The 57,671-nt window shown below is 69.0% G+C and carries 50 protein-coding genes, 1 tRNA gene and 2 pseudogenes (1 of these 53 running past the window's edge); 19 read left to right on the forward strand and 34 right to left on the reverse strand.

Features of this window, described 5'->3' with window-relative positions; genetic code table 11:
• Together B116_RS24710 and B116_RS26260 are read left to right on the forward strand one after the other, a co-directional pair.
• Positions 1-419 (forward strand): RidA family protein (locus B116_RS24710; RefSeq protein WP_033667320.1); only part of this gene is annotated, 419 nt, incomplete at its 5' end.
• 781 nt (positions 420-1,200) lie between these two features.
• On the forward strand, positions 1,201-1,878 hold the full coding sequence (locus tag B116_RS26260) for an NUDIX domain-containing protein (RefSeq protein WP_082312736.1): 678 nt from the start codon (positions 1,201-1,203) through the stop codon (positions 1,876-1,878).
• Here B116_RS26260 and B116_RS24715 read toward each other — a convergent pair.
• On the reverse strand, positions 1,821-2,276 hold the full coding sequence (locus B116_RS24715; RefSeq protein WP_050591832.1) for a RidA family protein: 456 nt from the start codon (positions 2,274-2,276) through the stop codon (positions 1,821-1,823). The two genes, B116_RS26260 and B116_RS24715, sit on opposite strands and share 58 nt — an antisense overlap.
• 186 nt (positions 2,277-2,462) lie before the next feature.
• Between B116_RS24715 and B116_RS0105765 the strand changes: the two genes are divergently transcribed.
• Positions 2,463-2,864 (forward strand): nuclear transport factor 2 family protein, encoded by a 402-nt coding sequence (locus B116_RS0105765; RefSeq protein WP_027659450.1) that lies wholly within the window; start codon positions 2,463-2,465, stop codon positions 2,862-2,864.
• Positions 2,865-3,317: 453 nt separating this feature from the next.
• Here B116_RS0105765 and B116_RS24720 read toward each other — a convergent pair whose 3' ends face one another.
• Positions 3,318-3,992 (reverse strand): dTMP kinase, encoded by a 675-nt coding sequence (locus B116_RS24720; protein ID WP_050591833.1) that lies wholly within the window; start codon positions 3,990-3,992, stop codon positions 3,318-3,320.
• A gap of 140 nt (positions 3,993-4,132) precedes the next feature.
• Between B116_RS24720 and B116_RS0105775 the strand changes: the two genes are divergently transcribed.
• The 3 genes from B116_RS0105775 (at position 4,133) to B116_RS0105785 (ending at position 8,118) form a co-directional block, all read left to right on the forward strand.
• Complete coding sequence (locus B116_RS0105775) at positions 4,133-5,653, forward strand: MFS transporter (RefSeq protein WP_027659451.1); 1,521 nt, start codon at positions 4,133-4,135, stop codon at positions 5,651-5,653.
• 714 nt (positions 5,654-6,367) lie between these two features.
• The gene (locus B116_RS0105780; protein WP_026321298.1) at positions 6,368-7,165 is read left to right on the forward strand and encodes an AfsR/SARP family transcriptional regulator; all 798 of its coding nucleotides are present in this window, start codon (positions 6,368-6,370) and stop codon (positions 7,163-7,165) included.
• A 203-nt stretch (positions 7,166-7,368) separates the two neighbouring features.
• A complete protein-coding gene (locus tag B116_RS0105785; protein WP_027659452.1) occupies positions 7,369-8,118 on the forward strand; it encodes an SDR family NAD(P)-dependent oxidoreductase in 750 nt (249 codons plus the stop codon).
• Between the two features lie 9 nt (positions 8,119-8,127).
• Here B116_RS0105785 and B116_RS0105790 read toward each other — a convergent pair whose 3' ends face one another.
• The 6 genes from B116_RS0105790 to B116_RS0105815 are packed head-to-tail and all read right to left on the reverse strand — an operon-like array spanning position 8,128 to position 16,205.
• A complete protein-coding gene (locus B116_RS0105790) occupies positions 8,128-9,543 on the reverse strand; it encodes a class-II fumarase/aspartase family protein (protein WP_027659453.1) in 1,416 nt (471 codons plus the stop codon).
• Positions 9,544-9,561: 18 nt separating this feature from the next.
• Positions 9,562-10,716 (reverse strand): Glu/Leu/Phe/Val dehydrogenase dimerization domain-containing protein, encoded by a 1,155-nt coding sequence (locus tag B116_RS0105795; RefSeq protein WP_027659454.1) that lies wholly within the window; start codon positions 10,714-10,716, stop codon positions 9,562-9,564.
• Positions 10,713-12,101, reverse strand: coding sequence for a pyridoxal-phosphate dependent enzyme (locus B116_RS0105800; RefSeq protein WP_018719891.1), 1,389 nt, complete (start codon positions 12,099-12,101; stop codon positions 10,713-10,715). Before B116_RS0105800 ends, B116_RS0105795 begins: the two co-directional genes overlap by 4 nt.
• Positions 12,098-13,792, reverse strand: coding sequence for a thiamine pyrophosphate-dependent enzyme (locus B116_RS0105805; RefSeq protein WP_027659455.1), 1,695 nt, complete (start codon positions 13,790-13,792; stop codon positions 12,098-12,100). The genes B116_RS0105800 and B116_RS0105805 overlap by 4 nt, the downstream gene beginning before the upstream one ends.
• On the reverse strand, positions 13,789-15,018 hold the full coding sequence (locus tag B116_RS0105810; RefSeq protein WP_018719889.1) for an ABC transporter substrate-binding protein: 1,230 nt from the start codon (positions 15,016-15,018) through the stop codon (positions 13,789-13,791). Before B116_RS0105810 ends, B116_RS0105805 begins: the two co-directional genes overlap by 4 nt.
• Positions 15,015-16,205 (reverse strand): sulfotransferase family protein, encoded by a 1,191-nt coding sequence (locus B116_RS0105815; protein WP_027659456.1) that lies wholly within the window; start codon positions 16,203-16,205, stop codon positions 15,015-15,017. Before B116_RS0105815 ends, B116_RS0105810 begins: the two co-directional genes overlap by 4 nt.
• 280 nt (positions 16,206-16,485) lie before the next feature.
• Here B116_RS0105815 and B116_RS0105820 point away from each other — a divergent pair, with 280 nt between their 5' ends.
• Positions 16,486-17,484 carry a bifunctional lysylphosphatidylglycerol flippase/synthetase MprF gene (locus B116_RS0105820; RefSeq protein ID WP_082312737.1) on the forward strand — a complete coding sequence of 333 codons (999 nt, stop codon included), beginning with the start codon at positions 16,486-16,488 and terminating at the stop codon, positions 17,482-17,484.
• A 17-nt stretch (positions 17,485-17,501) separates the two neighbouring features.
• Entirely contained in the window at positions 17,502-17,684 is a 183-nt protein-coding gene (locus B116_RS0105825; RefSeq protein WP_027659458.1) for a hypothetical protein, read from the forward strand.
• A 25-nt stretch (positions 17,685-17,709) separates the two neighbouring features.
• Here B116_RS0105825 and B116_RS28105 read toward each other — a convergent pair.
• The 6 genes and pseudogenes from B116_RS28105 to B116_RS27310 form a co-directional block, all read right to left on the reverse strand.
• Positions 17,710-17,835, reverse strand: a pseudogene (locus B116_RS28105) (methylated-DNA--[protein]-cysteine S-methyltransferase); the annotation flags it as partial.
• A gap of 343 nt (positions 17,836-18,178) precedes the next feature.
• Positions 18,179-19,168, reverse strand: a complete 990-nt coding sequence (locus B116_RS0105830; RefSeq protein ID WP_027659459.1) for a ferritin family protein — start codon at positions 19,166-19,168, stop codon at positions 18,179-18,181.
• Positions 19,169-19,187: 19 nt separating this feature from the next.
• Positions 19,188-19,748 (reverse strand): flavin reductase family protein, encoded by a 561-nt coding sequence (locus tag B116_RS0105835; RefSeq protein WP_027659460.1) that lies wholly within the window; start codon positions 19,746-19,748, stop codon positions 19,188-19,190.
• Positions 19,745-20,257, reverse strand: coding sequence for a hypothetical protein (locus tag B116_RS0105840; protein WP_027659461.1), 513 nt, complete (start codon positions 20,255-20,257; stop codon positions 19,745-19,747). The genes B116_RS0105835 and B116_RS0105840 overlap by 4 nt, the downstream gene beginning before the upstream one ends.
• A 25-nt stretch (positions 20,258-20,282) precedes the next feature.
• Positions 20,283-21,422: an acyl-CoA dehydrogenase family protein gene (locus B116_RS0105845; protein ID WP_027659462.1), complete on the reverse strand. Its 1,140-nt coding sequence runs from the start codon at positions 21,420-21,422 to the stop codon at positions 20,283-20,285.
• A gap of 164 nt (positions 21,423-21,586) precedes the next feature.
• Positions 21,587-21,669 (reverse strand) — tRNA-OTHER (locus B116_RS27310).
• Positions 21,670-21,849: 180 nt separating this feature from the next.
• On the opposite strand from B116_RS27310, the gene B116_RS0105850 reads away from it, so the two are divergent.
• Entirely contained in the window at positions 21,850-23,247 is a 1,398-nt protein-coding gene (locus B116_RS0105850; RefSeq protein ID WP_018719881.1) for a pyridoxal phosphate-dependent decarboxylase family protein, read from the forward strand.
• A 116-nt stretch (positions 23,248-23,363) separates the two neighbouring features.
• Here the strand turns inward: B116_RS0105850 and B116_RS0105855 are convergent, their stop codons facing one another.
• Together B116_RS0105855 and B116_RS0105860 are read right to left on the reverse strand one after the other, a co-directional pair.
• Complete coding sequence (locus tag B116_RS0105855; RefSeq protein WP_027659463.1) at positions 23,364-24,170, reverse strand: alpha/beta fold hydrolase; 807 nt, start codon at positions 24,168-24,170, stop codon at positions 23,364-23,366.
• Positions 24,167-25,450 (reverse strand): LLM class flavin-dependent oxidoreductase, encoded by a 1,284-nt coding sequence (locus B116_RS0105860; protein WP_027659464.1) that lies wholly within the window; start codon positions 25,448-25,450, stop codon positions 24,167-24,169. Before B116_RS0105860 ends, B116_RS0105855 begins: the two co-directional genes overlap by 4 nt.
• A 276-nt stretch (positions 25,451-25,726) precedes the next feature.
• Here B116_RS0105860 and B116_RS0105865 point away from each other — a divergent pair, with 276 nt between their 5' ends.
• From B116_RS0105865 to B116_RS0105915, 9 genes are all read left to right on the forward strand, one after another.
• Positions 25,727-26,029, forward strand: coding sequence for an acyl carrier protein (locus tag B116_RS0105865; RefSeq protein ID WP_018719878.1), 303 nt, complete (start codon positions 25,727-25,729; stop codon positions 26,027-26,029).
• A gap of 24 nt (positions 26,030-26,053) precedes the next feature.
• Positions 26,054-32,347 (forward strand): type I polyketide synthase, encoded by a 6,294-nt coding sequence (locus tag B116_RS0105870; RefSeq protein ID WP_027659465.1) that lies wholly within the window; start codon positions 26,054-26,056, stop codon positions 32,345-32,347.
• A gap of 94 nt (positions 32,348-32,441) precedes the next feature.
• Positions 32,442-33,227, forward strand: coding sequence for a thioesterase II family protein (locus B116_RS0105875; RefSeq protein WP_027659466.1), 786 nt, complete (start codon positions 32,442-32,444; stop codon positions 33,225-33,227).
• 34 nt (positions 33,228-33,261) lie between these two features.
• The gene (locus B116_RS0105880) at positions 33,262-33,642 is read left to right on the forward strand and encodes a hypothetical protein (protein WP_018719875.1); all 381 of its coding nucleotides are present in this window, start codon (positions 33,262-33,264) and stop codon (positions 33,640-33,642) included.
• 26 nt (positions 33,643-33,668) lie between these two features.
• On the forward strand, positions 33,669-34,052 hold the full coding sequence (locus tag B116_RS0105885) for a hypothetical protein (RefSeq protein ID WP_018719874.1): 384 nt from the start codon (positions 33,669-33,671) through the stop codon (positions 34,050-34,052).
• A gap of 244 nt (positions 34,053-34,296) precedes the next feature.
• Positions 34,297-35,775 (forward strand): MFS transporter, encoded by a 1,479-nt coding sequence (locus tag B116_RS0105895; RefSeq protein WP_397540579.1) that lies wholly within the window; start codon positions 34,297-34,299, stop codon positions 35,773-35,775.
• A 338-nt stretch (positions 35,776-36,113) separates the two neighbouring features.
• Positions 36,114-36,515, forward strand: a complete 402-nt coding sequence (locus B116_RS0105900; protein ID WP_027659468.1) for an acyl carrier protein — start codon at positions 36,114-36,116, stop codon at positions 36,513-36,515.
• Positions 36,512-38,107 (forward strand): long-chain-fatty-acid--CoA ligase, encoded by a 1,596-nt coding sequence (locus B116_RS0105905; protein WP_027659469.1) that lies wholly within the window; start codon positions 36,512-36,514, stop codon positions 38,105-38,107. Before B116_RS0105900 ends, B116_RS0105905 begins: the two co-directional genes overlap by 4 nt.
• Before the next feature lie 400 nt (positions 38,108-38,507).
• Positions 38,508-39,680, forward strand: coding sequence for an acyltransferase family protein (locus tag B116_RS0105915; protein WP_027659470.1), 1,173 nt, complete (start codon positions 38,508-38,510; stop codon positions 39,678-39,680).
• Positions 39,681-39,769: 89 nt separating this feature from the next.
• Here B116_RS0105915 and B116_RS0105920 read toward each other — a convergent pair whose 3' ends face one another.
• The 7 genes from B116_RS0105920 to B116_RS0105955 all read right to left on the reverse strand — a co-directional run bounded on the left by B116_RS0105920 (position 39,770) and on the right by B116_RS0105955 (position 46,834).
• Positions 39,770-41,143: a HAMP domain-containing histidine kinase gene (locus B116_RS0105920; protein WP_027659471.1), complete on the reverse strand. Its 1,374-nt coding sequence runs from the start codon at positions 41,141-41,143 to the stop codon at positions 39,770-39,772.
• An 11-nt stretch (positions 41,144-41,154) separates the two neighbouring features.
• The gene (locus B116_RS0105925) at positions 41,155-41,871 is read right to left on the reverse strand and encodes a response regulator transcription factor (protein WP_027659472.1); all 717 of its coding nucleotides are present in this window, start codon (positions 41,869-41,871) and stop codon (positions 41,155-41,157) included.
• A 91-nt stretch (positions 41,872-41,962) separates the two neighbouring features.
• The gene (locus B116_RS28910) at positions 41,963-42,121 is read right to left on the reverse strand and encodes a DUF2716 domain-containing protein (RefSeq protein ID WP_223874522.1); all 159 of its coding nucleotides are present in this window, start codon (positions 42,119-42,121) and stop codon (positions 41,963-41,965) included.
• Positions 42,122-42,321: 200 nt separating this feature from the next.
• Positions 42,322-42,675, reverse strand: coding sequence for a hypothetical protein (locus tag B116_RS0105940; RefSeq protein ID WP_018719866.1), 354 nt, complete (start codon positions 42,673-42,675; stop codon positions 42,322-42,324).
• 201 nt (positions 42,676-42,876) lie between these two features.
• Positions 42,877-44,127 (reverse strand): vWA domain-containing protein, encoded by a 1,251-nt coding sequence (locus tag B116_RS0105945; RefSeq protein WP_027659473.1) that lies wholly within the window; start codon positions 44,125-44,127, stop codon positions 42,877-42,879.
• Positions 44,124-45,368, reverse strand: a complete 1,245-nt coding sequence (locus B116_RS0105950; protein WP_027659474.1) for an AAA family ATPase — start codon at positions 45,366-45,368, stop codon at positions 44,124-44,126. The genes B116_RS0105945 and B116_RS0105950 overlap by 4 nt, the downstream gene beginning before the upstream one ends.
• 65 nt (positions 45,369-45,433) lie before the next feature.
• Positions 45,434-46,834: a hypothetical protein gene (locus tag B116_RS0105955; RefSeq protein ID WP_027659475.1), complete on the reverse strand. Its 1,401-nt coding sequence runs from the start codon at positions 46,832-46,834 to the stop codon at positions 45,434-45,436.
• Between the two features lie 225 nt (positions 46,835-47,059).
• Here B116_RS0105955 and B116_RS0105960 point away from each other — a divergent pair, with 225 nt between their 5' ends.
• Positions 47,060-47,851 carry an SIR2 family NAD-dependent protein deacylase gene (locus B116_RS0105960; RefSeq protein WP_018719862.1) on the forward strand — a complete coding sequence of 264 codons (792 nt, stop codon included), beginning with the start codon at positions 47,060-47,062 and terminating at the stop codon, positions 47,849-47,851.
• Positions 47,852-48,096: 245 nt separating this feature from the next.
• On the opposite strand, the gene B116_RS28915 is transcribed toward B116_RS0105960, so the two are convergent.
• From B116_RS28915 to B116_RS0106010, 11 genes and pseudogenes are all read right to left on the reverse strand, one after another.
• On the reverse strand, positions 48,097-48,216 hold the full coding sequence (locus B116_RS28915) for a DIP1984 family protein (protein WP_018719861.1): 120 nt from the start codon (positions 48,214-48,216) through the stop codon (positions 48,097-48,099).
• Between the two features lie 67 nt (positions 48,217-48,283).
• Positions 48,284-48,481, reverse strand: a pseudogene (locus B116_RS28920) (DIP1984 family protein); the annotation flags it as partial.
• A 414-nt stretch (positions 48,482-48,895) separates the two neighbouring features.
• Positions 48,896-49,432 carry a hypothetical protein gene (locus B116_RS0105970; RefSeq protein ID WP_018719860.1) on the reverse strand — a complete coding sequence of 179 codons (537 nt, stop codon included), beginning with the start codon at positions 49,430-49,432 and terminating at the stop codon, positions 48,896-48,898.
• Between the two features lie 165 nt (positions 49,433-49,597).
• The gene (locus B116_RS0105975) at positions 49,598-50,866 is read right to left on the reverse strand and encodes a cytochrome P450 (protein ID WP_027659476.1); all 1,269 of its coding nucleotides are present in this window, start codon (positions 50,864-50,866) and stop codon (positions 49,598-49,600) included.
• On the reverse strand, positions 50,863-52,419 hold the full coding sequence (locus tag B116_RS0105980) for an AMP-binding protein (RefSeq protein WP_027659477.1): 1,557 nt from the start codon (positions 52,417-52,419) through the stop codon (positions 50,863-50,865). The genes B116_RS0105975 and B116_RS0105980 overlap by 4 nt, the downstream gene beginning before the upstream one ends.
• Positions 52,420-52,442: 23 nt before the next feature.
• Positions 52,443-53,177, reverse strand: coding sequence for a class II aldolase/adducin family protein (locus B116_RS0105985; RefSeq protein WP_027659478.1), 735 nt, complete (start codon positions 53,175-53,177; stop codon positions 52,443-52,445).
• A complete protein-coding gene (locus tag B116_RS0105990) occupies positions 53,174-53,875 on the reverse strand; it encodes a DsbA family protein (RefSeq protein WP_027659479.1) in 702 nt (233 codons plus the stop codon). The genes B116_RS0105985 and B116_RS0105990 overlap by 4 nt, the downstream gene beginning before the upstream one ends.
• Positions 53,872-54,810 (reverse strand): thioesterase family protein, encoded by a 939-nt coding sequence (locus B116_RS0105995; protein WP_027659480.1) that lies wholly within the window; start codon positions 54,808-54,810, stop codon positions 53,872-53,874. The genes B116_RS0105990 and B116_RS0105995 overlap by 4 nt, the downstream gene beginning before the upstream one ends.
• Positions 54,811-54,825: 15 nt before the next feature.
• Positions 54,826-55,614: an alpha/beta fold hydrolase gene (locus tag B116_RS0106000; RefSeq protein WP_027659481.1), complete on the reverse strand. Its 789-nt coding sequence runs from the start codon at positions 55,612-55,614 to the stop codon at positions 54,826-54,828.
• Entirely contained in the window at positions 55,611-56,609 is a 999-nt protein-coding gene (locus tag B116_RS0106005) for a beta-ketoacyl synthase N-terminal-like domain-containing protein (protein ID WP_027659482.1), read from the reverse strand. The genes B116_RS0106000 and B116_RS0106005 overlap by 4 nt, the downstream gene beginning before the upstream one ends.
• Positions 56,606-57,671, reverse strand: partial view of a beta-ketoacyl synthase N-terminal-like domain-containing protein gene (locus B116_RS0106010; RefSeq protein ID WP_027659483.1) — the 3' portion only. Its footprint extends 50 nt past the window's final position; the window shows 1,066 of its 1,116 coding nt (coding positions 51-1,116); the start codon falls outside the window, past its right edge — the gene reads right to left on this strand; the stop codon is at positions 56,606-56,608. The genes B116_RS0106005 and B116_RS0106010 overlap by 4 nt, the downstream gene beginning before the upstream one ends.

Here is a 57,671-nt window from a genome sequence, read left to right on the forward strand (position 1 = left end):
CCGAAGGGCTACCGAAGGTCGACCTCTACTCGCAGGTGGCGGTCGCCACCGGGTCGCGGCTGGTCTTCCTCGCCGGCCAGGTCGCCGTCGACGCCGACGGGAACACGGTTGGCGTGGGCGACCTCGCTGCCCAGGTCGAGCAGTGCTACCTCAACGTCGCCACCGCCCTGGCCGAGGTCGGCGGCTCCTTCGATGACGTGGCGAAGTTGACCGTGTACGTCGTCGACTGGACGCCCGACAAGATGGCGCTCCTGGGAGAGGGGATCGCGCGGGCGGCGGCGAAGCTGGGCGTCACCCTGGCCGCCCCGTTGACGGGCCTGGGCATCAGCGCGCTCGCCGGCCCCGACCTGCTGGTCGAGGTCGAGGCCACCGCAGTCCTCGACGGACCGGGCCGAGGAAAGGGCCCCAAGCGGGATTGAGAGGGACACGACGCGGCCGAACCGTCACGGGCAACCGTCGATGTTCGGCCGCGTCGGTAGCGACTCACCCGGACTGCCTGAGCCCGGCCATCCCGCTGCCCCTGGCCGGCCTGCCGCACCGGGACACACGGCCACAGATCGGTGAGTACATAACGGATCATCCTGGTGGGACTGGCGTAACTGCAATTGGCGCTGGCCCACACCCTGGCCCGTCGTTCAGCAAGGACGCGCCGAGTTGCGACAGTCGGATTTGGCTGTCGGAGACCGCACCAGATTTCCGGAGTGCCGAGATAGTCCCGGCTGCGGCCATCCACACGCACGCTGCTCAGGGCAGCACCCGCGCTAGCTACGGCAATGCGTTGTACCCACCTCCGCGACGTTAACGCCGTTCTGACCGCCGTGGCCTCGATTCCACGATCCGCACAGGTGCAGACACCGGCGCTGGCGACCAAAGCGATGTGTCAACGAGGCACACGACAACCGTAGACGGTGTCGTGGCCGGGCGGCCGAATACCGTACAGCGGACTTCCCAGCGTTGGGGCGCCACCGGTGAAGCGCCGAGGACTCCGCCACTATCGCCAGTGCCCCTGATCTGCTACAGGCGCGCCTCTCGATGGGATGCGCGCTAAGCGTTGACCTCTCTCGCCATAGCGCGTCCAGGGCGAGGCGATCCAACGTCACCCATGCCGCCGCAGGGCGCCGGTCGCTGCAAGCCAGGATCCGGAATATGACGGATTTGGTGCCCCTTCACAGCATTTGACCATCGACCGAGGAGACGGCCGTGAACTACACCCACCGCTACCCAAGTGTCCTAGACAGCCTCGTCCCCGGGAAGTCCTGGGTTGGCCCGATCATGGATCCCACTACTGTCGACTGCCCCGTCCGTCCGGCCCATGTGGCGCTTCCGTTCCGCACAATTGGCGGTCGTCCGGTCACGCCGGCCCCGTCAATGGGGATCCGTTACGAGCGCAACGAACTCGGGTATTGGGGCAAGCGGCTTCGCACGAACGCCCTAGCTGCCGCCGAGGTTGTTGGCTCTACCGGCGTCAAGCGCCGATGGATTGTCATGATCGAGCGGTTAGACGGGTGTGGTTGGGCGCTACCGAGTGGCTACATTGATCCAGAGGAAGACCCATGTGATGCCGCGAGGCGGAAGCTGTGGGAAGTAGCGCAACTGGTTGTGGAACCGTCTCCGGAGCGCCATCTTATGTTGGCCCGCTACATACCCGATCCCCGGGCACCCGACGAGGTGTGGATGGCCACTGTTACATCCTGCGTGAGCCTGGGCACCTACGACAACCACCGCCAATTGCCTAAGGTGGTCGGCGCGGTCGATGCCAGGCGCGCGCGGTGGGTGCCGGCACACACCTATACGGCGGTCTTCAAATACCTGGCCAGTAACTACGACGGCGACGTATTCCCGGCTGACCGGGCCCTGCTGGCTGAGGTTCTGGGATGAAGTGCTCGCCAGTCCGGGAAGACCAGGTGTTCGGAAACATCCAACGCCACGGCCCCGAACAGCGAGGCCGGAGCGAGGGGTGTGGTGCCCAGCTTGGCTGACGCCCGCGCGATGCCCTCGAGCAACTCCGGCATCCGCTCCGGGGTCCAGTCGACGACATGCACCGTCAACTTCACCACATCGGCGAAGGACACCCCGACGCCAGCCAGCGCGGTGCCGACGTTGAGGTAGCACTGCTCGACCTGGGCAGCCAGGTCGCCTTCGCCGATCATCTTACCGTCGGCATCCCAGGAGACCTGCCCAGCGACGTGAATCAGCTTGGAACCGGTCGCCACCGACACCTGCCGGTACACGTCGACCACGGGAAGTCCGCTCGGGTTAACCAGGGTTACGGCCATGATGACCGCCTCCTTAGCCAGCCCAGCCGCACCCAGCTCCAGCCAACCCCGGAGGCAGGGCCGCAGAGCGGGAACCAGCAGACCCGCCCGTAGCAGGCGACGTAGCCGAAAACTCGCGTGTGTGAATGCAAGTTGGCAGGTATACAACGGACAGCAAGTTGCCATGCGCGATGCAGAGGAGCAGAGATGACCGGTATGACCTCGCCGGCCACGTCCGTATCCGACCGCGCCATGCGTGCTGTCATGGCAAAGGACCGGGCCGCGTGGCTCGACTGCTTCGCCGAGGACGCGCTGCTGCGCGACCCGGTCGGTGGTTCGCCGCTTGACCCGCACGGAAAGGGCTTCCGGGGGCATGCCGCCCTAGCACAGTTCTGGGACTCACTGGTCGAGCCCGCCCAGGACGTGCGCTTCGTCGTACGCGAGGAATACCCCTCGTCCCAGGCCACGGCGAAGGTGGCGTCAGTCGCCGTCACGCTGCCTGGAGGCGAGGCACTCAGCTACGACGGCGTGTTCGTGTACGAGGTGGACGAGTCCGAGCGGATCACGTCCTTGAGCGGGTACTTCACGCCACCCTTTCCCGCGACCTAGCCCACCGGGGTGGCGGCACGAGTGACACCCGTCGACCACACCGACCACCTCGACCCCTACCCGGTGGACGATCCCCTAACGGGACACCAGCTCAACGACCGCCGATCGCCCCGGGCGGCCCGTGAAGATCAACTATTTGGCCCTGGTGTCGTCGTTCTCACCAACACCCATAGGCTCCCGTGGGTTCACGCGAATCGACGGTTCTTCACTGGGAACCCACGGGTTCATTCAGGTCTGTGAGTTGTGGCCGACCAGTGAGTTCGATCGAACCCAGCTGCTGCTCGTGGTCGCACTCCGTGAGGAGTGCCGGAAACCAGGTGACTTCCTCGGGAGTGCCGTCGTGCGTGCCTCGGTGACCCGGCGAGTGCCGGAAGCTCGTCCGCGTGGGTCTGATTGGACATCGATAGCCCTCGTGGGATCGTGACGGCTTCCGGGCAGACTCCCGCAACCGCGTCAGTTGACAGCGTCCGCCGCCACGACGGCTGACGTCCGGGGAAGGGGCACCCGAATGTCGAGGGCCTTGGCGACGACCTCGCGCAAAGCCCCCTGCACCGCTTCCCGCCCACCGTTGCCGTCCACGACGACAAAGCTGTCGAACTCTGGCAGGGACAGGTAGGCACCCCGATAGCGGGCGAGAAAGTCGATGCTCTCCCGATCGATGCCGCGACCTTCGATACGCCGTTGAGCGCCGGCTGGATCGACGTCGAGGAAGACGGTCAGGTCGGGAGTGGGGAGCACGCGGTTGAGGCGTCGGATGAAGTCCTCGTTGTTCGCCTGCTGCAACCGAGCCGCTGCATATTGACAGTAAGTGTAGCGATCTATCAGGGTGACCGACTCCGGATCGGCTGCTGACTCTCGCAGGGTGGCGAGCGTCGCCAATTTACTGCATGCCGAGATCAGGCGGATGACATCCGGTCCCAACATCTCGAGGTGATCCTCGAAGCCGTCTTCCCGAGCAATCGCGTCGAGGGACTGTCGAACCGGGAGAAGGGTCTGGTTCAGCAGTTGACATGCGGGAACATCGAGTGAGTTGAGCCATGATGTGAGCTCCTTGACCTGTGTGGTTTTGCCTGCTCCGTCGATGCCGACGATGACGATCAGCTGGCCGGGAACGTTCAGGTCAAACACGTGTCAGCCTTTCCTGGAAGGACCGGGCATGGTCGTACCGTAGTTCAGCCGAGGCTAGGGCGGCTGTCAGGTATCTCGGTCTGGTGGTTCATGAGGGGTAGGGGCTTGTTGCAGTTGTCGCATCCTGATAGGAAGCGTTCATGTCCCCGGCCCAGACCGCAGGTCACCGTCGCGGTCTTCGGGTCATGGCTGCGGCGGCATTGGCGCGGGGTCCGGCCGAGGTCCTGGACTTCCTTCTGCCGCTGTGGGCCGGTACGGCGATCGGCGCAACCGCCGGTCAGATCGGTGCGCTGGCCGCGACCGAGGCGCTGCTGTCCCTGCTGGGTCGGCCGGCCGCCGGGGTCCTGGCCGACCGCTTCGACCGGGCGCGGGTAGCCGCGGCTGGCGCAGTCCTCTTCGGGCTTTCACTCTTTGGGTACGCGCTCGCCACCAACCTTGGCGTGGCGTTCGGCGCTGCTGTCTGTGGCGGAGTCGGTGGGGCGCTGTTCTGGGTGGCGCTGCGGGCGCGCGTGGGTGAGCACCTGCGCGACGACGCGGCGATCTACAGCCGGCTGCTATCTGCCGAGGGAACCGGCATCTGGATCGGCTTCCTCGTCGCACTGACACTCCTCGACAACGACCGGTACCAGCTGGTTTTCGGCACCGCCGGGGTTGCCTGCCTGCTCGCCGCGGTGCTGCTCCTGTCCAGCCCGACACCGGCCGGCGGACCGTCACGCGCACAGGTCGACCTGCGTCAGGTCGCCCGCCGGCTGCGCCCACTGCTCGTGGTGGTGGCGGTCACCGCCACCGTCGAGTTTGGGGTTTCCCTGCTGCTCTTGTTGCATCTACAGCGGGGTTTTGGTCTCACCGTCGGCCAGATCAGCCTGGTGTTCCTGCCCGGTTTCGTCATCCTCACCGCACTGCCGTTGCGCCTACACGCAGTCGTACGGCGGATCGGACGTGCGGCAACCCTGACCTCCTCACTGATCGCAAGCGCCATCGTCGCCGTGGGGCTGGCCTTCGCGGCCAACCCGGTGGCCATCGGGGCACTGTGGGCGGTCTCCGCCGCCTGCCTGGCTGCGGCGATCCCGGTGGAGCAGACCATCGCCGCGGAGGCCTCCGACGGCAGCCTCGGGCGCGGCATGGGGATCTACCAGAGCGCGACTTTGCTCGGCGCGGTCCTCGGCCCGCTGAGCGCCGGCGCGCTCTACCAGAGCGGCGGATGGCGCGGGGCCTGCGTCGGCGCGGCCGGCGTACTCGTGGCGGGAGCGGCGCTCGTCCCGGCCGCACTGCGCCGGGTCGGTGTGCCGGACCGGCCACCACCCCAGCCGTCGGGTGCTGCGGACCTGGTGGCGACGCCGGCGGCGGAGACAGTGCCACCGGCGCCGCCACCGCAGCGCCGCCACTCGCCGGTCGAGCTGCGGCGTCGCTGGACCGTCCGGTCGGCCGTGTTCATCGCCGGGCAGGTGGCCTTCGCGGCACTCGGCCACTCCTGGCTCGCCGCGGTCGCAAGTGGCCGCTACACCCTGCTGGAGGCGCTCAATGGCGACCTTGGCGACGCGTCGTGGCAGCTGGGAGCCAGCAGAATCTGGCTGATCATCTTCCTGGTCGACTCGATCTGGACCTGGGCCCGCCTGCTCCGCAGCCGCCGGCGGCACGGACGTGAGTCACAGCCGGGGTGAGGGCGGGCCCACCGACGCCGGCGGGTGCACCTGCCGCACCCGCGGCAGCGGGCTCACCCTGCCGTAGACAGCGTGTTACGTTCCGTCGATGCCCGGCCGAAACGACGCTCGGCCTCCGTCAAGAGTGCCGAGCAACAGTTGATGGTGGCACGTTCGGGAACTGACATCTGAAACACGAACCGCACCCCCTCGGACGCAGGCCGGTGAGGATCCGGGTGGTGTCCCAGCTGCCGGCGGGGGGCGCCGGCCTGGCGGCAGCACCCGAGGTGCCGATCGGCGGGGTTTCGGACTGGAGTGAACGCCTCCGGGCAGTACTTCTCCACGTCATCCCCACTCGGTCAACGAATGACCTTGCGCTTCTACAACCCCAAACGACACACGGTCTAACGGCAGGACCCTGTCTGCGTTTTTAGCCCTTTGAAACTCACCAGAGCACCTTATATTGATAATCTTTGTTATTTATGACAGGATTGACTAGAGATCCGACGGATTTGAACTCCATTTCGGCAATGTGTTTCCTCGTAGCGATGATTCGGGCATCATGGCAGTAGCAAAGGGACCTTAGGCAAAGACGCTCGAGACAAGTGGTTGAGGGATCGGCGTATCCTGAAACGCTACAGGTTGTTCAAGGAAGAACTGACGATCTACCCGACCAGAGTGGACGTGATTCATCCGACCGGTAGTTTCCGGCGTTCCAGATCGGAGAAGCAGGAAGTGACCAGTTTCCTGGTGCTCGGAACCATTGAGGCCCGTACCCGTACCACCGTTCAGCGGATCACCGGGGTCATGAAGCAGACGCTGCTAGCGGCCTTGATCGCTGCCAACAACCGGCCCGTGACCATCGAAGCCCTCTCCGAGGAGCTATGGGGGCCGACGCCGCCCGCCAAGATGGAGAACGCTCTGCAGGCCCAGGTCAGCCGCATTCGGCGATTGCTCAATCGGCTGGAACCCGAACGCCCGGAAAGCCGCTTGATCACCACCGTGTCCAGCTACCGGATGATGGTTTCCTGGTCCGAGGTGGACGTGCTGTCGTTCGAACGCACAGTAAACGTCATCCAGGACCGGCCGTGTACGGACCTAAGGCGCGACATCCGCGACTTACGCAGCGCGCTGGAACTGTGGCGCGGCCCGATCTTCGGTGGTCTGACCGGTGGTGCAATCTGCCAGGCAGCGGCCGCCCGCTACCAGCAAATCCGCACCACCGCCCTCGAACTGCTCTATGACCGGGAGCTGCGTAATGGCAACCAGGCGCGGATTATCCCCGAGCTGATGGGACTGATGGCCGAGAGCCCCACCAGCGAGCAGTTGTGCAGCCTGCTCATGGTCGCGCTCTACCGCGCCGGGCGCCAGGCCGAGGCACTCGAGGTGTACCGCCACCTCCGCCGTCACCTCGCCGACGAGCTGGGCATGGAGACCTCGCCCGTGCTCCGGCGCTACGAGAAGGCGATCCTCGACCACGATCCGCTGCTGTTCCAGCAGGCCGCCCCGCCGGTGTTCAGCAAGGGCGACTGACCATCGGCACCCCGGCGGCACACACTGCGGCGCCGCCGCCGGAGCCTTCGACACCGCACGAACGGACCCAGGCCGTCGCGAACCGGCGGCCGACTCCTCGCTCGGTATCGCCTCTTCTCAAACCGGCTCGCGGGATATCGACGGAGCTGCCGGGCCGCTACGATCGACACGCCCACGCGTCGGACAGACTCTGGGAGGACCGGATGGCTCGGTTGGCGGTGGTGTCGGGAGGCGGAACCGGGATCGGCCGGGCGGTGGCAGCGGAGTTGGCCGCCGACGGTGCCGACGTCGTCATCCTCGGCCGCCGGCCGGAGCCGTTGCGGGCGGCCGTAGCGCAGATCAACGCTGATGTCGGGGCGCACCGGGTAAGGGCGGTGCCGGCCGACCTCACCCAGGTCGAGCAGGTCCGCGCCGCCGCAGCCGACATCACCGACGGCGGCGCCATCGTCGACGTGCTGGTCAACAACGCCGGCGGCAACGTCGCCCCCGTCCCGCCGCAGGACCTGACCGAGGTCGGTGAGCACTGGCGGGCCAACATCGACGCCAACGTGCTGCCGGCGGTGCTGCTGACCCACGCGCTGCTGCCCGCGCTGCGGCGGCCCGGCGGTCGGATCGTCACCGTCACGTCGATCGCGGCCTTCCGCGGCCCCGCCACGTACGGCGGGGCCAAGGCGGCCCTGCATCCGTGGTCGATCGAGCTGGCCAACCTGCTCGCGGCGGAAGGCGTCACCGTCAACGTCGTCGCGCCCGGCTACATCCCGGAGACCGAGTTCTACGGCGACCGGATGTCGCCGGGATTCCACGCTAGCCGCGTACAGCAGTCGCCGATGCGTCGCGGTGGCGAGGTACGCGAGGTCGCCGCCGCCGTCAGCTTCCTGGCCAGTGCGCCGGCCGGCTTCGTCACCGGCCAGATCCTGCAGGTCAACGGCGGTGCGATCGCCGGGCGGGGCTAGAGCACGCCGTCACGCTGGCGAGCCCGTGCGCTGCGCTCCCAACCGCTTACGCGCCTCGGCGACCGTCCGCATGGTCAACTCAGCGGACGCGCCAAGGTACGACCCCGGGTCGAATATTTCCTCGATCGTGGTCGGTGCCATGGCGCTCATCAGGTCGGGGCGTTCGGCGAGCAGGTCGCGCACCCGCCGCCCCTGTTGGAACGCCTCCTGGGTAATCTGATACGTGAGTTCGTGCGCATGCTGCTTGCCGAACTGGCGGCCCAGCACCAGCATTAGCCGCTCCGACATAACCTGGTCGGCCACCGCGACAACGTTGCGCTCCAAGCGGTCGGTGTTGATGGTCAGGCCTTCGACGCTCTCCACGACGATCCCCAACGCGGCGAGACAGTAGTGGGAGACGTCGGGAACGCACGCCCACTCCAGCCGCAGCGAGCGGGAGTCACGTTCGTGGTCACCGATCATGGCCGCCAGTGCGAGACCGGACTGGGCGGCTGCCAGCCGGGCCATCACCACGACCTGCTCGCAGCGTTCCGGATTGCGCTTGTGCGGCATTGTGCTGCTGCCCACCTTGCCGTGCCACCACGCCTCCCGCACCTCGTTGAACTCCGGCCGCGACAGCGTCCGGACTTCGTCGGCGATCCGCCCGAGCGTGCCAGTCAGCATGGCCAGCCCGGTCACGAACTCAGCAACCCGGTCCCGGGCCACGTGCCAGCCGACCTCCGGCACGTGCAGCCCGAGTCGGGCTGCCACCCGTTCAAGCAGTTGCGGGCCGCGGTCACCGAACGCGGCCATGGTGCCCGAGCCGCCGAACAGCTGCACCACGAGGACCCGCGCCCGCATCTGATTCAGCCGCTCGCGGTGCCGCAGCAGCTCGTCCAGCCAGCTCGACAGCTTCAGCCCAAAACCCATCGGCAGCGCCGGCTGAGCGTGGGTGCGACCGAGTGCGACCGTGCCGGCGTGCCGCTCGCTGAGCGCTGCCAAGCGCGTGAGCAGCCGGTCGAGCGCCGGCTCGACCTCGTCGAGCACGTCACGCATCTCCAACGTCTGCCCGGTGTCCTGAATGTCCTGGGTGGTCGCGCCGTAGTGGATGAACTGACCCGCCTCCGGTCCGCAGGCGGTCTCGAAGGCCCGCAGCAGCCCGACCAGGGAGTGCCCCGAGCTCTCGATCTGCGCCTGCACCTCGTCCAAGTCAATCTTGGACAGCACCGCCGAGATGGCGATCTGGTCCGCCACCCGCCGGGGTATCAGGTCGACCTCCGCCTCGGCCAGCGCCAGGGCCGCCTCGATGTCGAGCCACCGCTGGTGCCGACAGGTGTCGCAGAAGATCCGCCGAGACGCCGGAGTGGCGTAGCGGTTGCCGTAGAAACGGGAGTCGGTGATGTGGCCTCGTTCGTGCCGGCAGCTGCCGGCTTGGGTCTCGGACACAGCTCTACCTCGCCTTCGTCAGAGCTTGGCTTCGCTCAGGTACGGACAGCCGCCGTACGGCGGGGCTGCGGTGTCGATGCGGGCCGCGGCGGCCAGGTCCAGCGCCGCCTTCCGCGGGGTGAGGCCGTCGCGGCGCGCGGTGTCGGCGATCTGCCCAATCAGCTCGCGCATGATGCCGGCCAGCGCATTCAGGACCCCCTGACCACTCGGTACCTGTCGCGGGCCGAACAACGCCTCCATGGACGCCGACCCCCCGATGCCACCGATAAAGTCCGGTACCACGAACACACCGCAGTGGTACAGGGCCTGCTCGGCCTCGGCGGACAGGCCGCAGTTCGCCCCCACGACCACTGCGGGGAACTGGCACCGCATCGCCTGCGCCATCGACATGGCGTCGGCGCAGGCGGCCAGCACCAGCACGTCGGCCGGAGCGGCGAAGATGTCCTCCGGCCGGCCACCCACGCCGAGCTGGGGCACCGGCGTGCCGGTCGGGTCGGCCAGCATACGGACGACGTCCAGGCCGGCGGAGTCGGTGACCGTACCGAACTCGTCGGCTACCGCGATGACCCGTGCGCCGGCCTCGTGCAGCGTCAGCGCCGTCGCCCGGCCCAGGTTGCCGAAGCCTTGCACCGCACAGCGCAGCGGGCCCGACAGGTCGATCACCCGTGCCGCCCCGATGACGGCGTGCGCGACCGCATGTCCGGCCCGGCGCTGGCTGACCGCCAACGGCCCGACCATCTCGTCCAACCGCGCCATCCGGGTGAAGAACTCCTCGTTGGTCAGCCCCTGTGCGGTGGCGATCGCGTACTTGACCGAGGGGATGCCGACGGTGCGGGCATGCTGTTGCAGCTCCGCCCACTCGGTGCCCATGTCGGGACCCATACTGAACCGCGAGCCCAGCTCGTCACGGAGAAAGCCGATGAAGCCACGCAACGCGGCGCCCTTGTCGGGACTGCGCGGGTGGTGGTCCAGGCCGCACTTCGCGCCATCGACGTTGAGCCCCAGGACCCGCTGCTTCAACGTCATCCGTTGCGCGAGCCGACCCAGTTCGGTGACGTCGAGCCCGGGCTGCACGCGGCAACCGCCTGCTGCCAACGGCCGCTCGACCCTGTCGTAGACCAGCCAGCCACGAAGGCCCGACCGGTGGTCTTCGTAGCTCAGCACAGTGGTCATGGTCGGTCGTCCTCCGTCTGGGTGCGGCGCAGCAGCGCTGCCACCTCACGGGCGGTCACGACGCCGCGGAGCAGGCCGCCGTCGAGGACCAGTAGCGCACCGGCGGCGCGAAGCCGCCCGAGCACGTCGTCCAGCGCCTCGCCAGCGCCGGCGTGTGGCAGGGGCGGATCGACGACCGGGCCGATGGCGTCATGCACCGCCACCGCACCGGTGGCGAGCAGGTGGGCGAGGCCAGGCTCGGACACGGTGCCCGACACCTCGACGAGCCGAATCGGCGGCTCCGCCGCCGTCACCGGAAGGTGGCACAGGCTGGTGTCGGCCATCAACTTCAGCGCGCCGGCGACCGTTTCCTGCGGATGCACGACAACGGCCGCCGGCCGGTCGGTCACCGTGTCGAGCGCGGCGCCGAGACAGCGCGCCGAGGTGGGGTCGGCGACGAAGCCGTGCCGGCGCACCCACCCCTCGTCGAAGACCTTCGACAGGTAGCCGCGTCCGGTGTCGGGCACGACGACCACAATCACGTCCTGCGGCTGGCAACGTCTGGCCAACCGTACGGCGGCGGCAACGGCCATGCCGCTCGAACCGCCAGCCAGGATCCCCTCTTCACGCGCCAACCGTCGGGCGTACAGCACGGAGTCGCGATCGCTGACCGCCAACACCCCGTCGGGCACCGACGGGTCGTACGACCCGGGCAGCGACGGCTGGCCGACTCCCTCAACCAGGTACGGTCGGGCCCGCGTACCGCTGTAGACCGACCCCTCCGGGTCCGCCCCGATGACGCGTACCCGCCCGCCGGAGACCTCTTTGAGGTACTGGCCGATGCCGCTGATCGTGCCACCGGTGCCGATCCCAGCCACCAGGTGGGTAATCCGTCCGTCGGTCTGCGCCCAGATCTCCGGGCCGGTGCCGGAATAGTGTGAGTCTGGATTGGCCGGGTTGGCGTACTGATTGGGCGAGTAGCCGCCAGGGATTTCCGTGGCCAGCCGAGCGGCGACGCTGCGGTAGGAGTCCGGATGCTCCGGCGGCACGGTGGACGGGCACACCACTACCTCGGCGCCGTAGCCGCGCAGCAATGCCCGCTTTTCCTCGGCCACCTTGTCGGGGCAGGTGAACACGCATCGATAGCCGTGGGCCTGCGCCACCATCGCCAGCCCCACGCCGGTGTTGCCGGACGTCGGCTCGACGATCACCCCGCCCGGACCCAGCTGGCCGGCGGCCTCGGCCTCGGCCACCATGCGCAGCGCGATCCGGTCCTTTGCGGAGCCGCCGGGGTTGAGCGACTCCAACTTGGCGAGCACCAGCGGTGCCAGGCCCGCGGTGATCCGGTGGAGCCGGACCAGCGGTGTGTCACCGATCAGGTCCACGATCGACTCGTGGTACTTCACGACGCCCCTCCCCCGGCACGGCGTGCTTCCGACACCGTCGACAGGCGGCGGTACGCGGTGGTGAATTCGAGGCTGGTCCGCACCCACACCAGTGCGGGGCCGGGATACGCGAGGGCCTTCGCCAGGCACGGGCGCACCTCGCCCGGGTGCTGCACGGTGAATGCGAGCGCGCCAAACGCCTCGGCCAGCCAGGCGAAGTCCGGGTTGGCCAGCTCGGTACCGATCGGTCGGCCCGGATGGTCACGTTCCTGATGGAGGCGGATGGTGGCATAGCTGCGGTTGTCCGCGACTACGTAGGTGACCGGCACCTGTCGCTGCACCGCGGTTGTCAGCTCACCGAGGTTCATCACCAGTCCGCCGTCGCCGACCACCGCGACGGTCGGTACGGTCGCGTCCCGCAGTCCGGCCGCGATACCGGCGCCAACAGCAAAGCCCATCGCGCTGGACGCGACGCCGAGCAGGCGGCCGCGTTCGCCAAGGCGGACATACCGGTAGAGCCAGCTGGTAAACGTGCCAGAGTCGACCACCAGTGTGAGATGCCCGCCGGTCAACTCGTCGAGTGCCGCGGCGACCTCGCCGAACACCACACCGTCCGGCGCCGTGACGGGTCGCCAGACGGCCTTGTCGGCCTCGATTCGGTGCAGCCGGGCGATCCACTCGGCCCGGCTGTCCGGTACGGCTGGCTCTCCGGTCAGGTCGGTCAGGAACATGGCGGGATCGCCGACGGCACCGAGCGTGACCGGGTGGTAGGTGTCCAGCCAGGCCGGATCGGGGTGGACGTGGATCAGGGTCTGTCCCCGCGCAGGCAGCCGCCGCCGCAGCGTGGTGGTGCCGTCCAAAGCGGTGCCGACGGCCAGGATGACGTCGGCGGCACCGAAGGCCGCGGCCTGCGTCGCGGGAGTGGCGTTGTGCAGGTGCCCGGCGTAGTGCGGGTGGCGGTTGGGCAGCAGGTGCTGGCACTTGTTCGCGGTGACCACCGGTACCGCGTGCCGCTCGGCGAACGCACGCACAGCCTCCCGGCCGCGCGGATGGTCAAGCTGCGGGCCGGCGATCAGCAGCGGGCGGCGCGCCCCAGCCATCAGCTCAGCGGCCCGGCCCAACGCCGCCGCGCCGACCCGGGGCAGGGCGACCGCCGCTCGGCAGGCCGGCAGGGCAAGCGGGTCGGCGCGGCCGATGACGTCCTCCGGCACGGTCAGCACGACCGGTCCGGGCGTGCCGGACTCGGCGGTGCGCACAGCGCGGGCGACGAACTCGGCGGTGTCCGCCGGGTCATGCAACGTCCACACCGCCTTGGCGACGCCGCCGAAGAGCCGGCCGCAGTCCACGCCCTGAAACGGATCGCGGTCGGTATTACGCCGCGGGACACCGCCCACCACAAGCAGCAACGGGGCACCGTCTTCGCGGGCGGCATGCACGGCGATCGCGGCGTTGGCTGCGCCGGGCCCTCGGCTGACCAACGCGACCCCGACCCGGCCGGCAAGCTTGGCGTCGGCCAGCGCCATAAAGCCGGCCGATCCCTCATGCCGGCAGGTCACCACGTCCACCCGGGGCTCGTCATGCAGGGCGTCGAGGATCGGCAGGTAGCTCTCCCCGGCGACGCAGAACACCCGATCGACGTCGTACCCCCGCAGGCTGGCCACGACGGTCGCGCCGGCCGGGACCGGTGCCGGCGCGCCGTCGGCGTCGGTCATACCCCGCCCCCTCCGGGCGCCCGGTACGGTGCCGTGGCCTCCGTCCGCGGGAAGATGATCGCCGACTCATCGAACGTCTGCCCCAACCGCTGGTACTGCAGTAGCACCAGTTCCGGCGCCGCGTGGTGCCAGTGCTCGGCGCCGCGCTCGTAGCGGATCGGACCGCGCCACGTGTCGAACGGCATTCGCTCCAGCGCGTCGAGAACGTCGGCCCGGCTGCCCGACGAGGCGGCGACGGCCCGGGCGATGACGGTGACGTCGGTGAAGTGGGTCAGCGCGGTGTCCGGCGGAAACGATCCATACCGGGTGCTGTACCGGTCAATGAACCAGTGCGCGACGTCGGTGAGTCCCTGCCACGACGGTCGGTAGCGCATCGCCGGCCACATAGTGCCGACGCCGACCGGCCCCGAGAGGCGCCAAAAGTCCTCCGACCGCAGCGGGAAGCCGAAGGTCACCATCATCGGGGTACCCGGCAGGATGCCCAGCGCCGCTGCCTGCTCGATGATCAGATAGTTCGTGCGGACGACGCCGCCGTTGATGAACAGGTCGGGCTCGAACTGCTGGATGCCTTTGAGCTGCTCGGTGAAGTTGTCGGTGTCGTCCTGCGGGAAGTCGAAGCGCAGGAACTCCATGCCGTGCCGCTCGGTCCCGTACCGGACCAGGGTGTCGGCCATCATCTGGCCGAAGACGGTGTCGGAGGCGATCAGACCGACCCGACGCATGCCCTGCGCGGCGGCGAAGTCGAGCATCACCGGCACCCGGTCGGCGATGCTGAAGTAGGCGCGAAAGACGTTGCGACGCCGCTCTGCGGTGACGTCGCTGTGCCCGTTCTCGATGAAGATCGGCACGTCGTAACGGGTCGCCACGTCGACCACCCACGGGGTGGTCCGCAGGTGCCACTGTCCCATCACCGCGACCACGTCGTCGACGAGGGCAAGCTTGGTCATCTGCGCCGCCGACGAGCGGGCCATGCCCTCCTGCGCGGCGGTGGCCTGGTCGTCGTAGAGCACGAACTGCACGCCGCGACCGCCGGCGAGGTCGTGCTCACGGACGTACTCCGCGCCCAAACAGGCGCCCCGGACGACCAGTTCACCGGCGGTCGGGTCGCCCGGCGGGGTCAGCGGGGTGAGGATGCCGATGCGGACCGGGTCGTCCCCGGCGCTCTGGTTGACCTTCCCCACCATGACGGTGGCGCGGGTGTGGGCGTTGTCTGCGGTTGCGGTCACGATCGTCCTTCCTCGAACTCCGGGGTCAACTCGAACTCGCTTAGGTAGCCGGAGAAGCGGTCCGCCAGCTCCGTCGGGCGCAGGCCAAACGACTCGACCCGATACCGGTGGCGTTCCTGCGGCCGACCGGCCCCCGCGATGACGAACCGGGTCATCGCGTCACGGGCGGCGTCGGTCATCGGTACCCCGGCGTGGTCACACACCCGCTCGGCGACGCCGAGCGGGTCGGCGACGAGGTCCGCGTAGCGCACGTCCAGCGGCGCCCAGGCGTTCCCGCCGCGGCCGCGGCGCAGGCCGGGTAGCACCGCCGCCACCCGCGCCAGCCACTCCTGGCCGATCTCGGCGGGGTCGACTTGGCGGGATCGGGCCGCCCGGATGGTCGCCGTCAGGCTGCACACGCTCGGTATGGCCACCGCCGGATCGCGATGCAGCCGGACCACCGTGGCGTCCGGGAAGCTCCGGGTCAGTTCATCAAGGTGCCACAGGTGCGACGGGCACTTCAGCAGCACCGCGTACGGCTCTGCCGCGTCGGCGTCCGCAGTGGGCCGGGCGAGCAGACACTGTAGGGCGGCACGGTGATGCGCGTAGGCGGGCGCCATCGGCTGTTCCGCCAGCCAGCCGAGATAGCCGGGCACCCGGTACCGCAGGCCGTAGATGAAGTGCCGGAACGTGTTGGCGGTCAGCCGGTGGCACTCCTCGCCGTGCCTCGCGTCGAGGTGATGGATGGCGCGGAAGCCGGGCGCCGCGCGGTAGTACTCCGCGACGTACCGCTCGCACTCGCGCACCAACTGCGACTCGGGACGGGGATCCGCCGGGTGCATCAGCTCCCATAGCCTCGGCGTACGCAGCTTTGGGTGCTGGGACAGCAGGTTGTGCAGGAACGTGGTGCCGGTGCGGAGCAAGCCCGTGATCACCAACGGCCGCGGTAGAGGGGGAAGGGGCCGGGACGCCATCATGTGGCGTACTCGATGGTGATTGGTCAGCGCCTGCACGAGGGCCGTGCGGGTCCGGGCGAGTCCGTCATCGGTCAGCCGGGCCTCCGCGTCCAACGCGGCGGTGAGCCGGCGCAGTCCGGCGACGACCTCCGGATCCTCATCGGGCTCGCCACCCAGCGTGTCCGAGGCCAGCCGGACCATCTCGTCAGGATCGAGCGACCGCGCATCGTTTCGGTCCAGTGAACGGGTCACGGTCCCTACCTTCCGCAATTACCTCGGGACGGCGGCGGGTCATTACGCCAGCAGGCGTGAAGAGTTATGACGGCGATTTTGGCAGCCCATACTTACCGTTTACTGACATCGCACTGACGCTCCCCATAACCGTTTTTACACGAACGGACGCCATTATCATTCGTCATCCTGACGGGACACTGACGGCAGCCTGACCGAACTCCCACACGCGTAACCCTTGTTCCGCAGCACTCACCTGTGCAATAACTGGATCGACCACCGCGTCAGATGGGACGACATTATGAACGGTTCACCCAGCGAATCCGAAATCGTCCTGGCAGCCCTCCAGGACTATACGGAGTCAGACAATCCGAGTGCATTCCTAGCATTGAACTCGGGTAACCGGTACTTCCACGCGGAGGGGATCCCGGGCGTCATCGTCTACCGCGAGGCGGGGCGGTACCTGGTGCAGTTCGCCGGCCCGTTCGCCGCACCGGGCGACCGCGGCAAGCTGCTGAACGCGTTCGTCGCGTTCGCCGTTGAGCGCGATCGCGAGGTGGTCGCCGTTCAGATCCAGGCCGCCGACGCCCCCGACTACCTCGCCGGCGGATTCACGGTCAACCAGATGGGTGCCTCGTTCGCCGTCGACCTGACCCGGTTCTCGCTGCGGGGGACGGCGTTCATGCAGCTCCGCAACAAGATCTCTCGGGCCCACCGAACCGGCCTCGTGGTCCGGGAGGCACCGCTGGAGGACTGGTACGAGCGGGTGCAGGCGCTGGACGCCGCCTGGCTAGGCACCAAGGGTGAGGGTGCCAAGCCACTGGAATTCCTGGTGGGCCAGTACGGCGACCGCCACCAGTCGCTGCGCCGGCTGTTCGTGGCGGCCATCGGCGACCGACTCATGGGCTACATCACCTACTCGCCGGTGTACGGCGCCCACCAGGGATGGCTGCACGACCTGACCCGCCGCCAGCCGGACGCACCGCCCGGCACGATGGAGGCGATCAACCGGGCGGCGATCGACACGTTCATCGCCGAGGGCGTGCACTGGCTGCACTTCGGCTTCACGCCCTTCACCGAGTTGGAGAGACTGCCCCGGTTCGGCGACTACAGCCGCGCCTTCCATCAGTTCATGCGCTACCTGTGGCAGCACGGGGAGGCGGTCTACCCCGCACAGACCCAACTGGCATACAAGCAGAAGTGGGCCCCCAGCCACATCACGGGTGAATACATCGGCTTCCAGCACGGCGCGAGTATCCCCGCGCTGGTCGCGATCTTCCGCGCCTGCAACGCCGTGTGAGCCCGGCCCCCAACAAGATGATTGAGGAGGTCAACGTGTCCAACGCCGAGATCGAGGCCCTCAGCGAACGACTGGCCGAGTGCTTCGGGGACTGCGCCGCCGCACCGGACGACCGTGCGGCGGGTGCTACGGCCGACCAGGTGCTCGCGGAACTGGAACAGTTGCTGCGCCGCTCCTACGACGCCGGCGCATCGTCCTAAGGCTTCCGTAGGGGCCCGGTGCGGCTCATCCGCCTGCCGGGTTCCGCTCCAGTTCGACCACCCGCCACAGGTACCAGCTGGCCACCGTCCGGTACGGCCGCCACCGCTCCCCCAGATCCGCTACCTGCTCCGGAGTGGGGATCGGAGTTATCGAACATCGCGAAGCCCACGTCGGCACCCATCCGGCTCCTCACTTTCGTACCGGAAGCAGCAGAACGCGCTCGCACCCTCCTGATCTGAGTGTGGACGCACGTGCGAACCCTGTCGCGATGGTAATGAGCAGAATGTGCCGGGTCGATGACGTTCGAGGTTTCATGCCGACGAGGGTCCGCCGTTCTCCGGGCCACGTGTCAGCTGATCGCGGCGTAGCCAACGGGGAAACAGAGTCAGGTGGTCATGACAAATCCGCCTTGGGACGTGGTCCAGATAGGGCGCAGCGGGTGCGCAGTCGAGCGGGCACCCATCGCTGGCCTCATCGACTGCTCGGTCGACCCTCACAAGATCCGGGGAGCCTTGGCCCGCAGCAGATCGATCGCCTCCGGTAGGCCCATGAACCTCAGCCGGGCGTCGGCCAGGTCATCGTTCCACTTCGCCGCCAGGTCCCAGCGCTCCTGCGGCGTGGTGTCGATCAGCCGGCGTCCCGGAAAGATCTCGTAGTCGCGCAACGCCTCGGCATGCGGCTGCATACCCTCCTGGAACAGCCGTTCCCGGTGCATGACGAACTCCTCGTCCTCCAGCTGATCCCACAGTTGCCGGCCCCGGCGCAGCACCTCGAGCACGTGCCCCCGATCCTCCGGGTGCTTGATCAAGTGGTCCCGTACGTACGAGCTGCCGACAGCCAGGTGACGAATCTCGTCAATGGCGGCGCCCCGGGCGATCTCCCCCGCGACCGGGTCCAGCACACCCCACTTGCGTTCGCTGAGTTCGGTGGAGGCTGCCAGAACCCCCTCGATGATGACCGCGAAGGCGACGACCGCGCCGACGAAGTCCCCCTCGTCCCGCACGAGCGTGATCGCGAAGTCCTGCACCGGTCGCAGAACCCTGCGTTGGTATTCCGCGCCGGCACGGCGCACGAAGTCCATCAGCTCGCCTCTGGGCACACCTACGTTGAGCAGGTGATTCCTAAAGATCATATGGTGACGGGCCTCGTCCAGCAGCTGGGTGCTGAAGAACTCGAGTTCGGGAATGTCGGGGGCGGTGGTCACGTAGTAGGCCAAAACCCGGGTCGCGGCCTCCTCATCCAGCGAGCGGTACGCCAGCTCCAAGCGCAGCGCCTCGTTGAGCGGGCCGGGCTCGCGCATGTAGTCGGGGGTGACCAGCTCGCCGGAGTAGCCGAGCGGCCGACCGCGCAGGGTTCCCTGGGCCACCTCCCGGAACCAGTAGCCGAGGTCACACTGCTGCACTGTCAGAGCCAGGTTGGCGGCACCGTCCAGCAGGCCGGGCGCGTGGTCGAAGTCCGCTTCGGTGGCAACCATCTCGGTCACAATGATCAACTCCTCTTGGTCAGCTCTGTAAGCTCGGGGGCAGGGCCACGGAGACGTGGGGGTACAGGCGGCCGGCGTACGACAACAGCGGCTCGCCCCGGTGGTGTCGGCCCTCCACGACATCTGCGAAGATCAAATCGTGGTCGCCCACCGGGTGCAGTTCACGGACTCGACAGGACAGGTGGGACAGACACCCGTCGATCAGCGGCGCCCCGGTGTGCGGATCCGGATGCCACGTCAGGTTGTGGAACTGGGCGTCGCCGGTGGGTCGCAGCGGATCGGCGAAGTGAGTGGCCAGGTCCGTCTGGTAGCGGCCCAGCACATTGACGCAGAAGGCGCCAGCCTTCTCGGTCAGGGCAGTGAACGTCGACGAGACGCGCAGCGCGACACCGAGCACCAGCGGATCGCGGGAGACCGCGACGATCGCGCTGACCGTCGCACCGTGCGCGGTGCCGTCGTGGTGGACCGTCAGCACCGTCACTCCCGAGGCCAACCGGCGCAGCGCGGCGCGGGCCGGCGACCCGAGATCGACCACCTCCCCGCCGGCGACGGCGCCGCGCTTCTGTGCCTGGTCGGTCACCGCGCCGCCCCGACACTGCCGACCGGCGCCGGCTCCTCAGGGGCGGGCACCCGGCTGGTCCCGGCCGAGCCGGCCCGCAGCATCGCGACGATCCGGTCGTACGCGGCGTTGGAGACCGGCTCGAAGGGCCGGCCGAACGGCTTAAGGAAGTTGCCGAACACCCCACGGTCGCCGAAAACGTGGAATGGGATCGCCAACAGGGCCCACTCCGGGCCGATCAGCCACAGCCACAGACCGACCAGGGCGGTCAGGGTAATCAGGCTGTGCATCGTGTTATACAGCACGTAGTAGACCTTCGAGATCCGCCCGTCCGGGCTGCGGCGGAACGCGATGGCTCCGGGGATGTAGCCCACCAGGTCGATGACCGCGAACAGGACGATGAAGGGAATCCAACGAATCTCATCGAAGTGGACAAGGATCAGCACGATCGAGATCGCGAAGCCCACCAGGTACTCGGCACGGTGTAGACGGAACGTCAGCGGCGATTCATACGGATTCTTCTGGTCCATGGTGGTCCTCTTTCCCGAGAGGCGGTCACGACAAATTGAGCGGAGCGCCGGCGAAGTAGTCACCGAGCGCCTCGACGGTGCTGGTGCGCGATGGCGGGTGGAACGCCAGGGCCCGCACGGCAGACATCAGGTACGCGACGTCGAAGGTGCGCATGAAGGTCAACCCGCCCAACAGTTCCGCGGCGTCATTGACCGCGGCGACGAGCAGATCCTGCACGGCGTACCGGGCCACGAGTACGGACGCCACCGCCTCGTCGCCGGTGACCCCGTCGTTCATCGCCCGGGCAGCGCCTTCCACCAGGTCGACCGCGGCCTCCAGGCGCAGGGCCACTCCGACCCGGTCCGAGACGCTGCCCCGACCGGTCGCCACCAGCTGCGCCACCAGCTGCGATGCGGCACCGACATAGATGGACGTGGCCAGCAGCTCGAACCAGGTGAAGCCGACGGTCTGCAGGTCGTCGAGCCGACTCTCGTCCTCGGCGGTGCTCTGGATGACCAGTTCCTGCGGAACGAAGACGTTCTCCAGCCGCACCTCGTGGCTCTGCGCGGCGGCGAGGATCGGGCTGACCCAGAAGGGCGTCGTGCTGATGCCCACCGATTCAGCAGGGATCAACAACAGGGCCAGGTTGCTCCGGCCATCCGGTCCGGGGAGCGAAACGCTGGCGGTCAGGATGTTCATCGACGCCGACAGGCTGCACGGCTTCTTGCTGCCGTTGACCAGGTAGCCGCCGTCGGTCGGCCGCGCCACGACCGACGGCAGCAGAATGTTCTGATCGGTACGTCCCTCCGCCCAGCCGGAGGCGAGTAGCAGTCCGTCGTTGGCGATGCCCGAAAGCACCTTCAGCTGCGCGTCGGTCAGCCGCCCGGCAGTCTCGGCGAGCGCGAACAACATGGCGACGGTGAAGTGATGCATGGCCAGGCCCACACCGAGCGACGGCGACAACGCCGACACCGCCCGCTGTACACGTACCGCGTCCAGGGGGTCTGCGGCTGATCCACCGTGCCGCCGGGGCACCAGCAGCCCCGGACCGCCGTGCGCACGGAACACCTCGACGATTCGACTGCCTTCCGCCTCGCGCTCGTGAAGCGGCATCTGCTCCAACGCCGCGAGCAACCCGGGATGGAGCCGCTCGCACACTTCCCGTGCCACCGTGAGAGAACGCATCTGTAACACTCCTTAATGTCGAAAGGCACCGTCCAGCCACTTGTTTCGAGCCCGGTTTCAATCTGACAAACTGCGCTGACCGACGACTGACGCCGTCTTGACGAAAGCAAATCGGGTAGGAATGCAGCGAGCGCCCGGGCGTACCCGGGCGCTCGCTGCATGTGCGGAGAGGGCAGGATTCGAACCTGCGTGGGCCGAAGCCCTTCCGGTTACCCGGACCCCATTAGGCCGCTCTGGGCACCTCTCCTTCAGCGCGGCGGCCGGCTCGGCTGGTGAGATCTCCCGCCGCCTTGCTGAGACAATCTTTGCAGACTGGTGCTGACCCGATACTGACGATCAACTGACATCGGTTCCCGGGTCGGCGTGCTGCGCCGGAGAAACGTTTCGGTCAGCGTCCGATCAGGAACCGGTCGATATTGTCGGACGCATGGATAATGCGCATGATCGGCTGCTGGGTCTCGCCGCCGGCTACGCCACCGCTTATCTGGACAGTCTGCCCACCCGACGCGTCGGCGCGACCGCCAGCCCGAAGCAGCTCGTGCAGCTACTCGGCGGCACCATGCCCGAGGGCCCGGCACCGGCCGAGCAGACGATCGCGCTGCTGAACCAGGCGGCCGAGGAGGGCGGCGTAGTCGCCAGCTCCGGGCCGCGGTTCTTCGGCTTCGTCGTCGGCGGCACTCACCCGGTGTCCATCGCCACCGACTGGCTGGTCAGCGCTTGGGATCAGAACAGTGGCGTGTACGACCTCGGCCCGGCCGTGGCCACCGCCGAGCAGGTGACCGCGGAGTGGCTGGTCGACCTGCTGGGGCTGCCACCCGGTACCTCCGTCGGCTTTCCGACCGGCTGCGCCATGGCGCACGTCGCCGCGCTGGCGGCGGCCCGGCACGCCGTGCTGGAAGAGGTCGGCTGGGACGTGGAACGCGACGGTCTGCAGAGCGCACCGCTGGTCAACGTGGTCGCCTCGGAACAGCGCCACCTCACCGTCGACCTAGCGCTGCGCTATCTAGGCTTCGGAGTGGCCAACACCCGGCTCGTGCCCACCGACGCTCACGGCCGGATGCTCGCCGACCGGCTGCCGGAGATCCTGCGCCACTGCGAGGGCCCAACGATCGTCTGCACTCAAATCGGTGATGTGAACACCGGGGCCGTCGACCCGGTTGGTGCGGTCTGCGACATCTCTCATGAGTACGGCGCCTGGGTTCACGTGGACGGCGCGTTCGGGCTGTGGGCGGCCGCCAGCCCCAAACTGCGCCACCTGGTCGCCGGGGTGGAGCACGCGGACTCCTGGGCCTCCGACGCACACAAGCTGCTGAACGTGCCGTACGACTGCGGACTGGTCTTCGTGGCGAACCCGGACGCCCATCGCGCGGCGATGCTCAGCGGCCGGCCTAGCTACCTTCCGGACCCCGCACCTGGTGAACGCGATCCGATCGATTGGGTGCCGGACTTCTCCCGCCGGGCTCGCAGCCTGCCGGTCTGGGCGACGCTGCGCACGCTCGGCCGTAGCGGGGTCGCCGAGCAGGTCGAGCGGTGCTGCGCACTGGCCCGACGCTTCGCCGACCAACTGCGCGACGTCCCGGGGGTGCGGGTCCTCAACGACGGCCCGCTCAATCAGGTGCTGGTGCGCTTCGGTGACGACGATGAGATCACCCGTACCGTCATCCGGCGACTGCAAAGCTCCGGCGATTGTTGGTTCGGCGGCACGATGTGGCAGGGCTTCGCCGCGATGCGAATCTCGGTAAGCTCGTGGCAGACCACAGCGACGGACGTCGACGACACCGCCGCACGCATCGCGGCCACCGTGACTGAAGTCCTGCACCCGTAGCCGGAGGCGACAAATGCCCGTGCGGTTGAAGACCTCCTTGAGTAGGCCAGGGTCGCCCGGGGCGGCCCGCACCGGTCCGGTGCCGCTGCGGGTCAGGCCTCGTCGCGATACCCGCCTCAGGCGAGGAAGTTGTCCAGCGTCGCCATGGTGAGCTGCGGCTGGTCGAGCTGGATCAAATGTCCGCACTCCTCCAGCACGGCCGTCGTGCAGTCGCCGACCACCGCGGTGAACTCCTTGGCGTACTGGACGTCAACGATGCGGTCCTGACGTCCCCAAATGAGCAGCACGGGGGCGGTGATCCGGTGCAGCCGGCGGCGCAGACCGTGCTCTGGGAACGGCCACACGAACTTGCCGCTGCAACCGTACGCCCAGATTCGGGCGACCATCCTGGCGCGCATCTGCTCTGGATCGGTGGGCAGTTGTAGAACCGCCTTGACCAGGTCGCTGGAGAGGTTGTGAAACAGCAGCGCCGGCAGCTTGTCCGGGGCTACGGCGTTCCAGTTGACGACGGGGGCGTCGTCGAGCCACAACCCGAGTGGGGCCAGCAGTACCACCCGGCCCGGCAGTTCGGGGAAGTGCGCGGCCAGGTCAGCGGCGAGCATCCCGCCGAACGAGGCACCGACCAGTACCGGGCGCTGCAACCCGAGCTGCCCGATCACCTCCTGGTAGGCCAGCACCAGGTCCGACCAGTCCGCTACCCGCCGGATGGCGTGCGGGTCGTCGGGACTGGTTCCGGGGAACTCCGGGACGTACACGGTGTACCGCTCGGTCAGGTGCCGCAGCAGCGGATCCCAACCGAAACCACCGGCCTGGTGCAGGTAGACCAGGGGCGCACCGGTGCCGGCGATCTGCACCTCGACCGTGAGCCGTCCGCCGAGGACGGTGACCGCCTCGCGGCGTACCGAAGGCAAGCTGGTGCTCATGCGACGGTCCTCTCGTTCCGGTTGTCTGACTGAGTGGCGGGCGCGGCGGTCGTCGCACTTGGGCGGCCCCCCAGGCGCTCGGGCCACCAGTGGTGGGCGTAGTCCGTGTCACTCCACAACTGACGAAGTCGCGGCGCGACCGCCTCCGCGAACAGCTGGATGTTGTCGCGGACCAGCTCGGTGGGGAGCGAACCGAAGCCGAGCATGGCGTGCAGGTTGCCGATCCGGTGCTCCCGGCAGAACGCGAACAGCTGCTCCGCTACGGTCTCCGGGCTGCCGGCGATCACCGCGCCGGCCGCAACGAGCTCCCGGTAGGACGCCCCGCGCATCTGCCGCGACATGCCGACGTCACCGGGGTCGGCGAAGACCGCCCGCAGGCCCTGAATGTCAATCCCGCCGGGGATACCGAGCAGGTGGCTAGGGATCGAGCCGAGGCCCTTGCGGAATGCGTACTCGGCGTGCTCGGCGTACCGGCGGTCCGCCGCGGCGTCGGTGTCGGCTACCGCGATGGTCTGTAGGAAGCCCACCCGATACGGGTTAGCCGGGAGGCCGGAGCGTTCGACCAGCTCCCAGAACCGGGGAAAGATGCGCTTGCCGGTCAGTTTGGCGCCGGAGAAGCCGAAGTAGTTGAAGCCGAAGTCCCGGTCGAGCGTCATCTGCATGGTGCGCGGGTTGCCGATGCCGGTGACCCACAGCGGCGGACGCGACTGCAACGGCCGCGGCCATATGTTGACCTGGGGATAGCGGCTGTACCGGCCGTTCCACGGAAACGGCGCCGGGTCGCTCCAGGCACGCAGCACCAGGTCTAGGTTCTCCTCGTACCGTCCCCGCGCCTCGATGGGTGGCACGCCGTTGTTGATCGTCACGTCGTAGCCGAGGCCGACCGGAAAGCCCGCGATCAGCCGGCCACCGCTCACCACGTCGAGCTGTGCATACTCCTCGGCCACCCGGACCGGCTCGTGGGTTTTACCCAACGTGCGGCCCAGTGGCATGATCCCGACATTGAGCCCCTCCAGCTCGGTGGCGTATGCCAGTGCACCGGCGACGATGTCGGGATTGGGCATCACGTCGTAGGCGCTTTGGCCATGCTCTGTGACCAGGAGCGCGTCGAAACCGGAACGGGCCCCGACCATCAGCTCGTCCAGGAACGAACGCATCGACTCGTACATGCGGTGGGGATCGACCAGCGCGTACGGCGTGTCGCAGACCGAGTCGAACCGCTCCTCGAAATCCGCCGGGAGATAGCGGTACGGCGCCTGCTCGAACAGCGTTATCCTCACGTCACCCTCCGGCAATAGATCAACCGATTCACCCGTCCGCGATAAGGCAGAAGTGCCTGTCGTCTGCGCCCGTTCAGGGCGGAAATACCGGACGCGGGGGTTGGTGCCACCCTCGCATTCGCCGCTGACCCGATACTGATTCGCGACTGATTGAGGCCTCGCGCCGTTATCAGCCGGTCGTCAATCGGCGGTCAGCGGCAACTGCTTGACTTGCTGATAGACCACCACCGCGGCGGGGGCGACGCGGGCGTGTAGCCGGTAAATAGGAGAGCTTTAATGACCCCGGAAACGGTGCTGGAGTTGCGGGAGCTGCCTCGACACGAGCGCCGCGAAGCTCTCGAGGTGATCGTCGCGGAGCAGTTCCGCACCAAACTTCTCATGGAGGAGGGCGAAGAGTTTCCAGCGGAAATCAGTTTCTTCGACCTGGGCTGCACGTCGCTCATCATCGCCGATGTGAAGGAACAGCTCGAAATGTTGTTCGGTTGCCCCATCAGCGCCACCGTTATGTTCAACCAGCCGACCCTCGAGCAGTTTGTCAACTACCTAGCCGACGACATCCTGCGGCTGTCGGCCACATAGCACAGAAGGTAAGGAGGCGGCGCCGTGTCCACCAATTCTGACACGCGGCCGGAGGCGGTCCGGGACCATGGTGCCGATCCTGGCGCGCGTCGTGAGCCGATCGCCATCATCGGAGCCGGCATCCGGTTCCCGGGCAGCAACGAGTCGCTGGACCAGTTCGCGGCGTTCCTCACCCACGGCGGCAACGGCATTCGCCCGGTGCCTGAGGAACGGTGGGATGTGGAGGCGTTCCAGTCCGATGGACCTGACGCCAAGGGCAAGATCCGGGCGGCGGGGTTCGGCTTCCTCGACCAGATCGATCAGTTCGACGCGCCGTTCTTTGGGATCTCCCCGCTGGAGGCGCAGTACGTCGACCCCCAGCAGCGGATGCTGCTCGAGGTTACCTGGGAGGCGCTGGAGAGCGCCAACCTCGATCCCGCCGCCCTGCGCCACAGCAGTGGCGGCGTCTACGTCGGCGCTAGCTCCTTTGACTACGCCCTTGAGCTGGACTCGCTGCCCTACGAGGAGGTCGACGGGCACCTGGCCGCCGGCATCAGCTTCTTCCCGATGGCCGGCCGGCTGTCGTACTTCCTAGGCTGGCGTGGGCCGAGCCTGAGCACCGACACCGCCTGCGCGTCCTCGCTGACCGCCCTGCACCTGGCCGTGGAGGGTCTGCGTGGTGGCGAGTGCCCAATCGCGGTGGCCGCAGCGGTCTGCGCGATCCACCACCCCAAGATCCCGGTGATGTTCACCCACGGCAACATGCTTGCCCCCGACGGGCAGTGCAAGACCTTCGACGACTCCGCAGACGGGTACGTGCGTGCCGAGGGCTGCGGCGCGCTGGTGCTCAAGCGGCTGTCCGACGCGCAGCGCGACGGTGATCCCATCCTTGCGCTCATCCGCAGCACCGCCATCGGTCAGGACGGCGAGAGCGCCGGCCTGACCGTGCCCAACGGCAACGCGCAGGAGGCCGTGATGCGCGCCGCGCTGCGCAACGCCGGGTTGACGCCGGGCGACATCCAATACGTGGAGGCCCATGGCACCGGCACCGCGCTCGGCGATCCGATCGAGATGGGCGCCATCACCGACGTCTTCGGCGCACATCACACCAAGGACGCGCCGCTGGTGGTGTCGTCGGTGAAGACCAATGTCGGGCACATGGAACCGGTCGCCGGTATCGGCGGCGTGGTCAAGAGCGTGCTGCAGATGCGGGAGAAGAGCTTCTTCCCCCATCTCAACATGACCAAGCCCTCAGGGCGCATCCCGTGGGACCGGATCCCGGTGCACGTCCCGACCGAGGGCGGCCCCTGGCAGGCCCCGGTTAGGCGGGCGCTGGTCAACAGCTTCGGCTTCGGCGGTGCCATCGCCAGCGCGGTGCTGGAGGAGGCACCGCCGGTCACCGTCGAACCTCCGGTGGAGCTGCCCGGCAACCACGTCGTTGTGGTCTCGGCCAAGAGCCGTCAGTCGCTGACGCAGCTGCTGGGCCGGTACCGGGAGCACCTCGCCGCGCATCCCGAGACGCGCCTCGACGAGCTCTGCTACACCGCGGCCGTGGGCCGCTCCCACTTCCCGCTGCGGGCCGCCGGAGTTGTGCGCGACCGCGAACAGCTCGACGCGTTCCTCGCGAAGCAGATCGAGCGGACCGGCAAGGCCACCCCCACCGAGAAGATCCGCAAGGTGGCGTTCCTCTTCACCGGGCAGGGCTCGCAGTACCCGGGAATGGGGAAGGCGCTCTACCGGCAGTTCCCGGTCTTCCGCGAGCACCTTGACGCGTGCGACCGGCTCTTCGCCCCCGAACTCGGCCGCTCGGTCGTCGGGCTGATGTTCGGACCGGAGAGCAGCGCCGAGGACCTACAGCAGACCCGCTACACGCAGGCCGCGCTCTTCAGCCTGGAGTACACGCTCGCGCAGCTGTGGTTGTCGTGGGGAATCCGGCCCAACGTGCTCATCGGACACAGCATTGGCGAGGTGGCGGCGGCCTCGGTCGCCGGCCTGTTCAGCCTGCCGGACGCGGTGCGTCTGGTCGCCGCCCGTGGCCGGCTGATGCAGGCGGTCGCCGCGCCGGGCGGCATGGCTGCGGTGAACTGCGCCGCCGAGGAGCTGACCGACCTGCTGGCCGGCCACGACGATCTGGCGGTCGCCAGTATCAACTCGCCGAGCCAGACAGTCATCTCCGGCGCCGCGGACGCACTCGCCGAGGTGACGGCTGCGCTGACCGCGCAGAGCCGCAAGGTCACCACCCTCGCCGTCTCGCATGCCTTCCACTCGCCGTTGATGCGTGAGGTGTTTGACGAGTTTCGCGCGGCGCTGACCGACATCGAGTTCCACGAGCCGAGCATGACGGTCGTGTCGAATCTGACCGGCAAGCCGGCCCGTCTCAGCGAGCTGGTCGACCCCGAGTACTGGGTGCGGCACATCGGCGAGCCGGTCAACTTCCTGGCCGGCATGCGCAGTGTCGAGCGGCGGGGCAACCACAACTTCGTCGAGATCGGTCCGTCCAACGCCTTGATGGGTCTCGCCCGACAGTGCCTGACGCCGGAGCACCACCGGTGGTTGGCCAGCCTGGATCGCCGCGACGAGCACGGTGACGTCATCCGCGAGTCGGTGGCCGCGCTCTACCGGGCCGGCGCCACCATCTCGTGGACCGGGTTCCACGCCGGCAGGGAACGAGGCAAGATCGACCTGCCGACGTACCCGTTCGACCGCAAGCGGTACTGGCTACCGATCAAGGGACCGCGGCACGGCCTTGGCGGCGCTTCCGGTGACGGAACCGTTCATCACCCGTTACTCGGCGCCGAGACCGAGGGCGGCGACGGGATGCGCGAGTTCCGGGCCCGGTGGAGTGCCACGTCGCCGGGCTACCTTGCCGATCACGTGGTGATGGGTCGCGTGGTGTTTCCCGGCACCGGCTACCTGGAGGTGCTGCTCGCGCTGCAGGACGCGGTCCTCGGCCAGACCGGGCACGAGATTCGCGACGTGCAGATCGCGGAGCCGCTGTTCTTGGGCGACGAACCGGTGCAGGTGCGGATCCGCTTCCGTCCGGCGACCGAGGACGGCGAGGACCACAGCGCCGAGATCACCAGCCACGCCGACGGCGTTGAACGGGTGCATGTGCGGGCCGGCATCGCCCGGCATCCGTCGCACGCGCCGACGGAGACCGGCGCGGCGCTGCGGGAGCTGGCAGCCGCCGTCGGCGAGCCCGACGAGGTGCTCGGCGAGGACGCCGTCTACGCCGCCTACGCCGCCGCCGGTTTGGAATACGGGCCCAGGTTCCGCCGCACCCAGAAGGCTGCCCGGCACGGCACCGACCTCGCCGTCGGCGAGGTGCGCGGCGTTCGGGCCGGCGCGGTGGAGCACGTGCCGCCATACCTGACTGACAGTGCCACCCACGCGTACGCCGCGATTGGCGACGACGGCAACAGCTACCTGCCGGTGAGCTACGCGGCGTTCGTCATGTTCAAGAAGCCTAAGGCCGACGCGCTGCGGGTGCTGATGCGCATCGATCCCGCCCCGGCGGCCGGCCTGGACCGCTCGATCGACCTGCTGGCGCTGGAGGCTGACCAGCCGGTGTTCGAGCTGCGCGGCCTCGGTATGAAGCGGGTGCAAAACGCCGCCGGCAGCCGGCGGCGCGGCATCGCCCACCAGCAGCGGTGGCTGAAGCGGTCCCTGCCACCGACCGTGGCGCCGCAGCCCCACACTGTGCTACTGGTCGGTGCGCCGGGACCGGTGGCGTCCGGGCTGGGCGAGCAGGCGGTGGAGTCGGCTCGCGTGGTAACCGCAGCCGACGCCGCCGAGGCCGCCGGGATGGTGTCCGCCGGCGGGATCACCGACGTGTGCTGGTTCTGGGCGCCGGCCGGGCAAACCGGCACCCCGACCGGCGACGCAGCCGTCGCGTCCCTGCGTGCGGAGTGCGAGGCGAACTACACCGCACTGCTCGACCTGATCCGATCGCTCGGCGACGCCGGCTTCGGCCGGCAGCAGCGGTTGTGGCTGGTCACCGAGGGGGCCCAACTGCTGCCCGGGGACGCCGCCACTGATGACCGGCCAGTCGCGGCCGCGAGCCTGTGGGGAGCCGGGCACACGCTGCTCAACGAGCACCCCTCGTACCGGACCACCCTGGTGGACTTGCCCGGCGACAGGGCCGGCTACCGGCAGCTACTCGAGGAGATCGCGGCCTCGGTCGGCGGCGAGTTCCAGGTGGCGTACCGCGACGGGCACCGACACGTACGCCGGTTGCTCCCGCTGCCGCTGAGCACGGGCGCGGACCCCGAGGAGAACGCGGCCGTCACCATTCGCGAGTACGGGCAGTTCGGCAACCTGCGGGTCATCCCGGCGCCGGTTGTCGCCCCTGAAGGCGACCAGGTCGAGGTTCTGGTACGCGCCGCCGGCCTGAACTTCAAGGACGTGTTGAACGCGCTGGGGATGCTACGCGCCTACGGCGAACAGCCACTCGGCTTCGAGGCAGCCGGCACAGTCGTGGCCGCCGGCCCCGACGCCACCCACCAGGTCGGCGACGAGGTGATCGTCAACTACCTCGGCTGCATGCAGCGCCGGATCGTGGTGCCGTCGGCGGTCGCGGTGCGGAAGCCGCCCAACCTGAGCATGCTCGAGGCGGCCGGCGTGGCAGCGGTGTACGTGACCGCCCACTACGCTCTGCACACGCTCGCCGACATCAAGGCCGGCGACCGGGTCCTGATCCACGCCGCCGCCGGCGGGGTGGGCCAGGCAGCCGTCCAACTTGCCAAGGCAGCCGGCGCGGAGGTGTACGCCACCGCCAGCCCGCACAAGTGGCAGGTGCTGACCGCGCAGGGTGTCCGGCATGTGATGAACTCGCGCACGTTGGACTTCGCCGACGAGCTGATGCGGGTCACCGACGGCGCCGGCGTGAACATCGTGCTCAACAGCCTGAACAAGGACTACATCCCGGTCAGCATGTCCTGCCTGGCACCGGGCGGCCGGTTCATCGAGATGGGCAAGGTCGGTGCCTGGACCCCCGAACAGGCTGGCGAGGTGCGTCCCGACCTCCGCTACCACAACTTCGACCTCAGCGAGCTGCCGTGGGACGACGCTGTCCGGGTCACCGGCGAGACGCTGCGGATCATCGCCGATCGGCTCGCCGCAGGGGTACTGAGCCCGATTCGCACCACCACCTACACCCTCGATGAGCTGGAAGAGGCGTTCGGGGTGCTCAGCCGGGGTCAGAACATCGGCAAGCTGGTCGTCGACTTCGCGCCGGAGCCGGCCCGGCCGGAGATTCCGATCCGACCCGACCGCACGTACGTGGTCACCGGTGGGCTCGGTGCCCTCGGTCTGGTGACTGCCAACGAACTGGTCGCCGCCGGGGCCCGACACATCGCCCTGATCGGGCGCAGCGGCGCCCCCGCGCCGGACGTGGTGGAGTTGGTCGAGCGGCTGCGCGCCACCGCCGAGGTGACCGTGCACCGCGGGGACGTGGCCGAGCCGGCCGACCTGACCCGGATCCTGGCCGAGATCGGTCGCCGGCCACACCCGATCGGCGGCATCGTGCACTCGGCGGGCATGCTGCGGGACGCGCCGGTCGCTGCCCAGACCTGGGAGTCGATCGACGAGGTGTTCCGCCCCAAGGTGTACGGCACCTGGCTGCTGCACCAGGCGGCCCGGGACCTGCCCGAGCTGGCCTTCCTGATCGGGTACTCGTCGGCGGCGCCGATTGTCGGCACGCCGGGGCAGCTCAACTACTCGGCGGCCAACGCGTTCCTCGACGACCTGCTGCTGCGCCGCTTCGCCGCCGGGCAGGGCGCGTTTACCGTCAACTGGGGACCGTGGGGTGAGGTCGGCATGTCGGCCCGCCTCTCCGATCAGCTGATCAAGCGGTGGTCCGACGAAGGCATCGTGTTGACCACACCGGCCGTCGGCATGCGGGCGCTGCGCCAGCTACTGCGTACGCCGACCGGGCAAGCCGTCGTCGGCGAGTGCGACTGGGACCGGTTCATCGCCGCCAAGCCGGTCGCCAACGCCCTCTACCAGCGGCTGCGCGACGACACCGGTGACGCTGCCGCCGTCGGGCTCGACGTGGCCGCGCTGCTGGCCGCCCCGAGCGAGCAACGCCGGGCGAGCATCGACCAGTACGTGCGGGCGAAGGTGGCCGCCGTGCTGCACTTCGACGACGTCGACGCCGTCGATTCCACTGTCGAGTTCGTCCGGCTGGGTCTGGACTCGCTGGTCGGCGTCGAGCTGAAGAACGCCTTGGAGTCCGCGTTCGGGGTGCCGCTGCCGGCGTCCGTGGCACTGCAGTACCCCACGGCTGAGGCGCTAGCGGAGTACGTCGACGGGTTGCTCACTACCGAAACCACCGCCTGAGCCGCGGTGCCGCGTCCCGCCGCAGCACGACGGGACACGGCACCCGGCACGACCGAGGCCTGGTCGCGGCTTCCGCGACGACGAAGGAGGTCCGATGGTCCAGCGTCGCGCGATAGTTAACCGCTGGTTCCAACCCGACGAGGTGCCCGCCGACGCTGCCGTGCGGTTGTTCCTCCTGCCCTATGCGGGCGGCAACGCCGGAGTGTTTCGCGACTGGCTGCCGCTGTTCCCGGCGGACATCGCGGCGCAGGCCGTACAGCCGCCCGGCCGGCTCGACCGCCGCGACGAGCCGCTGGTGACCGACCTCGGCCCAATGACAGAGGCGCTCGGCGAGGCGATCGCCGCAGAGCTGGACGGGCGGCCCTTCGCGCTGTTCGGGCACTCGATGGGTGGGCTGCTGGCGTACCGGGTGGCGGTGTTGCTCGCCGCCGAGTACGGAACGCCGCCGATACTGGTCGCCTCGGCCGGATGGACCCCGGAGGGGTTCTCGATGCCGACCCTCGAGCAGGTGCAACTCCCCCAGCCCGAGCTGGTGTCCTGGATCGTGGGTCTCGGCTCGCTGCCACCGGTGATCTACCAGGACCCGGAGCTGCTGGAGCTGACGATACCGCCCACCCGGGCCGACCTCACTGCTTGTGCCCGGTACGTCGACGACGGCGCCCCGGTGCCGTGCCCCGTAGTCAGCTACACGGGGCGCGACGACCCGCTTCTGACCGCCGACGCCCCGGAGTCCTGGAACGGCCGCAGCCCCGAATACCTCGGCAATTCGGCGTTCCCCGGCGGCCACTTCTTCATCTACGCCGCGGCGCTGCCGATCGTCACCGACTTGACCCGGCACCTGCGCCGGCTCGCGGCGTGTACCTCGATACCCGGTCACTAACCGGCGGGCCGTGACCCGCCAGAACGGAGCGATCATGTCGCAGAGAAGCCTCAACGCACTCGTTGACCGGTACATCGCCACCTGGAACGAGCCGGAGCCCGACGTCCGCCGCAAGATGATCGACGAGCTGTGGGCGGAGGACGGGACCTACTACAACCGGCTCTTCGTCTGCCAGGGGCGAGACATGGTGGAGGCGGCCATCTCCACCGCGTACCGCGAGCACACCGCCAAGGGGTTCACGTTCAAGTCCCGCAACGACGCGTACGGCCACCACGGTGGGGTGAAGTTCGGCTGGGTCCTCGCCGTCCGGTCCACCGGGGAGGTCGACACGTTCGGCGAGGAGTTCCTGATCCTCGACGGCTCCGGGCGAATCGTCGCGGACTACCAGTTCGGTCTCCGCCCACCGGCGATCTGAGCCGGCCGATCCGAGGGAGCAGCACGATGGCAGACAACTTCGACTACAACGACATCGCTGAGCGCTACATCGCCTCCTGGAACGAGCCCGACCCCGAGACACGTAAGAAGCTGGTCGAGGAGCTGTGGGCGGAGGACTGCACCTACTACAACCGGCTGTTCGTCGTCTCCGGACGCGGAATGATGCCGTTCGTGGTGGGGCGGGCCCATGACGAGTACTACGGCAAGGGCTTCTGCTTCCGCTACCAGAACGACGCGTACGGCCACCACGGCGGGATGCGCTTCCGTTGGGTGATGGTTTCCAGCGCAACCGGAGAGGTGGACACCTTCGGCGAGGACTTCGTCGTCCTGGACGAGTCGGGTCGCATCCGGGTGGACTATCAGTTTGCGATGAAGAAGCCGTCGGTCTGACGAGTGGGTCGTGTGGAATCGGCGTCGACCCCGGCGGTCCCGTAGTCGGCGCCGAGCCCCGCGGTCCCTAGTCGGCGCCGAGCCCGACGGTGCCGTCGTCGGCGCCGGGCCCCGGGACACCAGCGAGCGGTTCCGCTGCGCCGTCTCGCTCATTTCCCAGCACGGCCTCTGAGGTCATTGCCCGCCGCCATCTCCGTCGCAGAGAATCAGGACGGCCGGTGATGGCACCTTTCCAGGAGTAGTGATGGCGACTCACGCACGCCCGGTCGACGCCAGTGGCGGCACGACACCACCGGCTCCGCGCACGGATGCCCCTGCCTCGGGGCCAGCCGATCAACCAGGCCTGGTCTTCGTGCTGATGATCGGCATATTCCTCAGCGTTCTCGACTTCTTTATCGTCAGCGTCGCCGTACCGTCGATTCAGCGGGATCTTTCCGCCACGTCGGCGACCGTGCAGTTGACCATCGCCGCCTACGCCCTTGGATACGCCGGTCTGCTGATCGTCGGTGGCCGCCTTGGTGACACTTTCGGCCGCCGCCGCATGTTCAGCGCGGGCATCCTGTTGTTCACTGTCGCGTCGGCGGTGTGTGGGGTGGCGCCGAACGCCGAATCCCTGATTGCCGGCCGGCTCGCGCAAGGGCTCGCCGCCGCCATCATGACGCCGCAGGTGCTCAGCATCATCAGCGCGACGCTCACCGGCGCACCGCGCGCCCGCGCGTTCACCGCGTACGGCTTCACGATGGGCATCGCGGCGGTCTTCGGCCAGCTCATCGGTGGTGTGCTGATCTGGGCCGACCCGATGGGGCTCGGCTGGCGCAGCGTGTTCCTGATCAATGTGCCGATCGGGGTCGTGGCGCTGGTTCTGGTGCCGCGTCGGGTGCCCGAGTCACGCGCCACCGGCCGGCCGGTGCTCGACCTTCCCGGCATGATCCTGATCTCGCTGGCGATGGGCGCGATGGTGCTGCCGTTGATCGAGGGCCGCGAGCGCGGCTGGCCGCTCTGGGCGTGGTTGTGCCTGGCTGCCGCGCTGATGCTCTTCGCCGCCTTCATGGTCCGGGAGCGGGCCGTGGCCCGGCGCCGCGCCGCGCCGTTGGTGCACCCGGGGCTGTTTCACGACCGGGCGTTCTCCGCTGGACTGCTCACCCAGTTGTTCTTCTATTTCGGGCAGGCGTCGTTCTTCCTCGTCTTCGCCGTCTACGTGCAGAACGGCCGAGGATTCAGCGCGCTGCAGGCGGGCGTCCTGTTCATCGCCATCGGCGGCGGCTACATGGCCACGTCGTTGATCGCGCAGCGGGTGGCGATGCGGCTCGGGCGTCAGGTGATCGCCCTTGGCGCTCTGCTGCGTACCACCGCTGCGGTGTCGATGATCGCGGCGCTGGCCGGGCCGGCGGGTGAAGGCAGCATCTGGTGGCTGGCCCCCGCACTGGTTATCGACGGTGCCGGACAGGGGCTGGCCGTGGCGCCGCTCGCGGCGACGGTGCTGTCGCGCATCGACCCGCAGCACGCCGGCGCAGCCTCCGGCGTGCTGAGTACCGGAATCTGGGCCGGCAACGCCTTCGGTGTTGCGATCATCGGCATCATCTTCTACGGAACGCTGTCGCGCGCCAGCGGCGATCCGTTCCGGGACGCCTTCAGTGCCAGCCTCGTGTTCATCGCGGTGGTCGGGGTCCTGGTGGCAACCTTGGTCCAACTCCTGCCCCGGGCGCCGCAATCAGCCCGCTGACCCGCCCGGCCTGCCAGATGGCTTCGTGGGACCTTCGGATCACGGGCCACAGCCGCGATCGGTCCACCGCAACCAGTCTTGACGACCATCTACACAGGCCGGGGCTCGAACTGCGGACTGTCTCGGCGATGTTGCCCGGCCGTGGACCAATCCTCTCAACTCCGAGAGCAATCCAAGGTCATTTGCGCTACTCAAGCGTATCGGGCCGGATCAGCGGCGGGTCAGCGCGACGTAAAGATCAACTGATCTAATAATTAACTGGGATGAGAACCCCTACAACCCACTGGGAGTGAGGACCACTGCGCAGTTCGTTGTCGTTCATGATGGGGAGGAAATGAATGACCACCACACGCGCTCCAGCCGTCGAACGACTGAGGCACCTGCCGATTTCCGAGCGCCGCGCCGAGCTGGAATCCATGGTGGCGGAACAGTTCAGGGCGGTACTTTCTATTCCGGACGACGAACCCATGCCATTGTACGAAAGTCTGTTTGCACTCGGCATGTCGTCGGTTCTCATCGGCGAGGTCCAACATCGCCTCTCCGACCTGCTCGGTGAGAATCTGCACAGTCCCGTGCTATTCAATAGTTGCACGGTCGCCCAGGTAGTCGACTACCTTACGACCGACGTGCTGCCCGACATGTTCCCGCAATCCGCCTCGGCGCCGACCGCGCTACCACTTGCGATGACCCGGGTGCTCTGGGACAACGTTCTACACGAGATGGGCGCAGGGGCGGCATGATCTCCCACCAGCACACCATCGCCGCGCGCATCGCGGAGCACGCCCGACGTCGGCCGGACGTGGACGCGATCCTCTTTGAGGACGTCCGGGTCAGCTACGCGAAGCTGCACGCTGAGAGCAACCGTGTCGGGCACGCTCTGCTACGTGACGGCCTCGACCGAGGCTCCCGCGTCGCCTATCTCGGCCGCGAGTCGCACCACTTCTACACGATTGCCATCGCATGCGCGAAGATCGGCGCGGTGCTGGTGCCGGTCAACCCGCGACTGACCACGACGGAAATCAACCATGTGCTACGCGACTCCACGGCGGAGATCCTCTTCGTCGAGCACGAATTCGCGTCGCTGATCGAGCCGCTGCGGGCGGACCTGGCCGCGCTACGACACATGGTCGACATGGACGCGCCGGGAGACCGCTACGGCAGATTTCTGCGGTGGTTCGCTGACTGCCCGACGCACGACCTGGAAATACATGTGGGCACCGACGACCCCGTGGCGCAGATGTACACCAGCGGCACCACCGGACTACCCAAGGGCGTCATACTGGCTCACCGTACGTTCTTCACGTTCATCGACAACATGCAGCGGGCCGGCGTGGACTGGATCGACTGGCGGCCGGAGGACCGCAGTCTCAGCGCCTTTCCCGGCCTGCACGCCGGCGGCTACGCGTGGTTCATGCACAGCCTGAACGTCGGCGCGACCAGCATCGTGATGCAGTCGTTCGTGGCCGGCGAGGCGGGCGCGTTGATCGAACGCCATGCCGTGACCACCCTGTGGGCCGCGCCAGCCATGCTGCAGATAATGCTGTCGGAGCCGGATGCCGACCCGCATCGGTTCCGATCCCTGCGCAAGATCGTCTACGGTGGTTCGCCGATCTCCCCGGAGCTGCAGGAACGCTGCATGCACGAGTTCGACTGCGACCTGGTGCAGGCGTACGCGGCCGCCGAAACGGGCAGCTTCATCACCTGCCTACGCGCCGACGAACACACCCCCTGTCACCCCAAGCTCGGCTCGGCGGGGCGGATCTGTCCCGGCAATGATCTGCGTATCATCGATGAGACCGGTGTTGAGCTGCCGCCCGGGCAGCCAGGCCGGATCTGCGTACGCACCCCGGCCGAGTTCATCGAGTACGCCAACCGGCCGGACGAGACCGCCGCGATGAAGGTGGACGGCTGGCTGCGTATGGGTGACAGTGGCTACCTCGACGACGACGGCTACCTGTACCTGCGGGACCGGATCAACGACACGATCGTCGTGGCCGGGCAGAACATTTACCCGGTCGAGGTGGAGAACGTGATCCGGACCCACCCCGACGTCGCCGACGTGGCCGTCTACGGCGTACCGCACCCGCGCTGGGGCGAAGTGGTTCACGCGGCCGTCGTGCTGGCCCCCGGCGCGCAGGTATCGCCGCGCCAGTTGATGCTGTTCCTCCGCGGCCGGATCGCGGACTACAAGGTGCCTGTGGGATACCGATTCGTCGATAGGCTCCCGCGCAATCCCACCGGCAAGGTGCTACGCCGGGTACTGCGCGCCGAGGACCGCGGCGCGCCCGCACCTACCACCGGCGCCCCGCGCACCGCCGGCGTCGCCTCCTGACCGGCCGGGTGCCCAGGTGATCGGCCATCGCCCACCCGACACCTCGCCGGGGTAGGCGTCGACCACGACGGCGAGGTAGCGGAACCCTTCCCAGGTGCGCAGGTAGGAGGTCGGTGACCCACAGCCGGTTGGGTGCGGTCGTGATGGTGACCTCGACCCGTGCCTGGCTGTGGCGTTCCCGCTCAGTGGCACGCTGCCGGCCGGCGCGCAGCCACTGGTAAAAGGCGCGGTGGCCGACGCCGAGGCGCTGGCCGGTTCTTGACTGCTTCTTGCCCTTTTCCAGACGTGCTTTCACCTTGCCCTGCCATCGTGAGGCCTGCCAAAGCTGCGCACCTCCAACTCACCGTGTCCGGCGGTGCGTCACCACCTTTGTGGATTCACCGAGTGAGGAAGACGTCTGTTGCTCAACACCAGGAGAAACGCCGTTCCATCGACCGGCGATGAGGGGGCAAACGGTGCCACCTCCTCGACCCTGCCAGCGGTGGGACGAGACCGCTACCTTGACCTCCTGCGGTCTGTCGCCATTCTTCGCGTGGTGGTGCTACACACCGCCGGGGCACCCTGGATGACGTTGGCCTTTCCATCCATGGGCATCATGTTCACGCTCGGTGGAGCGATGATGGCGGCGTCTCTCGACCGCCGGAAGGGAGTCACGACCGTCATTCGGGGCAGGATGCGTCGGCTACTGCCCCCGCTGTGGATGGTGGCGGCGGTCGCCCTACCGTTGATGTGGTGGGAGGCACACGGGTCGGATGAGCCGTTCCGCCCAACGTGGCAGTACCTCTTCTGGCTCCTGCCGGTGGGTGACCCACCCGCCGGTGAGTCCGAGCTGGGTGGCGGTTTCACCGGCGTGCTGTGGTACCTGCGCGCGTACCTGTGGTTCGTGCTGCTCTCGCCCCTGCTACTGCGTATCTTCCGCCTGAGTCCCTGGGCGGCGCTGGCTGTGGCGGTGTGCGGGGTGGTTGCCCTCGACCTGTCAGCCGTCGAGGGTGAGGGGATCCTGAGCTCGATGCTGACCGGCTCGGAAGGGCTGTTGAGCAGCTTCGTCGTCTACCTGGCCTGCTGGCTTCTGGGATTCGCCCACCACGACGGTCTGTTGTCCCGCATCAGTGGCTGGGCCACCATGCTTTTGGCTGCCGGGCTGACAGCCGTAGGTTTGTGGTGGACCTACCGGGCCGAGCAAGATGTCGAATTCAGCTCGCTCAGCCTCTATGACAGCCTGGTGTTGAATACGCTGCTGTCACTCGCGTTCGCCTTGGTGTTGCTGCGCTTCCGGCCGGGTGCCGGTCTGATCGACCGGGTCGCCCCGCTCCGTGTACTGACCGAACGGATGAACTCCCGGGCGGTGACCATCTACCTCTGGCACTACCCGTTGCTGCCTCTGGTGTGGTGGCTGAGTGAGGACGGCACATTCGCCGGATGGCCCATGCCGGAGTTGGTGGCCATGCTCTGCGTGGAGTTCTCGCTGGTCCTGGCCGCGGCGGGGGTGTTCGGTTGGGTCGAGGACCTTGCTGCCCGCAGACGTCCCTCGCTGCTGGGCGGGGGCAGGAAACGGTCCCCGGCGCGTGCGTGAAGGTCCGCAGGCCGACGACGCAGAGGGGCCACATGTGGGCCCACACATCGTCAGGGCCGAGGTTGGGCTCGTGAGCGCACCTGATCGGTTCAGCGCTCCGGTAGCTCGAAGCCGATCGTGGCGCCCCCACCGTCACGGTTGTGCGCGAACACCGTCCCGCCGTGAGCGGTCACCACATCCCGGACAATCGCCAGGCCCAGCCCCGAGCCTCGCATGCCCTGGGCCTCGGGAGCCCGGTAGAACCGGTCGAAGAGCCGCCCTTCGGGTAGGTCTGGTATCCCGGGTCCACGGTCCCTCACCTCGACCCGGCCCCGGTGGATCACGATCTCCACCGGGGCCCCGGAGGAATCGAACTTGGTCGCGTTCTCGACCAGGTTGGTAAGGGCTCGTTCCAGGGCCTGTGGCCGGCCGGTGACGACGGTAGCGTCGTCCTGCGTCGTGATCTCCCGGCTGGATCGGGTGCGGAAGCGCTGGGCAACCCTTCCCGCGAGCTCCGCGAGCTCAACGGGTTCGGTCGCCTCCAGTTCTCGGGTGTCCGTCGCAAGCTCCACCAGCTCGTTGACCAGCTTGATCAACTCCCTGGACTCCATCGTGAGGTCGGTCAGCAGTGGACCGCGGGCGGCCAGGGGCAGTTCGTCGAACCGGTGCAGCAGGGCGATGTTGGTCCGCATGCTGGTCAGTGGAGTGCGTAGCTCATGGCCTGCCTCCTGCACCAGTCGTTGCTGGGCATCCCTGGACCGGGCGAGCTGGCCCAGCATCCGGTCAAAGGCCGTGCCGAGGCGGCCGACCTCGTCTCGCCCGCCCGCAGGCACGGGAAGATCCAGCCGCCCGGTGACGGTAACCTCCTCCGCCACCCTGGTCAGTCGAACAAGGCCACGGGTCACCCGAGTCGTCACGAACCAGCCACACACCCCGGCCGCCAGCGAGATCGCGACGCCGACCGCGGTGATTCTGGTCCTAAGGCTCGTGAGTAGCGAGTCCACCTCGCTGAGCTGTTGTGCCACCTGGATAGCTCCGCGCCCTCCGCCGAGCGCGACCGTGACAATTCGTACCCGGGTGTGGTCCAGCTGTGCTTCGCTGCTCCGGGTGCCCCCCGGATCTTCGGCCGCGGCCACCGCCCGGTCCCCGCCCGACACCGGAAGCGGCTGGGGGTAGCCCTCGTCAACGACCTGCCCTTCGGGTCCGAGGATCTGGCCGATGAGCGTGTCGGATCCAGCGAGGACGTCACCGAGATCAACGCCGAGGTCGTCGTCCAGCTCGACCAAGTCCTCCGGCGTCAGGTCACCGGCGTCGATCGTCAGCTCCGCCACGGCCTCCGCCGCCCGGTCGAAGTCGTCGTCGGTCTCCTGCCAGATCAACCCGGACGCCTGACCGTAGCTCAGCGCGCCGACACCGACGGCGACCAGCGCCGCGACCGTGGCGAACAGCAGAGAGAAGGTCAGTCGCAAGCTGGGTCGGATCATGTCGCGCAGAGTCATGATTCGCGGAGCGTGTACCCGACTCCCCGGACCGTGTGAATGATCTCAGGTGCGCCCGGGCGGGCCAGCTTGCGCCGCAGGTAGCTGATGAAGACGCTCAGGTTCTTCGAACCAGTGCCAAAGTCGTAGCCCCAGATGCGGTCGTGAATCGTGGTGCGGTCCAGCACCACCCCGCAGTTACGTATCAGTAGTTCGAGCAGGTCGAACTCCGTCCGCGACAGGATGACCTCCTCACCACCCCGCCATGCTCGGCGCGCCGCCAGGTCGAGCCGCACCCCGGCTGCCGCCAGTTCGTCGCTGGCAGAGCGGTCTGGGCCGATGCTCGGGGCCGCCCGGCGCAGCAGGGCGCGCAGCCTGGCCAGGAGTTCCTCCGGCTCGAAGGGCTTGACGAGGTAGTCGTCCGCGCCGGCGTCGAGCCCAGCGACACGGTCGGAGACCTGGGTTCGTGCGGTGAGCACGAGGATCGGGGTCCAGTCGCCCTGTGCCCGCAGGACCCGGCAGACCGTGAGGCCGTCCAGGCCGGGCATCATCACATCCAGGACGAGTAAGTCCGGGTTGTCCCGCCGGACCGCGGCAATCGCCTCGAGGCCGTCACCCGTGGCGACGACGTGGTAGCCCTCGAGCAACAGGGACTGCTCGACGGCGCGGCGGATGGCGGGATCATCCTCGGCGAGAAGGATGGTGGGCACGGACATCACCGGACTGTGCCACATCTCGTCCGACCGGAGCCACCTCACCTGACCTCCCCATATTCCGCCAGGCCCGCTTCTCCGACACCCCTGCGCCGATCAGCGATGAACTGGCTCATACCGGCACCTGCCGACCGTTACGACGCATGACCTGGCCGAGGACCGTATGCAGATCTGCTTCTACCAGGTCCAGCAGGTCGCCGCCGAACACGCAGAGCGACAGCTCCCACGGGTGGCCGAAGGTACCGAACCGGAAGTCCTCGGCGAGGTAGATGTAGTAGTCGCCGGTCCCAGACCGCCGCCTCGTCGCCGCTCAACTCGCGGTACGCCCTCGTCGCCATTCGTTGCTCGCACTCGAATCAGACGCGGTAATAGTCGGCGCACCAGGATGCCTGCTTCTCCACCGAGAAATCGGCGAAGCTTCCTGCGGCCGCACTCAGGATCTCACCCTCGTCCACTGTCACGAAGTCCCCTTCAGCTGCCTGGCCGGAACTCGTGAACCACCTCAATCGGCCCAACAATGTGCCGGTTGAACTCGTCGAGTTCCTCGGCTGGAACCCACAGCTCGAGGATGTCGCGGCCGCCAGCCTGCCGGACCGGGTAGCGGGAGGCGAACGCGCGGTCGACCTGGAACCGGGTGACGTAGCCGACGCCGGAGGCGGGCACGTTCCAGTCCCGGGCAATCATGATCGCGTACTGCTCATTGAGGACCGGGTAGAAGATCGGCTGGTCGGGCAGCCGCGGCGGCCACGCCGTCCAGCCGGAGGCGCGCACGAGGTCCAACTCCTCGGGACCGGTCGGCCGCCACAGAATCGTCGTCTCGGCCATCGCGGCACTCCTTCCTGGCGGGCGAACAGTACCGGCTGGCCCACGGCGTGAACCAGCCGGTTTCCGCCTCCGGTGGAGGTGCGGGGGGATTCCCTGGCCGCGCAGCGCCAACAGTTCCGAGGTTCGACCGAGCTCCGGCCCGCCCAGGGCTTCCGCGCCGTCGAGGGAGCCCGCCGCCGATCTGCGGGCGTGGGCTGAGATTCACCGTGCGGTGAGAGCGGATCCGATGATGACCACGCGCGCCCACTCGGGTGGGGAGTCCGGCCGATAGTCAGGGTCGTCCTCATTGCACCGGCCGGCGCGGTGGAACAGCCCTACGACGGTTCGGGAGGGCGGCCGTGAGGCCGGCCAGGGCGTTTGTCCGTCGGTCAGCGCAACGATGACGTCCGGGCGTGGACTCTGCCGAAGCGCGCGAGCGAAGCCCGTGCGCAGATCCGTACCCCCTCCTCCGATCAATGGAATGCTCGCAGCTCCGCATAGAGGGCGGATGACGTGGGCCGCTGCGTCGCAGGGAAGGACGGTGACCAGGTCGCGGCGGCCGCCCACAGCCCGGGCGATCGCGGCGACCTCGAGCAGGGCGCTGCCGAGTTCGGCGTCGCTGACCGAGCCGGAGGTGTCGATGATGACGCAGACCCGCGGGGGTCGGCGTCGCAGCGCCGGAAGGACAACCCCAGGTATTCCGGCGGAGCGTCGCGACGGCCGGCCGTAGGAGTAGTCCTCCCCCAGGCCGGGTGCGGCGACCGCCGAGCGGACAGCCGCTCCGAGTAGTTCCCGCCACGGCTGTGGTGGATGGAATGCCTGTTCCGCCCACCGCCGCCAGCCCTGAGGGACGTTCCCCGGTCGGCCGGTGATGCCCTCGGCCACCCGGAACCGCACCGCGTCCCGTTCCTGCGGGCTGAGCGCGTGCGCGCCGTCGGGTCCGAGGTCCCATTGCCGCTGCAGCCCGTCGGCGCCGCTGCCGCAGTCCAGCCATGCCAGGTGCTGGATACGCGGGCCGAGCCGGAACTGCCGCAGGTAGTCCTCCATCAGTTGTCCCTCCGGCAGCAGCAGCGCGCTCGGCTCGACCGCGCCTTCCGGGCGGGCCAGCCCGTCGCCGAAGACGTCATCGTTGATCTCGAAGTCCGCAGCGATGTTCATCCGCAGCCGCTCCCCCAGCCCGGTCAGCCCGCGTTCCCGGGCGACCCGGTCGCCGCGCCCGTGGTGGTCGCGGAGCAGGTGCGAGACCTCGTGAACCCAGACTCCGGCGAGTTCCTCCACGGGTGTTCGGTCGACGAACGCGGGCGATGCGTAGCACCGCCAGTGTGGGTCCACGGCCATTGTCGGCACCCGCCGGGACTCGACCACGTGCAGGGCGAACAGCGCCGTCGCCAGGTAGGGCCGGACCCGGGCGGCGTGCAGCCGGGCGGTGAAGAGCTTGTCCCGGTCGAGCGTCCCGGCGTGGTCGGTGCTCACCGGCTGGTCCCCGCGACCGCTGCGACCCGGGCCGCCGTCCGGTCGGCTCGGCGGGACAGGGACACCGCACCGGCGAGCTGCTCGATGGACGCGGGCACGTCCCAGTCTTCCTGACGCAGTCGGGCGAGGGTGGACGCGGGGACGACCACCAGGTCCGGGGCACCTGTCTCCAGGGCCCGGACCAGCAGTGTCCAGGCCGCGTCCCAGCGGGACCGCTCCGGGCGGCGGCGTACCGCCTCCACCACGGCGTCCAGAACGGCTTGGCGTAGGTCGCCGCGCTCGGGCAGGACGGCGGTTGCCGGATCGGCGAGCAGCACCTCGGGGTCCGGGAGGTCCATCCGGTCCAGACCGGCCAGCAGCTCCAGTCCTGGGCCGTCGCCCACGGCGCCTCTGACCAGCATCGACAGGACCTCCCGGGAGGTGTCGGCCGCGGTGGCGAAGGCGATCAGGCGCAGGGTCATCTCCCAGCTGCGGGGCGACGGCCATGGACCACCGCGGCCGGCCTCACTGGTGGGCAGACGGTGCACGAGCCCCGGGCGGGCCGACAGGAGTCCGCACACCGCACGGCGGGCGAAGGTGACGGCCTCCGGAAGCCGCTCGGGGTCGAGCCAGGGCAGCGTGGCCCGGGGCCAGGTCCCGCCCAGACCGCGTACGACGACCTCCTGGTCGTGGCTCCACTGCAGGTGGACGAAGCGGTTGGCCAGCGGCGGGCTCAGCTCCCAGCCGTCCGTCGCCGAGGATCGTGGATTGGCGGCGGCCACGATGCGTACTCCGGCCGGTAGGCACAGGCTGCCGATACGCCGCTCGAGCACGAGACGGAGCAGGGCGGCCTGTACGGCCGGCGGGGCTGTCGACAGTTCGTCCAGGAACAACAGTCCACGACCGGCGCGGACCAGACGTATGGCCCAGTCCGGCGGCGCCATCGGCACTCCCTGGGTCGCCGGGTCGTCGCCGATGACCGGCAGCCCCGAGAAGTCGGACGGCTCGTGGACGCTGGCGATCACCGTCGTGAGCGGCAGGTTCAGCGATGCGGCGAGCTGCGTCAGCGCGGCGGTCTTGCCGATTCCCGGCTCGCCCCACAGCAGGACCGGCAGGTCGGCGGCGACGGCCAGGGTCAGGGCCTCCAACTGCGGGTCGGACCGGGTTTCGGTGGTGGTGTGGGAGAGCAGCGCGAGCAGGTTAGCGGCAACGTCGAGCTGGGGCGCCGGGGCGGTGTCGATCGAGGTACGGGTGGAGGACATCTAAGATCACCTGTGAGGTCGTCAGGAGCCGGCCAGAACCGGGCGAGGAAAGAGGTTTCCGCTGGTCAGCGGGGAAACGTGTGGCGTGGGTGGTGGCGACGGTCACGCTTGGGCCGCCGGTCCTGAGAGGAGGGGGGTGGTCCGTGTCCGGTCAGCCCGGCTCGGAACAGCCCGTACGTGATCCGCCGCAGCGCGGCGTTCTCCAGTTCCTCCCGCAGGTTCCCGTGGCGGAGGAGCACGTTGGGTCCGAGTAGGGATTCGACAGTGGCCAGCGCGCCAGCGGTGTCCCCGTGGTCCAGGCGGGCGCGGATATCAGGAAGAAGCTCCGGTCGGCGGTGTGCCTCGTCGATTGCCTGTAGGCAGGGCAGCGGGGTGCCGGTCAGCGCGGCCAGCAGTTCCTCCCGGCGGATCTGCGCCGCACCGTGGTCCAGGGGTGTGAGCACCCCGTTCACCAGGCCGATGCGGTGCCAGGCTCCCCGGCAGGCCACGAGACGTGGCGCCGCCGCCGGGTCCGGGGATGCCGGCGTGACGCCCGCCCGGTGACCGGGCGCGAGCGCGGAGGCCACCAGTGGGTGGAGCCGGTCGACCTCGATCAGCCCGCGGCGTAGCAGCTCCAGGTCCGGCGCCATCCAGGTCGCCGCGTCGGGCAGCACCGGTAGCTCGGCAGCCCGACCAGCCGGCGACGCCCCGACGATCCGCGCCGCAGGCGGCTGCAAGTCCGTTCCGGCCGGAGCGACGTCCAGGAGCAAACGACGTCGAGGGCCGAGACGAACCGCCACGGTGCCGCTGGTCCGGCCCGTGGCCTGGAGCCGCAGTGCTGCCTCGGCCGCCCACTGGTGCACCGCGTAGCCGCGCTCCCGCAACGCACCCCATTGGGGATCAAGGCGAATCGTGGTGGCGGTGTCAGAGGCCAGTTCCGGTGCGCCGGACCGAACCCGAAGCTCGTCGGCTCTCCGGACGTCCCACAGGTGGCGGTGCAGGTCGAGGCGGAATCGACGGTCGGGACGCGCATGTGGATGTGGGCAATCACCCTCGTCGCGGGATCCGTACCACAGCGCCAGACTGATCCGCTGGCCCGCATCCGCCCAGGCCGGTGGCGTCCGGGCGACGAGGTGCACCGGCTTGGCATCGTCGTGTTCCGCCGGGCCGTACCGTGCCAGTGAGACGGTCAGGCCCGGGCGCAACAACCCGTCAGGAGCGATCCTCGGCAGGTGCCAGCGCAGCAGGTCAGGCGCGAGGTGCCGGAGATCAGCCCGGAGCCGGGCGGCCAGCTCGCGGCCGTGGCAGCGAGCGACGGCGCGCAGGTCAAGGTCAACGTCAACACGAGCGGCGGCACATGCCCCGGCCCAGTCACCGACGCGACGACGAACGGTCGCGGCTTCGATCATGAAGGGCGGCACGGCGTACTCGCGTACCCGGCGGAGGAGAGATAGGCGGGAATCCGCAGTCGCGGCTGGGGAGCGCATCAGCACTCACCTTGCGCGAACCGGACCCCCAATCTGAGAGAGAGATTCATCGTGGCGGAGTGTAGCGCCCGCTGCGAGCTACGCCAAGGCCGATCCATCCTTAACCGTAATCTGGATCTGTCGCCTCGAGTGATGCCCGGAGAGCAATCCCGACAGCTAAGCTGCCGGCCTCAGCAAGAGTCGGTGGGTCCACTCCAGCAGGCGGACGTGGCAGGATCTCCTCGCATGGAAGGTGTTCTGCCACACCAAGCTGCCCAAATCCTCAGCGACGCCCGCCGGGTCGTCATCTTCACTGGCGCCGGCATCTCAGCGGAGAGCGGCGTGCCCACCTTCCGCGACGACCTCACCGGCCTGTGGGCGCGTTTCGACGCCCAGCAGCTCGCCACCGCGGAGGCGTTCCACGCCGATCCGGACCTGGTCTGGGGCTGGTACGAATGGCGACGTGCCCGGGTACGCCGAGCCGAGCCCAATTCAGGGCATTTGGCCATCACCACCATCGAATCCCGAACCCCCGACACTACCGTCATCACGCAGAACGTCGACGACCTGCACGAACGCGCCGGAACCCCGGCCGCGATCCACCTGCACGGCAGCCTCTTCACACCCCGCTGCGTGGCGGTGCCTGCGCACCCGGCAACCTTCCCGGACCCACCCGACGGCGAGGCCGCAGAACCGCACGAAGGCCGCCGCATCTCGCCACCCCGGTGCGCCTCCTGCCGGGCGCTCGTCCGCCCAGGCGTGGTGTGGTTCGGTGAGGCACTGCCCGAGGCCGCGTTGACCGCAGCGGTCGAAGCCGCCACCGCCTGCGACGTGCTGCTGACGGTCGGCACCTCCGGCGTCGTGTACCCGGCCGCCGAGATCCCCCGGATCGCGGCAGGCTCAGGCGCCACCGTGATCCAGGTCAACCCCCAGTCGACCCCACTCGACCGGATCGCCACCATCAACCTGCGCGGCACCGCCGCACAGGTCCTCCCGACCCTGGTCGCAGCCGCATGGAGGAACTGCACCTCCACCTGAGCGGGTCGATGCCGTCGTGGCGCCCTGGGTTGCGGAATCCCCTGTCCCGCCCTCGCCGTCGTGGATCTACACCCGGTGATGTGCCGTACCCTGTTCGCCGTCACCTGTGTGCCGTGCTGGGCATGCGATGTGCGTCGGGGAGTTGAACCCCACGCCCGCCCTCGGCGCGCCGGGAGTGAGCCGGATTGACCGCCGGCTTGCGGTTTTGTGTACGCCTCCACATCGGCTACCTGCACCGCAACCGTTCAGTCCAGCAGCTCGGCCTCCCAGTTCGTGCGCTGGATCAGCGTGTCCACCTCGCGCAACTGCCGGGCCAGAACGTCCGCCTGCCTCCGCAACTCCACCACTGGCAGCGCCGGGATCATCTTCAAACTCCGACCGCAGCTGCCGATATCCACGTTGGCCTTCCCCCGCGGCGGAGGTGACCAGGCTATGCCGCAGCCGGAGCACGTCACGACGCGCGAGTGCGTCCGTGAGCGTTCCCATCCCCGCCACGGCTGTTGCCGCGTTGGTGCGATTGATCCGCTGGATCAACGACTCCAGCTCACCGAGCACCTCGTCCACGTCGGTAAGGAAGCGGGCGCGAAGTCGTATCGATCGGCCGCGGCGAGCCCGGTACGGGCGAGGCATTCGATGTCGCAGGGTTGTCCTTCGGAGACCTCACACCCCCTAGACCATCCTAGGAGGATGACCGAATGCGGGCGGCGAGCGGTCGTCACGGTGCTGGTGATGCCGGCGGCATCACCAGCATGAGCGCTTCAGCCCAGCGCTGCCGGCCGGTTGCCGCGTGATGCCGTCGATCGCGCAGATCAGCAGACACCACCAGCCGCGAGGGCGGGCCCCGCACCCCGCTGCTACAGACAACGGGTCTGAGCCAGGACCACATCGATCATCTCGAACGGCACCTGCTGAGTCAGCTCACCCAGCGGACCTGGCGCGAACGGGCCCGACCCGCACCCTGCGCGAAGCGACAGACTGAGCCAACAGCGGGACTCCCGACGGTGACATCGGGGAACTGGCCAGCTCTGAGCACGGGGGCCGGAGTCAGGAGGCCGCGGAGAAGTCGCCCCGACGGCGTAGCCGACCGATCCAGCCCTGGGCGGTGTGCCGGGGCACGCCGTAGTGCTCGGCGACAGCGGTCACCGTGCCCATGCGATTGAAGACCTCGACCACGTCATCCGGCATCCGCCGGTAGACCCGACCTTCTGGCACCGAGGCCTCGGTGCGACGACGTGCGGCACCGGCCCCACTGGCACGGCCCGACCCCGACCGGGCCCCACGTTTACCGTCGGCACTCCGCGCCGGACGGGGTGCTTGCTCCACACCGGACTCGGCCGCCTCGCTGGGCACCTCGACGGCTTCCTCGCCCTGAGCCGGTGGGACGACGGCGGTGGTAGCGGACGGAAACAGCGCCCGCAGGAGCAGGTTGAGATCGAACGACGGCAGGGTCGGTGCCGAAATGCCGTTGCCGGCCCGCATGGCCAGTTCAACAATTCGCGGCGTTGAGCCATCCACGTCGACAGAGACAACGGTCTCCGTCCCGGATTCCTCAGCCCTGATGGTGATTGTGTAGTCACCCATCGCCAACCCTCCACGTAAGGTCACATGGCAGCACACCAATCGGTAGTGTGGTCAGCCCCACGGCTCGTTCAGCCTAGCGGATTGGGCTGACCACGCGACAGAGGCCAGGGGAGTATGGCATGTTTGTTGCCAGCAGACAACAAAAACAACACATACGACATGCGTTCACTGCCCAGTAAAGCTCCCGGGCAGGGACTTGACGCCGTTGACGAAGTTGCTCTCCAGCCGGACGACCTGACCGCTCAGTCGAAAACGTGACAAATGCGGCGCCAGTTCCCGCAACATCGCTCTCGCCTCCAGTCGGGCTAGATGCGCCCCGAGACAGAAGTGCGGGCCCATCCCGAAGGACAGGTGCGGATTCGGGTTCCGGTGCAGCCGCAGTTCGTCTGGAGCCTCGAAGACGGCGGCGTCCCGGTTGGCCGAGGCGTACCAGAGCACCACCTTGTCACCGGCGGCGATCGGCGTGCCGTGGAGCTCGGTGTCCACGATCGCGGTACGGCGGAACTGCATGATCGGACTAACCCAACGCAGCAGTTCCTCCACCGCCGACGGCAGTAGTGTGTCGTCAGCGACCAACCGCTCACGCTGCGTTGGATTGTCGACCAGCGCCAGCACACTGCCGGTGATGAGGTGTCGGGTGGTTTCGTTGCCGGCTACCACCAGCAACAACCAGAAGTTGCAGAACTCTCGGTCGGTCAGCCGTCGACCGTCCGCCTCACCGGTGGCAAGCAACGTCATCAGGTCCTCGCGCGGTGCACGACGCCGCTCGTCGGCCACGCTGAGCGCGTACTGGAACGCCTCGAAAAACGTCCTCCGGTACGCCTCGACGTCGCCTCCGCCGTACTCCGGGTCGTCGAAGCCCACCAGGTTGTTGCTCCACTGGTAGAGCAGGTGCCGATCCTCGCGGGGCAGACCGAGCAGATCCGCGAGGACCAGCAACGGCAACTCAGCCGCGAGGTCGGCAACCACGTCGCACTCCTCTTGCCGAACCGCCCGCTCGACCAGATTCCGGGCGTGCGCGGTGACACTCTCGCCGAGTGCCCGGATCGCCCGGGGGGTGAACACCGCGGTGACCAGCCTGCGGACCCGGGCGTGCTGCGGCGCGTCCATGTTGACGAGCAGCTGACGAGCCTGCTCCAGGTCCGCGGTGGTACGCGGATCCGCCAGAAAGGCACCCTGACGGCCGGAGGAGAACACCTCCGGCTGCCGAGACGCGGCGACCACCCCCTCGTGGGTGGTAACCGCCCAGAAGCCGGGGCCCTGGCTGAGGATCCGCCCCTCACCGGAGCGCCGCCACAGCGGCGCCTCCGGCACCCAGCTGACCGGCTCTTCACGCCGTAGCCGGGCAAACTCCGCGTACGGCACCCCGGCGGCGTACGTCGCGGGGTGCGCGATGTCCGCACGGTTGCCCGTCGACACAATCTCCGTGCTCATGACCGGCCTCCTGAAATCCCGGTGCCCAACAACCCGCGGAGCACCTCCTGGCGCAACTTGCCGGTGCCGTCACGGGGTAGTTCCGGGACGAAACGCCACCGCTTGGGCACCTTGAACCCGGCCAACGAACGTCGGCAGAACGCGGCGAGCACCTCCCCGCCCCGCTCCGGGGCGAGCCGGGCCGAATCCACCTCGACGATGGCAACCAACCGCTCGCCGTACTCGTCGTCCGGCTCGCCGGTCACCGCCGCGTCCCGGACCGCCGGGTGCGACAGCAACACCGTCTGCACCTCGGCGGGGTAGATGTTCACCCCGCCCGAGATCACGACGTCCCCCGCCCGGCCGGTCAGGTAGAGGTAGCCGTCCGAATCCAGGTAGCCGGTCTCGCCGTAGGTGAACACCCCCGCGCGCAGGTGCGCGTCCCGGGTCTTCTGCGGGGCGTTGTGGTATTCGAAGGTCTGCCCCACCCGGTGGACGAACACCCGCCCCGCCTGGCCGGCCGGCAACGGGTTGCCATCGTCGTCGACGATGACGATCTCGTTCGGGGGTACGGCACGGCCGACGCTGCCCGGATGCCGTAGCCAACTGTCGGCGTCCATGAGGGTCACCACGCCGGCCTCGGTGGCCGCGTAGTACTCGACCACCACCGAACCCCACCACTCGATCATCTGCCGCTTCACCTCGACCGGGCACGGCCCACCGCCGTGCCAGACCATCCGTAGGCTGCCGACGTCGGCCGCCGCCCGGACAGCCGCGGGAAGCCGCAGCAGCCGGACGAACTGGGTGGGGACCAGGTGGCAGGCGGTGATTCGGTGCTCCGCCACGGCGGCCAGGAAGGATTCCGGGTCAAACCGGTCGTGCATCACCAGGCGGCTGCCCCGCAGCAAGGGGAGCAACGCGAAGAACACCTGCGCCGAGTGATACCACGGCCCCACCAGCAGCACCGCGCCGCGGGCCGGTACCCCCAGGACGCGCCCGGCGTAGGCGAGCAGTCGGTCCACCCGGGCGAACGGCGCCCCGACGCGGAACAAACCGTTGCGCACCCCCTTCGGCGCGCCCGTCGTGCCCGAGGTGTACAGCAGGATGGAGCCGCAGACCTGGTCGGTGGGCTCGGCGACGGGGAGTCCGGCCAGCAACGGCTCGACCGCGGTGCAGCCGGCGTGCTCCCGCTCGCCGGTCACCATGGCACGTACCGGGGCGGGGCAGGAGTGCGCTGCCTCAGCGACCACGGCCGCGTACCGGGGCTCGGTGATCACCAACCGGCTCGCCGAGTCCGACAACAGGTAGGTGATCTCGGGTGCGGTCAGGTGCCAGTTGACCGGCACTACGGTCACTCCGGTGTGGAGGGCGGCGAGCAGCACCTCGAACGTCTCCCGCCGGTTGCCGCAGACCACGGCCATGGTGTCACCGACCTGTAGATCCTCGGCGCGCAGCAGGCGGACCCAGCGGTTTACCCGGGCATCCAGGGCCGACCAGTCCAGCTCACCGGCCGAGTCCCGAAGGGCCGGTCCGCCAGCCCCGCCGGCCAGCAGACCCGTCAGCATTACCACCATGGCGCTCCTTCGGGGTTCTCGGCTCAGTTCAGGAGGTCCGGCTGTTCACGGACGATGTCGGCGTACAGCGGGCGGAAGTTCAGCCGGGCGATCTCCGGCGTGCCGATCGTGCCGCGCGTCGCGGCGGCGGCCTCGTGGTCGATGGGCACCGGACTGCCGGCCGCCTCGGCCAGCAACTGCACCTGACAGCTACGGTCCATCGTGATGAACCACCAGGCCGCCTCGGCGACAGACCCGCCCACGGTGAGCAGCCCGTGGTTACGCAGGATCACCGCCTTGGCCGGCCCGAGCGCCTCGGCGATCCGCTTGCCCTCGTCGTCGGCCAACACCACCCCGGTGTAGTCGTCGAAAACCGCGTGATCCTCGTAGAAGGCGCAGGCGTCCTGCGTGATCGGGCTCAGCGGACGGCCGAGAGTGCACCACGCCCGACCATAGGTCGAGTGGGTGTGTGCGGCGGCCACCGTGTCCGCCCGGGCGGTGTGCACGTGGGAATGGATGACATACCCAGCCGGGTTGATCCGGCCTCCGCCCTCCAGCACCGCGCCCGCCGAGTCCACAAGCAGCAGATCACTGACGCGGACATGCCCGAAGTGCATCCCGAACGGGTTGATCCAGAACCGGTCGGGGTGCTCCGGATCGCGGGCAGTCACATGGCCACCGGCGCCCTCGTCGAAGCCGAGGCGGGCGAAGAGCCGGCAGGTCGCGGCGAGCTGCCGCTGCCGCCGCAAACGCTCCTCGGTGGGGGTTCGCCCGGTCATCCGCAGCCTCCCGCGGTGTCGGTGTCGAAGGACGCGCCCGCCGGGACACCGGCCATCGGGTCGGTGGCCGATCCGGTGTGGTTCACCCCGGCGGGCTGCCAGGCGCGCAGGAAGTGGTCGACCCGGTCCAGGCCCCAGAACCGGTGCCGGCCCCACCGGAGGTACGGGATGCCGAACACGTCGTCCTCATACGCGGTGACCAGGCACCCGGCCGCCTCTTCCCGGATCTGCTCGTCGTTCGGGGCGGCCTGGGCGCCGGCCGCGTCGAGGCCGGCCGCCAGGGCAGCCCGACCGATCACCTCGGGGGTGCAGATGTCCGCACCACGCACCCAGCGCTCCGTCACCAGCGCGTCGTAGAACTGCACCGCCCGCCCCTGCCGGCGGGCCCAGAGCCAGGCCAGATGCGGCAGTTCCCACCAGGAGTCGACATCGATCGGCCAGGCCATCGCCAGACCCATCTGCTCCGCCAGCCGCTTGGTGTCCAGCAGGAGGTACCGGTGCTTGGCCCGGCTCATCTGCACGTAGTGGAACTCCGCCCCCCGCTCTGCCAGCGTGGCCGAGGTCCTGGTGTCCGGGTCCCAGTACGGGTACCAGTCGAGCCGGTCGAACACGTCCGGCACCGCCTGCCGCAGCTGGTACACCGCCAGCCAGCTGTACGGGCTGCGGAACGAGAAGTAGAGGCGAGGTCGGCGCTTCACTCCACGCCCCCGGACAGGGCGCGGAGCACCTCGTCGTCGAACTCGGCCAGTTCCCCCGCGCGCGGACCGCCACTGATGGCGTAGCCGTGCAGGATCCGGGCGGTAGCGGTGTGCACCAGGCGGTCACCCCGGCGGACGTAGCAGTCCATGCGGGCGTCGAACATGACGCCACGTAAGACGTCGACGACGGTCAGCACGGTATGTACCTGCTCCTCCATCCCGGCCGTCCCCACCAGCTGCACCCGGGCCCGGGAAACCACCGGTATCCAGGCCCGCTCGCGGACCAGCCGCCCCACGGAGATGCCCCGGTCGGCGAGGAACCGGTCCACCACCTCCTCCAACGCCCGGACGAACCCGGAGTGCTGCACCCGGTCGGAGAAGTGGCAGTAGAAGTACGGGGCCCGCCAGCTCCACAGGAAGGTGTTCGAGCCGACCGGGGTGAGCACGTCGGCGATGCTCTGGCCCGCGGCGATGGTCCGGTCGTCCGCGCGGGCGGGCACCCCGGCCGCGGCGACGGTCGGCACCACCAGGTCCGCCAGGTGTTCGGGTGCCGCAGTGGAGACCGTCGCCGTGGGTTCCCGCACGAGGGCGATACGGACCTTGCCCCGCAGCACGACCAGATCCTGCCCGCCGCGGTGGACCGTCATCCGCACCGTTAGCCTGGCGCCCGAGTCACCGGTCACCTCGACCCGGACCTCGTCGTCAACCTCCAGTGTCGCGGGCAGCTGCACCGAGCAGTCGACGACCTCCACCCCGAGGCCGTACTCATGGAAAAGGTCCCGCGCTCCCGGGCCGCGGTCGCGCAGCCACTGCAGAACCGCCTCCTCGGTCAGGTAGATGAAGTGCTTGAAGCCGATCCAGGTGCGGATGTTCGCCCCTTCGTAGCGGGGCCGGCCGACCAGGACGGTCAGCGGGGCGGTGGGCGCACTGGTCATTCGTCTGCTCCTCCGTCAGGGACGTACCGCCACCTGGCCCACCTCACCGACGAACCGGGTGGCCTGCTCGGCGACCTCGACGGCGTGGCGAACGTGGCAGAAGTGGTCGTAGTGCTCGTGCACCAGCAGGGTCGCCCGGGGCATGTCCCGACCCAGGGTCGCCGCCGCCGCCGGGGACAGGGTCGGGTCAGCCCCGCCGGCCAGGATCAGCGTGGGAGTGGTGACCGTGGTCAGGGCCAGGGTGCCGCTGCCGATGAACTGGTCGAAGACGGTGAGGAAGCCGGCCGGTCCGATCCGGTCGATCGCTTTGGTGATCATGCCGTCCAGCACGGCCTGGTCCAACGTCCGAAGCCGCTGGCCCAGCCGCAACCGAAGACCGTCGCGAATGTGCCGGTCGAAGGTACGCCGGGCCCGGTCGAAGACCTGCCAGGTGACGGGCTGCTCCGGCGGGCAGTAGAGCGGGCAGATCAGCACCGTCGCCCGGGCCGACGAGCGACCGGCGGCCAGCAGCTCCAGCGTCGCGTTGGCCCCGAAGGAATGCGCCACGATGGTGTCCGGTGGCCGAGGTAGCCGCTGCAGCCCGGCCGCCAGCCAACCGGCCGCGGACTCCTGCCGGCGCCACCGGTAGTCGTTCCCGGGCCGCCAGGGCAGGTCCAGGACCAGCACCCGCCAACGGGGGTCGAAGGCACGGGCGAGTGGCCGCCACGACTCCCACGAGTCCTCCAGCCCGTGGGCCAGCACCACCAGGTCGCCTCCGGGTGCCCCCGGGCTCAGCTCGTGCACCGGCGGCGCTCCACTTTTCACCGATCCGCCCTCCGCCCCTCGTCGAGCCGGACGGCCCTTCGGCCGTCGATGTCGTCACCGCAGCCGACGCTCACCGGACCGGGCGCACCGGCGGCCAGCAGGGTCGCGGCCAGCGCGACGTTGACCACCCCGGCCGCGCCGTAGCAGTCGCCCCACCGAGCAGCCGGGTCGAAGCCGTCCGGCCCGAGACGGTACGGCGCGGGGGGACCCGGCTCCGGCCGCACGGTCGGCTCCGCAACGGCCGGCTCAGCCGTGAGCACCAGGCAGGCCGCCCCGGCGCGCAGCGGAGCAGCGGGTCGGCCGGCCCGATGCAGGTCGGTGGCGACCTCGTCGGCCGGCTCGACACCCACCACGATCACCCGCGTGGCCCGGCGGGCACGCAGCAGCCGGACGGCGGTATCGATGGCGTCCAGACCGGCGGTGGACCCGGAGCAGATCATCAGGTTCGGACCGCCGAAGCCGTACCAGAGGGCAATGGTGCTGGCGACCACGTTGCTGGAGGCATTCGGCGCGGTCAGCGGGCTGACCGCGCGACCGCCGTCGCGGCGCACCGTCCGGATCACGTCGGCTACCGTGGCGACGTTGCCGAGGTTGCTCGCGACCACCACGGCCACGCCGGGGTCGACCTGCACCGGTGCGGGACGGCCCCGGGGCAGACCGAAGGCCCGGTGGACGGCGCAGAGCGCCAGCCGGGTGGCCGGCTCCTTGGCCAGCAACCCCTTGGGGCCAAGCACCTCGCGCGCCCGGTCAGCTGGCACGGCGCCGCGCAGCGCCGCAAACAGTGGCCGCGCGGCGACCCCCGACCAGTCGGCCAGGTCGGCGGCGAGGGCGTCCGAGTCGGGCAGGTGGAGCGCCCATCTGGCCAGCCGAACGCCGGTCGGACCGGTACCGGGTGCGGGAGCCGCGTCGCCGCTCGGGGCGGGGACCGAGGAGTCGGTCCGCGCCGCCGTCGTGCGGGCCACGACGGGAAGGTGGTCCGCGGCCGGGCTACTCACGCGGACTCCACCAGTGTGACCGCGTTGACGCCACCGAAGCCGAAGGCCTCGGACTGCACCAGCCCGGGGGCCAGCGCCGTCGGCCCGGTGGCGAAGCGCAGCCCGGAACCGTCTGGGAGCGGCCGACGCAGCCCGACCACCGGTGGCACCTGCCCGCTGGTCAGGCAGCGCGCGGCCACGTCGAGGTTGACCATGGCGGCGGCGCCGGAGGTGTGCCCGACGGCCCCCTTGACGGCGGTGACGACCGGATCACCGCCGGCCGCGACGAGTACCTGTCGCAGGGCCGCGCACTCGGCGGGGTCGTTGAGAGCGGTGCCGGTACCGTGCGCCACCACCAGATCCACCTCGCTCGCGACGCGGCCGGCGCGACTCAACGCGTCCCGCATGGCGCGGCCGATCCCCGTCACCGAGGGGGCGGTCTCGTGGTGGGCGTCGCAGGACAGGCCGGTCGCGAGGATCCTGGCCACAGCCGGCCGGGTGTCGTCGTCGGGAACCAGAACGGCCGCGGCGGCACCGTCGCCGAGCAGTACCCCCTGCCGGTCCGCGTCGAACGGACGCACCGCGTCCGTGGGTTGGTCGGCGACCCGGCCGATCATCGCCAACATCGATTCGGTGGTGGCGTCGGTTCCGCAGACCAGCACCGCGTCGGCTTCCCCAAGCGTCAGATGGTCCTCGGCGAGGGCCAGGACGTGCCCGCCGGCACTACAGGCGTTGCTCAGTGTCAGCACCGTCCGCAGCCCCGGCACCGCCTCCCGTAGAACATCGCCGAAGTGCAGCCGGTGGAGCGGGAACCGTGGACCACTGCTGGCGAGGGCTTCCACCGCGGCCAGTTCCCGCAGACCCGTTCCGACCAACGCGACCATCCGACGCGCGGCCGGGTCGATGCCGCTGGCGGCGATGGCCCGGCGGGCACAGTCGGCGAGCCACCGGCTCGCCGCCCACACCCGTGCGCCGCCGTCGTCGATGTGGTAGCCGTGAGCGACGTTCAGCGCCGCCGGGTCACCGTGTCGCAGCGGCCCGAGTCCGCTCCGTCCGGCCAGCAGCGCGGCGAAGGTCTCCGCC

This window comes from Salinispora fenicalii (genome assembly GCF_000514815.1).
Lineage (GTDB): Bacteria > Actinomycetota > Actinomycetes > Mycobacteriales > Micromonosporaceae > Micromonospora > Micromonospora fenicalii.

What these genes read in the sequence shown, in the direction of transcription:
- B116_RS24715 (WP_050591832.1), bottom strand. Translation starts at nt 2,276, where the DNA reads ATGGCCGTAACCCTGGTTAACCCGAGCGGACTTCCCGTGGTCGACGTG.
- B116_RS0105765 (WP_027659450.1), top strand. Translation starts at nt 2,463, where the DNA reads ATGACCGGTATGACCTCGCCGGCCACGTCCGTATCCGACCGCGCCATG.
- B116_RS0105775 (WP_027659451.1), top strand. Translation starts at nt 4,133, where the DNA reads ATGTCCCCGGCCCAGACCGCAGGTCACCGTCGCGGTCTTCGGGTCATG.
- B116_RS0105785 (WP_027659452.1), top strand. Translation starts at nt 7,369, where the DNA reads ATGGCTCGGTTGGCGGTGGTGTCGGGAGGCGGAACCGGGATCGGCCGG.
- B116_RS0105795 (WP_027659454.1), bottom strand. Translation starts at nt 10,716, where the DNA reads ATGACCACTGTGCTGAGCTACGAAGACCACCGGTCGGGCCTTCGTGGC.
- B116_RS0105805 (WP_027659455.1), bottom strand. Translation starts at nt 13,792, where the DNA reads ATGACCGACGCCGACGGCGCGCCGGCACCGGTCCCGGCCGGCGCGACC.
- B116_RS0105820 (WP_082312737.1), top strand. Translation starts at nt 16,486, where the DNA reads ATGAACGGTTCACCCAGCGAATCCGAAATCGTCCTGGCAGCCCTCCAG.
- B116_RS0105825 (WP_027659458.1), top strand. Translation starts at nt 17,502, where the DNA reads ATGATTGAGGAGGTCAACGTGTCCAACGCCGAGATCGAGGCCCTCAGC.
- B116_RS0105840 (WP_027659461.1), bottom strand. Translation starts at nt 20,257, where the DNA reads ATGGACCAGAAGAATCCGTATGAATCGCCGCTGACGTTCCGTCTACAC.
- B116_RS0105845 (WP_027659462.1), bottom strand. Translation starts at nt 21,422, where the DNA reads ATGCGTTCTCTCACGGTGGCACGGGAAGTGTGCGAGCGGCTCCATCCC.
- B116_RS0105850 (WP_018719881.1), top strand. Translation starts at nt 21,850, where the DNA reads ATGGATAATGCGCATGATCGGCTGCTGGGTCTCGCCGCCGGCTACGCC.
- B116_RS0105855 (WP_027659463.1), bottom strand. Translation starts at nt 24,170, where the DNA reads ATGAGCACCAGCTTGCCTTCGGTACGCCGCGAGGCGGTCACCGTCCTC.
- B116_RS0105865 (WP_018719878.1), top strand. Translation starts at nt 25,727, where the DNA reads ATGACCCCGGAAACGGTGCTGGAGTTGCGGGAGCTGCCTCGACACGAG.
- B116_RS0105875 (WP_027659466.1), top strand. Translation starts at nt 32,442, where the DNA reads ATGGTCCAGCGTCGCGCGATAGTTAACCGCTGGTTCCAACCCGACGAG.
- B116_RS0105880 (WP_018719875.1), top strand. Translation starts at nt 33,262, where the DNA reads ATGTCGCAGAGAAGCCTCAACGCACTCGTTGACCGGTACATCGCCACC.
- B116_RS0105885 (WP_018719874.1), top strand. Translation starts at nt 33,669, where the DNA reads ATGGCAGACAACTTCGACTACAACGACATCGCTGAGCGCTACATCGCC.
- B116_RS0105895 (WP_397540579.1), top strand. Translation starts at nt 34,297, where the DNA reads ATGGCGACTCACGCACGCCCGGTCGACGCCAGTGGCGGCACGACACCA.
- B116_RS0105900 (WP_027659468.1), top strand. Translation starts at nt 36,114, where the DNA reads ATGACCACCACACGCGCTCCAGCCGTCGAACGACTGAGGCACCTGCCG.
- B116_RS0105905 (WP_027659469.1), top strand. Translation starts at nt 36,512, where the DNA reads ATGATCTCCCACCAGCACACCATCGCCGCGCGCATCGCGGAGCACGCC.
- B116_RS0105920 (WP_027659471.1), bottom strand. Translation starts at nt 41,143, where the DNA reads ATGATCCGACCCAGCTTGCGACTGACCTTCTCTCTGCTGTTCGCCACG.
- B116_RS0105925 (WP_027659472.1), bottom strand. Translation starts at nt 41,871, where the DNA reads ATGTGGCACAGTCCGGTGATGTCCGTGCCCACCATCCTTCTCGCCGAG.
- B116_RS0105940 (WP_018719866.1), bottom strand. Translation starts at nt 42,675, where the DNA reads ATGGCCGAGACGACGATTCTGTGGCGGCCGACCGGTCCCGAGGAGTTG.
- B116_RS0105950 (WP_027659474.1), bottom strand. Translation starts at nt 45,368, where the DNA reads ATGTCCTCCACCCGTACCTCGATCGACACCGCCCCGGCGCCCCAGCTC.
- B116_RS0105955 (WP_027659475.1), bottom strand. Translation starts at nt 46,834, where the DNA reads ATGCGCTCCCCAGCCGCGACTGCGGATTCCCGCCTATCTCTCCTCCGC.
- B116_RS0105960 (WP_018719862.1), top strand. Translation starts at nt 47,060, where the DNA reads ATGGAAGGTGTTCTGCCACACCAAGCTGCCCAAATCCTCAGCGACGCC.
- B116_RS28915 (WP_018719861.1), bottom strand. Translation starts at nt 48,216, where the DNA reads ATGATCCCGGCGCTGCCAGTGGTGGAGTTGCGGAGGCAGGCGGACGTT.
- B116_RS0105970 (WP_018719860.1), bottom strand. Translation starts at nt 49,432, where the DNA reads ATGGGTGACTACACAATCACCATCAGGGCTGAGGAATCCGGGACGGAG.
- B116_RS0105975 (WP_027659476.1), bottom strand. Translation starts at nt 50,866, where the DNA reads ATGAGCACGGAGATTGTGTCGACGGGCAACCGTGCGGACATCGCGCAC.
- B116_RS0105980 (WP_027659477.1), bottom strand. Translation starts at nt 52,419, where the DNA reads ATGGTGGTAATGCTGACGGGTCTGCTGGCCGGCGGGGCTGGCGGACCG.
- B116_RS0105985 (WP_027659478.1), bottom strand. Translation starts at nt 53,177, where the DNA reads ATGACCGGGCGAACCCCCACCGAGGAGCGTTTGCGGCGGCAGCGGCAG.
- B116_RS0105995 (WP_027659480.1), bottom strand. Translation starts at nt 54,810, where the DNA reads ATGACCAGTGCGCCCACCGCCCCGCTGACCGTCCTGGTCGGCCGGCCC.